47 protein-coding genes (1 of these 47 running past the window's edge) are annotated in these 57,671 nt (G+C 75.1%); 28 read left to right on the top strand and 19 right to left on the bottom strand.

Annotation, left to right across the window (positions count from 1 at the left end; translation table 11 throughout):
• Positions 1-206, top strand: partial view of an ethanolamine permease gene (gene eat / locus BUE43_RS31415; protein WP_073489986.1) — the final stretch only. 1,243 nt of this gene lie to the left of the window's left edge; only the last 206 of its 1,449 coding nucleotides appear in the window; its start codon lies off the left edge, out of view; the stop codon is at positions 204-206.
• A gap of 85 nt (positions 207-291) precedes the next feature.
• On the opposite strand, the gene BUE43_RS34515 is transcribed toward eat, so the two are convergent.
• The 7 genes from BUE43_RS34515 to BUE43_RS31380 form a co-directional block, all read right to left on the bottom strand.
• On the bottom strand, positions 292-459 hold the full coding sequence (locus BUE43_RS34515; protein WP_159447824.1) for a hypothetical protein: 168 nt from the start codon (positions 457-459) through the stop codon (positions 292-294).
• Positions 460-625: 166 nt separating this feature from the next.
• The gene (locus tag BUE43_RS31410) at positions 626-1,567 is read right to left on the bottom strand and encodes a hydroxymethylglutaryl-CoA lyase (RefSeq protein ID WP_073489999.1); all 942 of its coding nucleotides are present in this window, start codon (positions 1,565-1,567) and stop codon (positions 626-628) included.
• Between the two features lie 129 nt (positions 1,568-1,696).
• A complete protein-coding gene (locus BUE43_RS31405) occupies positions 1,697-2,368 on the bottom strand; it encodes a TetR/AcrR family transcriptional regulator (RefSeq protein WP_073489985.1) in 672 nt (223 codons plus the stop codon).
• Positions 2,369-2,410: 42 nt separating this feature from the next.
• The gene (locus BUE43_RS33915) at positions 2,411-2,803 is read right to left on the bottom strand and encodes a hypothetical protein (protein ID WP_143174515.1); all 393 of its coding nucleotides are present in this window, start codon (positions 2,801-2,803) and stop codon (positions 2,411-2,413) included.
• Between the two features lie 308 nt (positions 2,804-3,111).
• A complete protein-coding gene (locus tag BUE43_RS31390; RefSeq protein ID WP_073489982.1) occupies positions 3,112-4,752 on the bottom strand; it encodes a PfaD family polyunsaturated fatty acid/polyketide biosynthesis protein in 1,641 nt (546 codons plus the stop codon).
• Positions 4,749-5,009, bottom strand: coding sequence for a hypothetical protein (locus BUE43_RS31385; RefSeq protein WP_073489981.1), 261 nt, complete (start codon positions 5,007-5,009; stop codon positions 4,749-4,751). Before BUE43_RS31385 ends, BUE43_RS31390 begins: the two co-directional genes overlap by 4 nt.
• Before the next feature lie 70 nt (positions 5,010-5,079).
• Positions 5,080-11,724, bottom strand: coding sequence for a type I polyketide synthase (locus tag BUE43_RS31380; protein ID WP_083960358.1), 6,645 nt, complete (start codon positions 11,722-11,724; stop codon positions 5,080-5,082).
• Positions 11,725-12,568: 844 nt separating this feature from the next.
• On the opposite strand from BUE43_RS31380, the gene BUE43_RS31375 reads away from it, so the two are divergent.
• The 3 genes from BUE43_RS31375 to BUE43_RS31365 all read left to right on the top strand — a co-directional run bounded on the left by BUE43_RS31375 (position 12,569) and on the right by BUE43_RS31365 (position 16,705).
• The gene (locus BUE43_RS31375; protein ID WP_073489979.1) at positions 12,569-15,073 is read left to right on the top strand and encodes a DEAD/DEAH box helicase; all 2,505 of its coding nucleotides are present in this window, start codon (positions 12,569-12,571) and stop codon (positions 15,071-15,073) included.
• Between the two features lie 173 nt (positions 15,074-15,246).
• Positions 15,247-15,813 carry a hemerythrin domain-containing protein gene (locus BUE43_RS31370; RefSeq protein WP_073489978.1) on the top strand — a complete coding sequence of 189 codons (567 nt, stop codon included), beginning with the start codon at positions 15,247-15,249 and terminating at the stop codon, positions 15,811-15,813.
• Between the two features lie 331 nt (positions 15,814-16,144).
• Complete coding sequence (locus BUE43_RS31365; RefSeq protein WP_073489977.1) at positions 16,145-16,705, top strand: hypothetical protein; 561 nt, start codon at positions 16,145-16,147, stop codon at positions 16,703-16,705.
• 121 nt (positions 16,706-16,826) lie between these two features.
• On the opposite strand, the gene BUE43_RS31360 is transcribed toward BUE43_RS31365, so the two are convergent.
• A complete protein-coding gene (locus tag BUE43_RS31360) occupies positions 16,827-18,485 on the bottom strand; it encodes an AMP-binding protein (RefSeq protein WP_073489976.1) in 1,659 nt (552 codons plus the stop codon).
• A gap of 595 nt (positions 18,486-19,080) precedes the next feature.
• Here BUE43_RS31360 and hemH point away from each other — a divergent pair.
• The 12 genes from hemH to BUE43_RS31300 all read left to right on the top strand — a co-directional run bounded on the left by hemH (position 19,081) and on the right by BUE43_RS31300 (position 32,337).
• Positions 19,081-20,208, top strand: coding sequence for a ferrochelatase (gene hemH, locus BUE43_RS31355; RefSeq protein ID WP_073489975.1), 1,128 nt, complete (start codon positions 19,081-19,083; stop codon positions 20,206-20,208).
• The gene (gene hemG / locus BUE43_RS31350; RefSeq protein WP_083960357.1) at positions 20,205-21,626 is read left to right on the top strand and encodes a protoporphyrinogen oxidase; all 1,422 of its coding nucleotides are present in this window, start codon (positions 20,205-20,207) and stop codon (positions 21,624-21,626) included. The genes hemH and hemG overlap by 4 nt, the downstream gene beginning before the upstream one ends.
• 42 nt (positions 21,627-21,668) lie before the next feature.
• Positions 21,669-22,961, top strand: a complete 1,293-nt coding sequence (locus BUE43_RS31345) for an IS701 family transposase (RefSeq protein WP_083960356.1) — start codon at positions 21,669-21,671, stop codon at positions 22,959-22,961.
• A gap of 16 nt (positions 22,962-22,977) precedes the next feature.
• Positions 22,978-23,496: a hypothetical protein gene (locus tag BUE43_RS31340; protein WP_073489972.1), complete on the top strand. Its 519-nt coding sequence runs from the start codon at positions 22,978-22,980 to the stop codon at positions 23,494-23,496.
• Positions 23,497-23,843: 347 nt separating this feature from the next.
• Positions 23,844-25,115, top strand: coding sequence for a glutamyl-tRNA reductase (hemA, locus tag BUE43_RS31335; protein WP_073489971.1), 1,272 nt, complete (start codon positions 23,844-23,846; stop codon positions 25,113-25,115).
• A gap of 53 nt (positions 25,116-25,168) precedes the next feature.
• Positions 25,169-26,170 (top strand): hydroxymethylbilane synthase, encoded by a 1,002-nt coding sequence (hemC, locus tag BUE43_RS31330; RefSeq protein ID WP_073489998.1) that lies wholly within the window; start codon positions 25,169-25,171, stop codon positions 26,168-26,170.
• On the top strand, positions 26,167-27,186 hold the full coding sequence (gene hemB, locus BUE43_RS31325; protein WP_200797738.1) for a porphobilinogen synthase: 1,020 nt from the start codon (positions 26,167-26,169) through the stop codon (positions 27,184-27,186). The genes hemC and hemB overlap by 4 nt, the downstream gene beginning before the upstream one ends.
• On the top strand, positions 27,183-28,280 hold the full coding sequence (hemE, locus tag BUE43_RS31320; protein WP_073489970.1) for a uroporphyrinogen decarboxylase: 1,098 nt from the start codon (positions 27,183-27,185) through the stop codon (positions 28,278-28,280). The genes hemB and hemE overlap by 4 nt, the downstream gene beginning before the upstream one ends.
• Entirely contained in the window at positions 28,277-29,290 is a 1,014-nt protein-coding gene (gene hemF / locus BUE43_RS31315; RefSeq protein ID WP_073489969.1) for an oxygen-dependent coproporphyrinogen oxidase, read from the top strand. The genes hemE and hemF overlap by 4 nt, the downstream gene beginning before the upstream one ends.
• 121 nt (positions 29,291-29,411) lie before the next feature.
• Positions 29,412-30,611 carry an MFS transporter gene (locus BUE43_RS31310; RefSeq protein ID WP_073489968.1) on the top strand — a complete coding sequence of 400 codons (1,200 nt, stop codon included), beginning with the start codon at positions 29,412-29,414 and terminating at the stop codon, positions 30,609-30,611.
• Positions 30,604-31,452 carry an NmrA family NAD(P)-binding protein gene (locus tag BUE43_RS31305; protein WP_073489967.1) on the top strand — a complete coding sequence of 283 codons (849 nt, stop codon included), beginning with the start codon at positions 30,604-30,606 and terminating at the stop codon, positions 31,450-31,452. Before BUE43_RS31310 ends, BUE43_RS31305 begins: the two co-directional genes overlap by 8 nt.
• A 318-nt stretch (positions 31,453-31,770) precedes the next feature.
• Positions 31,771-32,337: a hypothetical protein gene (locus BUE43_RS31300; protein WP_143174514.1), complete on the top strand. Its 567-nt coding sequence runs from the start codon at positions 31,771-31,773 to the stop codon at positions 32,335-32,337.
• An 87-nt stretch (positions 32,338-32,424) separates the two neighbouring features.
• On the opposite strand, the gene BUE43_RS31295 is transcribed toward BUE43_RS31300, so the two are convergent.
• Positions 32,425-33,381: a heme o synthase gene (locus tag BUE43_RS31295; RefSeq protein WP_083960364.1), complete on the bottom strand. Its 957-nt coding sequence runs from the start codon at positions 33,379-33,381 to the stop codon at positions 32,425-32,427.
• Positions 33,382-33,532: 151 nt separating this feature from the next.
• On the opposite strand from BUE43_RS31295, the gene BUE43_RS31290 reads away from it, so the two are divergent.
• The 3 genes from BUE43_RS31290 (at position 33,533) to BUE43_RS31280 (ending at position 36,952) form a co-directional block, all read left to right on the top strand.
• Entirely contained in the window at positions 33,533-33,913 is a 381-nt protein-coding gene (locus tag BUE43_RS31290) for a BlaI/MecI/CopY family transcriptional regulator (RefSeq protein WP_073489965.1), read from the top strand.
• On the top strand, positions 33,910-34,818 hold the full coding sequence (locus BUE43_RS31285; protein ID WP_073489964.1) for a M56 family metallopeptidase: 909 nt from the start codon (positions 33,910-33,912) through the stop codon (positions 34,816-34,818). The genes BUE43_RS31290 and BUE43_RS31285 overlap by 4 nt, the downstream gene beginning before the upstream one ends.
• 904 nt (positions 34,819-35,722) lie before the next feature.
• Positions 35,723-36,952, top strand: coding sequence for a carboxylate-amine ligase (locus tag BUE43_RS31280; RefSeq protein WP_083960354.1), 1,230 nt, complete (start codon positions 35,723-35,725; stop codon positions 36,950-36,952).
• A gap of 53 nt (positions 36,953-37,005) precedes the next feature.
• Here the strand turns inward: BUE43_RS31280 and BUE43_RS34510 are convergent, their stop codons facing one another.
• The 3 genes from BUE43_RS34510 to BUE43_RS31265 form a co-directional block, all read right to left on the bottom strand.
• Positions 37,006-37,452, bottom strand: coding sequence for an Imm1 family immunity protein (locus BUE43_RS34510; RefSeq protein WP_073489963.1), 447 nt, complete (start codon positions 37,450-37,452; stop codon positions 37,006-37,008).
• Positions 37,449-38,180, bottom strand: coding sequence for a DddA-like double-stranded DNA deaminase toxin (locus tag BUE43_RS31270; RefSeq protein WP_159447823.1), 732 nt, complete (start codon positions 38,178-38,180; stop codon positions 37,449-37,451). Before BUE43_RS31270 ends, BUE43_RS34510 begins: the two co-directional genes overlap by 4 nt.
• Before the next feature lie 498 nt (positions 38,181-38,678).
• Positions 38,679-40,916 carry a phospholipase A2 gene (locus tag BUE43_RS31265; protein WP_083960352.1) on the bottom strand — a complete coding sequence of 746 codons (2,238 nt, stop codon included), beginning with the start codon at positions 40,914-40,916 and terminating at the stop codon, positions 38,679-38,681.
• 203 nt (positions 40,917-41,119) lie between these two features.
• On the opposite strand from BUE43_RS31265, the gene BUE43_RS33910 reads away from it, so the two are divergent.
• The 3 genes from BUE43_RS33910 (at position 41,120) to BUE43_RS31250 (ending at position 42,974) form a co-directional block, all read left to right on the top strand.
• Positions 41,120-41,557, top strand: a complete 438-nt coding sequence (locus BUE43_RS33910; protein WP_073489961.1) for a hypothetical protein — start codon at positions 41,120-41,122, stop codon at positions 41,555-41,557.
• Between the two features lie 390 nt (positions 41,558-41,947).
• Entirely contained in the window at positions 41,948-42,643 is a 696-nt protein-coding gene (locus BUE43_RS31255) for a sigma 54 modulation/S30EA ribosomal C-terminal domain-containing protein (RefSeq protein ID WP_200797736.1), read from the top strand.
• Positions 42,644-42,704: 61 nt separating this feature from the next.
• Positions 42,705-42,974 (top strand): DUF1876 domain-containing protein, encoded by a 270-nt coding sequence (locus BUE43_RS31250; protein ID WP_073489959.1) that lies wholly within the window; start codon positions 42,705-42,707, stop codon positions 42,972-42,974.
• 42 nt (positions 42,975-43,016) lie between these two features.
• On the opposite strand, the gene BUE43_RS31245 is transcribed toward BUE43_RS31250, so the two are convergent.
• Both BUE43_RS31245 and BUE43_RS31240 read right to left on the bottom strand, forming a co-directional pair.
• Positions 43,017-44,153 (bottom strand): NAD(P)/FAD-dependent oxidoreductase, encoded by a 1,137-nt coding sequence (locus BUE43_RS31245; protein ID WP_073489958.1) that lies wholly within the window; start codon positions 44,151-44,153, stop codon positions 43,017-43,019.
• A gap of 413 nt (positions 44,154-44,566) precedes the next feature.
• Positions 44,567-44,770: a cold-shock protein gene (locus BUE43_RS31240; protein ID WP_073489957.1), complete on the bottom strand. Its 204-nt coding sequence runs from the start codon at positions 44,768-44,770 to the stop codon at positions 44,567-44,569.
• A 231-nt stretch (positions 44,771-45,001) separates the two neighbouring features.
• Here BUE43_RS31240 and BUE43_RS31235 point away from each other — a divergent pair, with 231 nt between their 5' ends.
• Positions 45,002-46,426, top strand: a complete 1,425-nt coding sequence (locus BUE43_RS31235; protein ID WP_073489956.1) for an amidase — start codon at positions 45,002-45,004, stop codon at positions 46,424-46,426.
• Positions 46,427-46,504: 78 nt separating this feature from the next.
• Here the strand turns inward: BUE43_RS31235 and BUE43_RS31230 are convergent, their stop codons facing one another.
• The 5 genes from BUE43_RS31230 to BUE43_RS31210 form a co-directional block, all read right to left on the bottom strand.
• Positions 46,505-47,674: a hypothetical protein gene (locus BUE43_RS31230; RefSeq protein WP_143174512.1), complete on the bottom strand. Its 1,170-nt coding sequence runs from the start codon at positions 47,672-47,674 to the stop codon at positions 46,505-46,507.
• A 397-nt stretch (positions 47,675-48,071) separates the two neighbouring features.
• On the bottom strand, positions 48,072-48,257 hold the full coding sequence (locus tag BUE43_RS31225) for a hypothetical protein (protein WP_073489954.1): 186 nt from the start codon (positions 48,255-48,257) through the stop codon (positions 48,072-48,074).
• Positions 48,258-48,264: 7 nt separating this feature from the next.
• Positions 48,265-49,569 (bottom strand): SPFH domain-containing protein, encoded by a 1,305-nt coding sequence (locus tag BUE43_RS31220; protein ID WP_073489953.1) that lies wholly within the window; start codon positions 49,567-49,569, stop codon positions 48,265-48,267.
• 11 nt (positions 49,570-49,580) lie between these two features.
• Complete coding sequence (locus BUE43_RS31215; protein ID WP_073489952.1) at positions 49,581-50,009, bottom strand: NfeD family protein; 429 nt, start codon at positions 50,007-50,009, stop codon at positions 49,581-49,583.
• Between the two features lie 266 nt (positions 50,010-50,275).
• On the bottom strand, positions 50,276-51,091 hold the full coding sequence (locus BUE43_RS31210; RefSeq protein ID WP_200797740.1) for a DUF3097 domain-containing protein: 816 nt from the start codon (positions 51,089-51,091) through the stop codon (positions 50,276-50,278).
• Positions 51,092-51,225: 134 nt separating this feature from the next.
• On the opposite strand from BUE43_RS31210, the gene BUE43_RS31205 reads away from it, so the two are divergent.
• The 5 genes from BUE43_RS31205 to BUE43_RS31185 all read left to right on the top strand — a co-directional run bounded on the left by BUE43_RS31205 (position 51,226) and on the right by BUE43_RS31185 (position 56,842).
• The gene (locus tag BUE43_RS31205) at positions 51,226-52,338 is read left to right on the top strand and encodes a phosphatase PAP2 family protein (protein WP_073489951.1); all 1,113 of its coding nucleotides are present in this window, start codon (positions 51,226-51,228) and stop codon (positions 52,336-52,338) included.
• A gap of 97 nt (positions 52,339-52,435) precedes the next feature.
• Positions 52,436-53,686 (top strand): aminotransferase class I/II-fold pyridoxal phosphate-dependent enzyme, encoded by a 1,251-nt coding sequence (locus BUE43_RS31200; RefSeq protein ID WP_073489950.1) that lies wholly within the window; start codon positions 52,436-52,438, stop codon positions 53,684-53,686.
• Positions 53,687-53,770: 84 nt separating this feature from the next.
• On the top strand, positions 53,771-54,952 hold the full coding sequence (locus BUE43_RS31195; RefSeq protein ID WP_073489949.1) for a GNAT family N-acetyltransferase: 1,182 nt from the start codon (positions 53,771-53,773) through the stop codon (positions 54,950-54,952).
• A complete protein-coding gene (locus BUE43_RS31190) occupies positions 54,949-55,992 on the top strand; it encodes an NAD-dependent epimerase/dehydratase family protein (RefSeq protein ID WP_073489948.1) in 1,044 nt (347 codons plus the stop codon). The genes BUE43_RS31195 and BUE43_RS31190 overlap by 4 nt, the downstream gene beginning before the upstream one ends.
• A 55-nt stretch (positions 55,993-56,047) precedes the next feature.
• Positions 56,048-56,842, top strand: coding sequence for a hypothetical protein (locus BUE43_RS31185; RefSeq protein WP_073489947.1), 795 nt, complete (start codon positions 56,048-56,050; stop codon positions 56,840-56,842).
• Positions 56,843-57,671: the final 829 nt, after the last annotated feature.

Below are 57,671 nucleotides of genomic sequence, written 5' to 3'. Positions count from 1 at the left end.
TCGTCACCACGGGCGTGGCCCTGGTCCTGGCGGTGGCCGCCGTGATCGCCACGTTCCTGGTGGATCCGACCGCGGCGCTGGTCACCGCGGGGATCGTCGTGGTCGCGCTGGCGTACTTCTGGTTCCACAGCCGGCACCGCCTGGTGGCCGACGCGCCCGAGGAGGAGTTCGCGGCCGTGGCGCGCGCCGAGCGCGACCTCGCCTGAGATCCCGCCCGGGGACGGCCGGGTCGGCGGGGGAAGGCTGGGACGGCGCCGCGCGGCGCGAACGGGGTGAACAGGGCGGGTCGGGTCAGTTCGGGCCGTCCCAACTGTCGATCATGGCCGCGAGCACCCGGTCGGTCAGCCCCTGCGGCACACCGTCGGCCCGGTCGAGGACGTCGTCCAGGCGCAGCACCAGTTCGACGCGTGACTTGGCGCGGTCCCACTCGGGCCGCGGTGGGGGGACTTCGGACAGCACGCTGTTCTCCTCCGAGGGTGGGAATGCGATCTCCACCATCCAGACGCGCCAAGCCCCCCGCCATGACGCGTGAGAACGATCCCATGTTTCCCCGGTGGACCCAAGTCACGAGTGCCGCTCGGCCAGCGCCGACAGCACCGGCCGGCGAGCCGGCGAGCCGACCCGGTCAGTCGGCGCTGTCGGCGTTGGCCAACGCCCGCACGACGCGGGACGGGCTCGGCCGGCCGAGCCGCTCGGCCATCCACACGCTGGTCGCCACCAGCGCCGCCAGGTCCACCCCGTGCTCGACGCCCAGCCCGTCGAGCATCCACACGAGGTCCTCGGTGGCGAGGTTCCCGGTGGCCGAGCGGGCGTAGGGGCAGCCGCCCAGGCCGCCCGCCGACGCGTCGACCGTCGTCACCCCGGACTCCAGCGCGGCGAGGGTGTTGGCCAGGGCCTGGCCGTAGGTGTCGTGGAAGTGCACCGCCAGGTCGGCGAGGTCCACCCCGGCGGCGCGGAACGCCGCGATCAGCGCCTGGACGTGCCCCGGGGTGCCGACGCCGATGGTGTCGCCCAGGGACAGCTGCTCGCAGCCCATGTCCACCAGCCGGCGGCCGACGGCGACCACCTGGTCCACGGCCACCTCGCCCTCCCACGGGTCGCCGAAGCACATGGACACGTAGCCGCGCACGGTCAGCCCCTCGGCCCGCGCCCGGCCGACCACGGGCTCGAACATGGCGAACTGCTCGTCGAGGGAGCGGTTGAGGTTGCGCCGCGCGAAGGTCTCGGTCGCGGATGCGAAGATCGCGATGTGCCGCACCCCCGCGGCCAGTGCCCGGTCCAGGCCGCGCTCGTTGGGCACCAGCACCGGGTACCGCACGCCCGGTCGCGGGGTCATGGCGGCCAGCAGCTCGTCGGCGTCGGCGAGCTGCGGCACCCACTTCGGGTGCACGAAGCTGGTCGCCTCCACCACGCCCAGGCCCGCCGCGGCGAGCCGGTCCAGGAACTCCAGCTTCACCGCCAGCGGAACCACGGTCCCCTCGTTCTGCAGCCCGTCGCGCGCGCCGACCTCCCAGATGGTCACCCGCTCCGGCAGCCCCGCGCGTCCGACCCGCTGTGGTGCCCGCATCCGCCCGACCTCCTCGTCCCCGGCCCGCTCCGCGAAGTTAACGTCCACTAACCAGTGTCGTCCAGAGCGGACCGACCCGGCCCCCGGGTTGACCTCCGTCACACCGCGACGGTCACGGGGACGGCGCGATCACGGGGACGACGCGGGCGCGGAGCCGTCGTGGTCCCGGGTCGCGGCCACGGCGGGGCCCGCGAGGAGGCTGACCTGCCGCGCGGCCCACTCCCTGCTCGGCCCGCCGTGCTCCAGCCACCAGTCCCCCGCCGCCAGCACCAGGCCGGCCACCGCGTGGCTCCACAGGTCGAGCGGACCGCCACCGCCACCGTCGCCGTCCCCGGCCATGCGCCGCCGCACCAGCTCGCGGACGACCTCGATGACCGTCGTCCGCCGGGACCCGACCGCCGGCGGCGCGCCACCCGCCTCGACGTGGACCAGGCACCGGTAGAGCTGGGTGTGCTCCTCCACCACGGCCAGGTAGGCGTGCGCGAGCTGGAACAGCCACTCCGGCGCGGGCGCGTCGGCCAACTCGTCCGGGGAGGGCAGCCGCCGGCGCAACAGGTCCATTCCCCGCTCGCACACGGCGTCGTCGAGCTCGGTCTTGTCGCGGAAGTACCGGTACAGCACGGGTTTGCTGACGCCGGCCGCACGCGCCATGTCGCCCATGCCCCAGTCGGGCCCGAGCCGCCGGATCACCCCGAGGGCCGTGTCGACCAGCGCCTCCCGCCGCGCGCGGCGGTGTTCCGACCACCGGTCGCGGCGGCCGTCGGGCCCGGAGGCCGGGGACGGGTCATCCACGCCGCGCATGTCGCGTGTCCCCCGTCTCACCGCTCGGGTCCGACCCCGGTGTCAGGTGGCCGACATCGTCAGTCCGGGCAGGCTCGCGACCGGCGCCACCCCGACCGGGTCGTCCACTTCGGACGGAGTGCGGACGGGGTGGGGCAGCAGCGGGACAGGCGGGAGCTCCGGGGTGAGGGCCACCGGTGCCAGGCCGAGGACCCGGCCGGTCACGCGCGTCGTCCGCACGGTGACTGGCCCGGCCAACGCGACCCCGAGCACCTGCGACCCGGCCCTGGGCAGGACGCGCGGAACCTGGTCGGCAGCGCAGGGTCCGGCAACCTGACGCGGGGGCGTCGGTCGGGACGGCGCGCCGGGGCCGGGTGGTTCCCGACGCCCGCCCAGCAGGAGGGACGTCGACGCCGCGACGGCCACCGCGAGGCAACACCGGCGCCTCCACGTCATGCCCGTTCGCCGGCGGTCGGCGGGTGGGCGGACCGCCACGCCCCCGCACCGCTCACCAGGGCCAACGCCATGCCCAACGGGAACCCGTTGCGGTCCTGGAGCAGCGACCGCCGCCGGAACCGGGCCCGGCGGGACGGCCCCCGACCGGAACCCGGACCACGTCCGTCCACTGTGGACGTTCTGGCGAACGGCGAGATCAGGAACACGCGTGCCGCCCGCGATCCAGCGCCAACCGCATCCTGGGCAGCCGCTCCGCCACCGGCCCCGCGCTCCGGTCGGCGGCGGCGCACCCGCGGGACGCCCCGGGATCAGCCATAGGTCCGGCCGTTGCGCGCGGCCGTCGCCGGTCGGTCCTGCGGCCGCGCCGGCGGGCTGAGGCGGTAGGTCGCGCAGACCTCGGGCAGGCGCAGGCCGGCCAACCGGAGCTGGGCCACCCGCGCGTGGAAGGCCGCCCCGCGCATGACGTGCCGCGCCACCTCGGCGACCCGCCGGTTCGGCAGGGGTTCGAGCACGGTGCCCCGCACCCAGTCGTTGAACGCGCCCATCGCCGCGCCGCAGCGGATCTGGTAGTCCTGCTCGTGCGTCGGGTCGCCGTCGACCGCCCAGCCGGCCGTCCTGGCCAGGTGCCAGCGGAAGAGCAGGGCCATGGTCTGCTTCGGGTCGCGCTCCGCGCGGTCCAGCGCGGCCGGGTCCTGCTGGCCGAGCTGGTCGCGGACCCGACGCCACGCCTGGTCCAGGCCGCACCCGAAGACCTGCGCCTCCAGCCAGCGGCGCTCCGTCGGCGCGATCTCGTGGATGGCCTCGTGGGCCAGGAACACCTGCCGCAGCCGACGCGCCCGCGCCGAGTACCGCGTCCCGTCCCGCAGCACCGGGACCACCGCGCCGTCCTCGAAACCCGTCGCGCAGGGCGCCAGCTCGCAGCTACCGACGCCCGCCCTGGCGAGCAGCCGCTTGACCGCGTCGGAGGTGGCCGCCTCCACACAGGACTGGTTCACCGAGCCGGTCACCACGTAGTCGACGCCGAGGTGGAACGCGGCCGCCGCCGCGACCGGGGTGCCGATGCCCCCCGCCACGCCGACCCCGACCGGCTCCGGGTACCCGTACCGGGCCTGGGCGCGGTCGCGCGCGGCCAGGACCGTCGGCAGCGCCACCGCCCACGGGCAGGCGTCGCCGGCCCCGTCGACCTCGACCGTGACGTCGTCGGCCATCGGCACCCTGGCGGCCAGCTCGGCCTGCTCCGGCGTGAGCTGCCCCCGCGCCACCAACGCCCCGAGCAGCGGCCCCGGCGCGGGGGCCAGGAACCGCTCGGCCGCCTCGACCCCGACGACCTTGGCCACCACCCGGTGCTCGGCCAGCACCCGCCCCTGCGGGTCCCGGCGCAGACCGGCCGCCCGGTACCGCACCAGCGCCGGGGCGAGCTGGGCGAACGCCGACGCCTCCACGCACCGCACCCCGCGCCGCAGGAACAGCTCGACCAGCGTCTCGACCTGGTCCGGCCGCCGGGCGTCGTCGTGCAGGTTCACCGCGAACGACCCGCCGGGCAGCTCGCGGCGCAGGCGGCCCACCGCCTCGTCCACCCGCGCCGGGTCGACGCCGGCGGCGCCGTAGGAGGCGAGGAACCCGGCCCTGGCCAGCGCGACGACCAGCGGCACGGAGGCGACGCCGCCGCCCATCGCGCCGGCCATGTAGGGCTGGCGCACCCCGTGCCGGCGCGGGAACTCCGCCGAGCCCAGCCGCTCCGGCGGTGTCGGCGGGCAGTAGGCGAGGACGTCCACCGGGCTCTCGGACGGCAACGCGGCGCACGCGCCGAGCCCGCGGGGGGTGCGGACGACGAAGCACGGCGCGTCCGTCGCGGCGATGATCTGCCGGATGTTCTCGATGTCGTGGTGCACGCCGCGTTGCGGCGGCACGGCGCCCGGGGTGAGCGCCGGCGGGGACGAGCTCGTCACCGGCGCTCCTCGGGCCGCCCCCACGGGCGCTGGTCGCCGCCGGCGCCGAGGCCGGCGATCAGGCGCTCCTGGATGGCCTGGTGCGCGTCGAGGGTGGCGGCGTGCGCGCGCAGCACCTGGTGGTGCAGCACCTGGATCTGGTGTGACATCGCCAGGAGGTCGTCGTGTCCCCTCGGCTCCCCACCCCCCTGGGCACGCGGGTCGTCGCCGGCGACGGCGAGCGCGTTCGTCGGGATCCCGGATTCGGGAACGGCCATCCTCAAGCACCTCACGCGACAGGAAGGATCACATCGGTCGGGACGGGCGCCGGCCGGCGCCCGTCAGAACTCAGCCGGCGGCCTCGGTCAGGGCCGGCGCCGGCGAGGGCTCGCCACTGGCCGGCCCCGCCATCGACACCCCCGTGTACCGCTGGTAGACCCGCCCGTCGGGCGCGCACGCCACGACAGTGCAGGACAGGCCGGCCGCGCCCCGGCGCACCGCGTCGACCTCCAGCACGAACGGCTGGTCGTCGGGCAGCCGGTCGAACATCTCGACGCGCTCGATCGCCACCGGCAGGCTGGACACCCCGTGGCAGCGGGCGGCCCCCAGCATCGCCGCCTGCAGGACCTGGTCGGCCAGCACCGGGCTGTGCAGCCGCCCGGCGAAGGCGCCGTGCGCCAGCGGCACGTCGCGCATCCGGCACTCCACGACCAGGCGAGTCCCGTCCTGCTCCAGCAGCCGGCCCAGACCGCGCAGGCTCGGCCCGGTCGACAGGACGTCCTCGTACCAGGCCGGCGCGCGCTCGCCGCCGAGCTCGGCCAGCCGCCGGGCCCAGGACCGCCGGACCGGGGGCGCGCTCAGCGGCCGGTCGGCCAGCCGGAACGTGCCGGCGTAGCGCGGCCAGGACCGGGCGGGCGCGTCCTCGCTGACGATCGTCACCTGGAAGGCGTTCTCCCTGGCGGGCACGGCCTCCAGCACGAACCGCGACCACTCGCCGCCGTCGCACACCACGCCCTTGTGCAGCCGGACGTCCCGGCACTCCACGACCTGCCACCCCGGGTGCGCCCGCTCCAGCACGTTGACGCACCAGCCGACGGCGGCGGCCAGCGGCAGCACCGGGCTGCCGCCGATCCCGTGGTCCTGGACGACCGGGTCGCACGCGAGCCGCTCCAGCCGGCGCTCCACCTTGATCCCGGCGAACGGCGCCGGGGCGCGCGGCGGCAGGGCGCGGGCGGCCGGGGCGACCAGCACCACCGGGCTCTCCTCGGCGTCGAACTCGGCGAGGAACCGCTCGACCCCGGCCTCCCTCGGCAGCAGCGGGACACCCCGCAGCGCGAAGCCGGCGCGGGCCCACGGCTCGACCATGCCGCCGTCCCACGGGCCCCAGTTGACGGCGGTGACCCGGCAGCCGGGGCGCCGCGCGCGCCAGGCGCAGGCCAGCCGGTTGAGCGCGGCGTTGGCCGCCGCGTAGTCGGCCTGCCCGGGGTTGCCGAACCAGCCGGCCGCCGAGCCGAACAGGACCAGGTGCCGCAGGCGCTCCTGGTCCAGCGCGGACAGGACGTTGCGCAGGCCGGTCAGCTTCACGCCCAGCACCCGCTCCACGTCGGTGGCGTTCTTGCGCGGCAGACCGGCGTCGGCCAGCACGCCGGCGCCGTGGACGACCGCGGTGACCCGGTGGGCGTGCGGCCGCAGGGCGGCCTGGACCGCGGCGGCGTCGGTGACGTCCACGACGAGGTACTCGGCGCGGGCCCCGGCCGCGGTCAGCGCGGCCAACGTGCCCCGGATCTCCCTGCGGGCGCGGACGTCCCGCACCGCCTGCGCGAACCGGGCGGGGCCGAGCACCGTGCCCCTGGCCCTGAGGTGGGCCGTCAGCGCGTCGGGCAGCTCGCCGGCCGCCCGGTTGACCGCCCACTCGGGCTCCTCGGTCAGCTCGGTGCGCCCGAGCACCAGCACCGAGCAGGGCTGCCGGCGCATCAGCTCGGTGACGCACCACGCGGTCACCCCGCGGCCGCCGCCGGTCACGACGAGGACGTCGTCGGCGCCCAGCGCCGGCGGGGCGGGCTCGCGCGCCGGCAGCGGGCTGGGCACGGCGGTGACGGTGCGCCGGCGCGCCCCGTCCAGCGCCACCTCGACCACGTCCCGCGCGACGTCGTCGAGCTCGGCGACCACCAGTCGCGCGGCCTCGTCGGCGGGCAGTGTCGGGGCGAGGTCCAGCGCCCGGCAGAACAGCGCCGGCGCCTCCAGGGCCAGCGTCCGCACCAGCCCGGACACCCCGCCGACCAGCGAGGAGTTGGCGGCCGAGCCGGTGTAGCCGAGCGCCCCGTCCAGCCGGGTCACGGTCACGAACGCGGCGCGGCGGCCGGCGCCGGCGGTCGCGGTCAACGCCCGCAGCACGTGCTTGGCGGTCAGCACCGCGTGCGTGAGCCGGGGCACCGCGTGCTCGTCGTCGGCGACGATCGGCAGCACGCACAGGTCGACGCCCTGCCCGGGCAGGACTCCGGCCAGCGTCGCGGTGAGCGAGTCCTCGCTCCAGTCCCCGAGCCGCACCGCCTCCGGGTCCTCGACCGGGACGCCGGGCAGGGCGAGGACGCGCACCCGCCACCCCCGCTCCCGCAGCGCCCTGGCCAGCGCCGGCGGCAGGTCGGAGCCGTCGGCGACCACCATGGCGATCCGCTCGGTCCGGAACGCGCCGGCCAGCGCGTCGATCTCGGGCAGCTCGACGAGCCCGACGCGGGACCGGAGGATCTCCTGCGGCTTCGCGGTGGGCGACGCGGTGCTCTGGAGCAGCAGGCGCGGCAGCCGCAGCGCGTCCCCGACCGTGCGGAACGCGGTGAGGTGGGCCGTGGGCGTGGCGCTCTGGTCGAGCCGGACCGGGAGGCGTCGCCAGACCTCGCCGAGGACGCGCACCCGGTCGAGCGAGTCGAGCCCCAGGTCGGCCTCCAGGTCCAGGTGCGGTTCGAGCGTCCGCGGGTCGCGGCCGGCGCGCTCGGCGATCAGTTGCCGCAGCCGGGCGACGAGGTCCTGCTCGTCCGGGCCGGTTCCGCCGGCCTCCCGGCGCTGCCGGGGCCCGGTCGCGGGCGGGCGGGCCGCCGGTGGCGCGGCGGGTGGGGGCCCGGCGGGTGGGGTCTGGGACGACGTCGGCGGCGGCGTCTGAGGCGGGGCCTGCGGTGGGGTCGCGGGTGCGGCGCCCGCGGGGAGGGCCGCCGGTCGGACCGGCCGGTTCGGTGGCGGCACGGCGTGCCGCGGGGTGGCGGCGACGCCGGCCGCGTTGGCCGCGTTGGCAACGTTGTTCTCGGCAGGGGCGGGGACGCCGGGGTCCTGCCGGGCCTCGTCGGCCCCGGGCCTGGGCGCGGCGGGAGCCGGGCCGGTCGGGACGCCGGGGTCGGCGACGCGAGCGGCGGGGGCGGCGGCAGCGCCCGGCGCTCCGGTGGCGCCGCTGGTGCCGGTGGCCTCGGCGTTCAGCCGGAGCAGCGCCGCCAACGCCTCGTTCGCCCTGATGTGGGCCTCGCCCAACGCCAGGCTGTGGTCGCGCAGGGCGGTGACGCCCTCGGCGAGCCCCGCGGTGTCGAGCGAGCGGGTGAGCAGCGACCCGAGCCGTTCGGCCACCCGGAGCTGACCGTCCAGGTAACGCCGGTGCAGCGCCAGGTGGTCGGCGGCGATCCGGGCGAGGTCCGGGGTGGGGTCGGCCGGCTGGCCGGCCGCCGCCGCTGGCTCCGGCTCGGGAGGCGCGACCGCGTCGCTCTCGCTCGTGGTGCGCCACGTGGCCACCGGCTCCGCCGGCCGCGCGGCCCCGACGACCCGCTGGACCGGGGCCGGGGCGCGGTCCGCGACCGACGTGGTGGCGGCGGCGTCCGGCGGGACCGTCCACTGGGGCAGCCCGGCCGCCCGCTCCACGGCGGTCCCGGTGGCGGCCCCGGTCGCGGTGCCGTCAGCGCCCGCCCCGGGTTCCCGCCCGGCCTCGGCGCGCCGCCGGAGCACGACGGCCGACGGCGACGGCGTGCGGCGCTCCGGCGCGGGGGCCAGGTAGCGGTTGAGGTCGGCCAACGGCTGCCCGAGCAGGGCGAGCTGGAGGCCGGCGCGCTTGAGCTGGACGTCGGAGTCCTGGTCGGGGCCGCCGTCGGTGGCGACCGCGACGACGCCCCGGTCGCCCAGCGTGCGCTCCACCAGCCGGGTGAGCGCCTGGCCCGGGCCGAACTCGACGAAGACCCGGAAGCCGTCCCGGTGCATCTCCTCCAGCCGGCCGGCGAAGTCCACCGGGTGCCGAAGCTGCTCGACGAGCACCCGCCGGGTCGCCTCGACGTCCTCGCCGTAGCGGGCGCCGCGCGTGTTGGCGTACACCGGGACGCGGGGCGGGCGGAACGCGGCGGCGGCCACCGCCGCGGCGAACTCGTCGACGGCGTGCTGGACGTGGGCGGTGTGGAACGCGGCGGCCGCCGGCAGCACCCTGGCGAAGATCCGCTGGTCGGCGCAGGAGGTGACGAAGGCGTCGACGGCCAGCGTGGGGCCGCCGACCACGAGCTGGTCGGGGGCGTCGTAGTGGCACACCACCAGGTCCGGGTGCGCGGCGAGCAGGGTGTCGACGGCGGCGGCGGGGGCGCGCACCATCGCCATCGCGCCGGGGTCGCGGCCGTTGTCGACCTGCGGCGCCATCGCCCGGCCCCTGGCCACGGCGAGCTGGAAGAACGTCTCGTCGTCGAGGCAGCCGGCCGCCCACAACGCGGTCAGCTCGCCGAAGCTGTGGCCCAGCAGGCCCTGCGGCCGGAAGCCACACACCGTGAGGAACCGGTACTGGCCCAGTGCCACCGCGCCGATCGCCGGCTGCGCGTACTCGGGCCGCCGCAACAGCTCCTCGGCCCGCGCCCTGGCCTCCTCGCCGGCGGCGCCGACGACCCCCGCCACCGGCGGCGGGAACACGACGCCGGCCAGGGTCGGCCCGGTCGTGAACCGCTGGTTGACCGCGTCGAACGCGGCGCGCGCCGGCGGGACCGCGAGCACCGCGGTCCGGGCCATGCCGACGTACTGGCTGCCCTGGTCGGCGAACAACGCCGCCACCCGCGCCGACTCGGGCAGACCCGACGGGCGCAGGTGCACCCCGCGCCGGTGCTGCCACGGGGTGCCGCCGTCCCACTCCCGGAGCCGGTCGAGCAGCAGGGCGCGCAGTTCGGCGAACTCGGCGGGGTCCCGGGAGACGAACCCGGCCCGGAGGCGGTCCTCGGGCACCGGGGTGGTCGTGCTCAGCCCCGGGCCCTCGGCCACCGCCGCGCGCAGCGACGCCACGTCCGGCGCGTGCCAGAGGTGGACGCGGGCGCAGGCGTGGGAGACCTGGAGCAGGCCGGCCGACGGCTCGTGCTCGTCGAGCACGACGTGGAAGGAGGCGCCCCCCGCGCCGAAGGCGGACACGGCGGCCCGGCGCACCGGTCGGCGCGGGTCGCCGATCCACGGCCGGGTCTCGGTGTTGACGTAGAGCGGGGACTCCTGGCCCAGCGCCGCCTCGGCGGGCCGGTCGACGTTGACGGTGGGCGGCAGGACCCGGTGGTGTAGCGCCAGGGCCAGCTTGACCAGCCCGGCCGCGCCGGCGGCAGCGCCGGTGTGCCCGATCTGCGACTTGACGCTGCCCACGGCGAACAACGCCGCCGGCGCCGGCGGAGCGGAGGACCCCGGCGGCGCGGGCGGGTCGGTCCGGTCGGTCCGATCGGTCCCCGAGGTCAGCGCGTGCAACGCGCGCAGCTCGATCTCGTCCTCGCCCGGCGTCCCGGTCCCGTGCGCCTCGAACAGCGCCACCGACCGGGGCGGGCAGTCCGCGTCCTCGTAGGCGCGGCGCAGGGTGACGAGCTGGCCCTCCAGGCTGGGCGCGTGGACGGTGGCCCCCCGCGCGTCGCTGCCGTGGCCCATGCCGCGGATCACCGCGTAGACCCGGTCGCCGTCCCGCTCGGCGTCGGCGAGGCGTTTGAGCGCCACCATGCCAACGCCCTCGCCGAGCAGCGTGCCGTCGGCGTTGGCGTCGAACGGGCGGACGACCTGGGTGGCCGACAGGGTGGGGGCGGCGCCCGGTCCGGCCGGCGCCGCCGGCTCCTCGGCGACGTCGCAGCCGCCGGCGATCATCAGGTCGGCCCGGCGCTCGACCAGTTCGCCGACGGCCACCCGCACCGCCGCGAGGGAGCTGGCCCCGGCCGCGTCCACGGCGCAGGCCAGGCCGCCGAGGTCGAACCGGCTGGCGATCCAGCTCGCGAGGGCGGTGTCCAGCGCGGCGTCCGTGTCCAGCGCGGTGTCGGGCGGGCGCTCCCCGGTCCGCCGGCCGTGGGTCGCCTCCGAGAAGTTCGCGGTGTCCCCGCTGTCCGGGGTGTCGGCCGTGGTCCGGGCGTCCCGCGCGGCCCGGCCGGCGGACCCGTGGCCGACCCGGTTCGCGATCTCGTCGATCCGCCGCTCGTCGAAGCCGGCCTCACGCAGGATGCCGCGCAGCACGGGGACCCTCGCCCACGCCGAGATCGCCGAGCTCACCGAGAGCTCTCCCCCGGCCCCGCCGCCCGAGCAGCCGAGGACGACGCCGGTCCGCGCCGGGTCGTACCACGGGGCCACGTCGCAGCCCGCGTCGCGCAGCGCGTCCCTGGCCACCACCAGGCTAAGCAACCGGGCGACCCCGGCCGAGGCCGCCACGTCGGCGGGCATGCCGAACTCCAGCGGGTCGAAGGTGACCTCGGGCAGGACGCCGGCGCGGCGGCGGCCGTCGGCGCCAGGTCCGCCGGGTCCGACAGCGCCGACAGCTCCGCTCTCGGCGCCGGGTTCGGGGTCCGCCGGGTTCCCCGTGTCGCCCAGGTCGCCGGGCACCCGCCACCGGGCGCCCGGCACCGCGCTCGTGCAGTCCGCGCCGGCCACGACGTTGGTCCAGAACTCGCGGACGTCCCGTGCCCCCGGGAAGACGCCCGCCACGCCGACGACGGCGACGGGGTCGCGCGCCAACCGGCGGTCAACGTGAGCCGACTCCGCTGCAGACATGGATTCCCCCGCGGTGATCAGAAGTGGCGATCAGAACACGGAACCCCGGGCGACACCGAACGGCGTCGCCATAGCATGTGCCGTTGCCTCACCGAGCTGATCGTCATCGAAGCACGCGCGACGGAAGGGGGACAACTCGGGTCGCGACGACCACCCGAAGCGGTGGCCACCCCATTCGGGACCGCCGCCGGAACCGTCGGCCGGGAATTCTCCTCCCGTTTCCGACGCCGAGGCGACCGACCCCGTTCGGTGACCGTTCGCTGATCATTGTCGAATTCGGGTGTTCCCCGTTCCCGTGACCAGGAGCGGCGGTGGACGCGGGGCGTCAGCGCCGCCGGCGAACCCCCGCCGGCCACTCGACCGAACCGTGTGACCTCGCCGAACCCTGATCGGTGGTCGGTCGCGCCGCCCACCGCCGGCCCGGCCGGCCACACTCGGCCGGGCCGTCGGGGAGACCGTCCCCGCCGCCGGGGGCGGAACGGCGCGCCGACCGCACCGGGAATGCCCGATCCCCACCACCCGACACCCCCTGATCGGGGCGGACACGGCGATTTCACCCGAAAGATCGTCGTTTTCCCGGGCCGCCGGGCGCACCGACCCCGCATTTCCGTACTCCCCTTCCCACCCGCTCGCCCGGAAAACCGCACGACGGCGCCGAACCCCGGAAACAACCCGACGAAGAACGACATCGAGTGTCACTCGCCTGAGGGGAAATGCGCGTGCGGGACGCGGGCGGCACGCGCGCCCGCCCGGCGCTCCCCGTCCCCCACGGTCGCCGTCCCCGCTCGCCCGTCAACCCCCGGGGTGAAGTGGACGAACCTGGTCGGGCACCATCGGTGACGCTATGACGCTCACCGACCAGCTCCCCGCCGCCCCCGACCCCGACGCCCTCTTCGACGCCTTCTCGGCATGGGCGGAGGGCAGGGGCCTCTCGCTCTACCCCGCGCAGCAGGAGGCGCTGATCGAGATCGTCTCGGGGTCCAACGTCATCCTGAGCACGCCGACCGGGTCCGGGAAGAGCATGGTCGCCATCGGCGCGCACTTCACGGCGCTGGCGGACGGGCGCCGCAGCTTCTACACCGCTCCGATCAAGGCCCTCGTGTCGGAGAAGTTCTTCGCGCTGTGCGAGGTCTTCGGCGCGGCCAACGTCGGCATGATGACCGGCGACTCCAGCGTCAACGCCTCGGCGCCGATCATCTGCTGCACGGCCGAGGTGCTGGCCAACATCGCCCTGCGGGACGGGGCGGACGCCGACGTCGGCCAGGTCGTGATGGACGAGTTCCACTTCTACTCCGAGCCCGACCGGGGCTGGGCGTGGCAGGTGCCGCTGCTGGAGCTGCCGAAGGCGCAGTTCCTGCTGATGTCGGCGACGCTCGGTGACACCGCCTTCTTCGAGAAGGACCTGACCCGCCGCACCGGCCGGCCCACCACGCTGGTCAGCTCGGCCGAGCGGCCGGTGCCGCTGTTCTTCTCCTACGTCACCACGCCGATCCACGAGACGCTGGAGGAGCTGCTCGGCACGCACCAGGCCCCGGTCTACGTCGTGCACTTCACGCAGGCGGCGGCGGTGGAGCGGGCGCAGTCGCTGATGAGCATCAACGTGTGCACCCGGGCCGAGAAGGACCGGATCGCCGAGATGATCGGCGGGTTCCGGTTCTCCGCCGGGTTCGGGAAGACGTTGTCGCGGCTCGTCCGGCACGGCATCGGGGTGCACCACGCGGGGATGCTGCCCAAGTACCGCCGACTCGTGGAGCGGCTGGCGCAGGCGGGGCTGCTGAAGATCGTGTGCGGCACCGACACGCTGGGCGTGGGCATCAACGTGCCGATCCGCACCGTGCTGTTCACCGCGCTGAGCAAGTTCGACGGGGTGCGGACGCGGCACCTCAAGGCGCGGGAGTTCCACCAGATCGCCGGGCGGGCGGGCCGGGCCGGCCACGACACGGTGGGCACCGTCGTCGTCCAGGCCCCCGAGCACGTGGTGGAGAACGAGCGGGCGCTGGCCAAGGCCGGCGACGACCCGAAGAAGCGCAGGAAGGTGGTGCGCAAGAAGCCGCCGGAGGGGTTCGTCACCTGGGGGGAGCCCACCTTCGACCGGCTGGTCGCCGCCGAGCCGGAGCCGCTGACGTCCAGCTTCGCGGTCAGCCACCCGATGCTGCTCAACGTCATCAACCGGCCCGGCGACGCGTTCGCGGCGATGCGCCACCTGCTGACCGACAACCACGAGGAGCGGCCCGCCCAGCGGCGGCACATCCGCCGGGCGATCGCGATCTACCGCGCGCTGCTGGCCGCCGGGGTCGTGGAGCGGCTGGAGACCCCGGACGAGCACGGCCGGCGGGTGCGGGTCACCGTGGACCTGCAGTTCGACTTCGCGCTCAACCAGCCGCTGTCGCCGTTCGCGCTGGCCGCGATCGAGCTGCTCGACCCGGCGTCGCCGAGCTACGTGCTCGACGTGGTGTCGGTGATCGAGGCCACGCTGGAGGACCCCCGGCCGGTGCTGTCGGCGCAGCAGTTCAAGGCGCGCGGCGAGGCCGTGGCGCAGATGAAGGCCGACGGCGTCGACTACGACGAGCGCATGGAGCTGCTGGAGTCGGTGACGCACCCCCGGCCGCTGGCCGAGCTGCTGGACGCCGCGTTCGAGACCTACCGGCGGGGCCACCCGTGGGTCGCCGACCACCGGCTCGCGCCCAAGTCGGTCGTCCGCGACATGTACGAGCGGGCGATGACCTTCACCGAGTTCGTCTCCTTCTACGGGCTGGCGCGCTCGGAGGGCCTGGTGCTGCGGTACCTGGCCGACGCCTACAAGGCGCTGCGGCAGACGGTGCCGGACGAGGCCAAGACCGAGGGGCTCAGCGACCTGACCGAGTGGCTGGGCGAGCTGGTCCGGCAGGTCGACTCCAGCCTGCTCGACGAGTGGGAGGCGCTGGTCAACCCGGGCGAGGCCGGCCCGTCGGGCCAGGTCGAGGAGCGCGCGCCGGCCGCCGTGACCGCGAACGCGCGGGCCTTCCGGGTCCTGGTCCGCAACGCGCTGTTCCAGCGGGTCCAGCTCGCGGCGCGGCGGGACCACGCGGCGCTGGGCGAGCTGGACGGCGGGTCCGGCTGGACCGCCGAGCGCTGGGCGCAGGCGCTGGACGACTACTTCGACGAGCACGACGAGATCGGCACCGGGCCGGACGCCAGGGGGCCGGCGCTGCTGGTGATCGAGCAGGAGCCGGACCGGTGGCGGGTCCGGCAGATCTTCGCCGACCCGGCTGGCGACCACGACTGGGGGATCAGCGCCGAGATCGACCTGGCCGCCTCGGACGAGGCCGGCACGGCCGTGGTCGTGGTCACCGGGGTGGACCGGTTCTGAGCGCGGGGTGGCCGGGCCCGCCCCGGCCACCCCGGACTCCCGCGCCCGGCCCGGTCGGTCATGAAGTGACCTCGGTTGGGGTACTCGCCCTGGGGCGGCACCGCCGGGACCGGCGAGGTGCCGGCGCGCCGCGAGGCGTGTGGCGAGGCCGCCCCCGACGCCGAGGAGGAACCGTGACCCAATCCGCGCAGGAAGACCTGTTCTCCGTGCTCATCACCGACCACCGCGAGGTCGAGCGGGCGTTCCGGGACCTGGAGTCCGGCGCGATGAGCGACCCGCAACAGCGGCGGGACATGGCCGACCACGTGATCGCCGAGCTGGTGCGGCACTCGGTGGCCGAGGAGATGTACCTCTACCCGACGGCGCGGAAGAAGCTGCCGGACGGCGACCAGGTCGCGGACCAGGAGATCGCCGAGCACGCCGAGGCCGAGCGGGTCATGAAGGAGCTGGACGGGCTGGAGGCGACCGACCCCCGGTTCGACGAGCTGCTCCGCACGCTGATGCGGGAGATCCGCGACCACATCCGGGGCGAGGAGAACGACCTGTTCCCGCGGCTCCAGGCCGCCTGCACGCAGGACGAGCTGCTCGAACTGGGCCGCAAGGTGACCAGGGCCAAGCAGACGGCGCCCACCCGGCCGCACCCGTCGGCGCCGCACAAGCCGCCGGCCAACAAGCTGCTCGCGCCGGGCGCGGGTCTGGTCGACCGGCTGCGCGACGCGCTCAGCGGCCGCCACACCTGAGGGATCGCGAGCACGGGAGGCCGTGCCGTCGGGACGACGGCGCTCGACGCCGGGGTGACGACAGTCGTCACCCCGGCGTCGTCGTCTGCTCCGCCGGGCGCCCGAGACATCCCAACACGCAGCGTGGCGGATCAGCCACCCGTTCGGGGACCCTACCGACCACGCCGGACACGCGCAGGGAGCCTGCTCACACGTCTTCCCAGGACAACGGGGGGCAGGTACCGTGACACGAGCCGTCGCACCTCCCCGACCGGGTGGCGACGAGTGACTGTCCGTAGTACGTACCCCGCATCGCACCCCGAGTGCCCCGACCGTGGAGTGAGGTTGCCGCATGTCCGACGACCTCTCGCCCGTTGTCGCGGCCGCGGCGCAGTGGCTGGCCCGCGCCTACCCCGCCGTCGGCGGCGTCTTCGCCGCGACCCTGAGCGAGGTGCAGGCCCGGCAGGCCGCCACCGTCGCCGCGTGGTTGCGCTACCCCACCTCGACGGACGCGGCGTTGCTCGACCTGCTCGGCCCTGGCGGCTCCGACCGGCTCGACGGACTGGGCGGCGCGGACCCCGCGGAGCGGCCGCACGAGGACCACGGGTGGCGCACCTGGGTGGACGAGGTCGTCGTGAGCTGGGCCGCCTGCCTGCTCAGCGACCCCGACCTGGCGGCGGCGGCGGTGGCCGCGCTCGCCCATTCCGCGCACGCCCGCGGCTACGAGGGCGGTTTCGCCCGGCTCACCCGGCCGTCGGAGCGGGACGTGGCGGCCGCCGCGCTGCTGCGGCACCCCGACCTGCTCGCCCCGGTCGCCGACCTCCACCGCGCGGAGCTGGTGGCCCTGCTGGAGGCCGGCCCGGACGTGCGCGACGCCCCGGAGCCCGACGCCGACTCCGCCGACGCGGCCTGAGCCCCACCCGCCCCTCCGCGCGCGGCGGCACACGGCGCACGTCTGTCCTCAACGGAGAGCATGTCTGTCCTCTATGGACGTCCACTGAGGACAGACGTCGGGAGGGTTCACGGGTCCCGGGTCACGACGACGCGGTGTCCCCGGCGGTTCCCGCGTCCAGCCCCAGGATCTCGACCGCCCGCTCCCGCATCTCGACCTTGCGGATCTTGCCGGTGACGGTCATCGGGAACTCGTCCACCACGTGGACGTACCGGGGCACCTTGTAGTGCGCCAGCCGCCCCCGGCAGAACTCCCGCAGCCGCTCGGCGGTGAGCGGCTCCGCGCCCGGCCGCAGCCGCACCCAGGCCATCAGCTCCTCGCCGTACCGCGCGTCCGGCACCCCGACCACCTGCGCGTCCAGCACGTCCGGGTGGGTGTACAGGAACTCCTCGATCTCCCGGGGGTAGATGTTCTCCCCGCCCCGGATCACCATGTCCTTGATCCGGCCGGTGATCGTGACGTAGCCGTCCTCGTCCATCACCGCGAGGTCGCCGGTGTGCATCCACCGCGCCGCGTCGATCGCCTCGGCCGTGCGCTCGGGCTCCTCCCAGTAGCCGAGCATCACCGAGTAGCCCCGCGTGCACAGTTCGCCGGGGGTCCCCCTGGGCACGGTCAGACCGGACTCCGGGTCGACGACCTTGACCTCGACGTGCGGGTGCACGCGGCCCACGGTGGCGACCCGCCGGTGCAGCGAGTCGTCGACCCGGGTCTGGGTGGACACCGGCGAGGTCTCGGTCATGCCGTAGCAGATGGTCACCTCGCGCATGCCCATGCGGTCGATGACCTGCTTCATGACCTCCTGCGGGCAGGGCGAGCCCGCCATGACGCCGGTGCGCAGCGAGGACAGGTCGTAGCGGTCGAAGTCGGGGTCGTTGAGCTCGGCGATGAACATCGTCGGCACGCCGTAGAGCACGGTGCACCGCTCGTCGTGGACGGCCCGCAGGGTCGCGGCCGCCTCGAACGCCGGGGCGGGGATCACCACGCACGCGCCGTGCGAGGTGGCGCCGAGGTTGCCCATGACCATGCCGAAGCAGTGGTAGAAGGGCACCGGGAGGCAGACGCGGTCCTCGTGGGTCCACCGCTGGAGCTCGGCGACGAAGAAGCCGTTGTTCAGGATGTTGTGGTGCGACAGCGTGGCGCCCTTGGGGAAGCCGGTGGTGCCCGAGGTGTACTGGATGTTGATCGGGTCGTCCGGGGAGAGCTGGGCCAGCCGCTGGCGCACCGCGTCGGCCGGCACCTCGGCCCCGCCCGCCACCAGCTCGTCCCACGAGGCGTCGCCGACGTACACGACGCGGTCCAGCGCGGGGCAGTCCGGCCGGACCTGGTCGATCATCGCCCGGTAGTCGGAGGTCTTGAAGCTGGTGGCCGACACCAGCAGCCGCACGCCGGACTGGTTGAGGACGTAGGCCAGCTCGTGCGCGCGGTAGGCGGGGTTGACGTTCACCAGGATCGCGCCGACCTTGGCCGTCGCGTACTGGAGCAGCAGCCACTCCGCGCAGTTGGGCGACCAGATACCCACCCGGTCGCCCTTGGCGACGCCGGCGGCGAGCAGGCCGGCCGCCACCGCGTCGACGTCCCGGTTCAGCTCCGCGTAGGTCCAGCGGCGTCCGGTGGCGCGCTCCACGAGGGCCGGTCGGTCGGCGTGCGTCGCGACCGTGCGCTCCAGGTTCCCGCCGACGGTCTCCCCGAGCAGCGGGGTCGTGGCGGTTCCCGAAGCGTAGGACGGCGCGCTCGCGGCCATCGTGCCTCCTGCGGTTGTTGACCGATCACCGGACGGTGGGGATGGACCGTATGGCGCAGTGTGACCCGCGTCAACACCTCGCCGGTCGCGGGTGATCCGCGGCCGGCGCGAGCCCGGCCGCGGTCGGCCACGGCCCGCGCGAACGGCGGCGACGACGATGTCCTGTCCACTCTAGACGGTGCGGGCCCCCGATAAACGATCACGCGTCGTCTCGCGCCCCGCTGCGCTTTTCGTCCGGCACGCGGACGTCGTAGGGAAAACCGCCATTCGGTTTTCCGCGCCGCGTTCCGGACACAGGGCAGGCGACGCTCGGCATTCTCCGGCGAAACCGCCGTCGGCGACGGAATCGGACGTCACCGGGTGCGCACCGACCAGGCGAGGACCGGCGGCGGGCGGCCGATTCCGGGGTTCGGCGACCAGACAACCGCAGTTAGCGGATGACACTCGTGTGAGGGCCCGCTTATCGTCCGACCGGAGCCTGATCATCAACGCAATGCGATACGACGATCAGTGCCCTTGGTCGACTGGGGAGTTCGACGACGAGCCGCCGCCGGCGCCGCCGACGTCGCGTGCCCGCCGTCGGGAGGGGACCGGTATGAGCGCATCACGTCCGACCGGCGTCGTCCTGCTCAACATGGGTGGCCCCGAGGAACTCGACGAGGTCGGGCCGTTCCTGGAACGGGTGCTCGGCGACCCGGAACTGGTGCGGCTGCCGTTCCAGCGCCACACCGCGCGGCTGTTCGCGCGACTGCGGGCGAAGTCGGCGCGCCGGCGCTACGCGGCCATCGGCGGGGGCTCGCCGATGCGCCGGTGGACCGAGGCCCAGGCCGAGGCGCTGGCCCGCCGGCTGGACGAGGTCTCGCCGGCCACGGCCCCGCACCGCTGCTACCCGTGCTTCCGCTACAGCGCGCCGACGAGCACGGAGGTGCTGCGCGCGATGCGGGACGACGGCGTGCGTCGGGCGGTGGCCTTCAGCCAGTACCCGCAGTACTCCTGCACTTCCACCGGGTCGAGCCTGCACGACCTGTGGCGCGCCGCGCGCGAGCTGGGGCTGGCCGAGGAGTTCGACTGGACGGTGATCGACCGCTTCCCCACGCACGGCGGCTACGTCCGGGCGTTGGCCGGCAAGATCGCCGAGGGGCTGGCCGAGTACCCGGCCGACCGGCGGGACGACGTGGTGCTCCTGTTCAGCGCGCACTCGTTGCCGCGCAAGGTGATCGACAACGGCGACCCCTACCTGCAGGAGGTCACCGCCACCGTCCGGGAGACCCTGCGGGAGCTGGACGTGCCCAACCGGCACGTCCTGGCGTTCCAGGACGCCTCGGCCGCGTGGCAGGGGCCGGACGCGGCGACCGTGCTCCGGGCGCTGGCCGCACAGGGGCACCGGGACGTGCTCGTGGTGGGGGTCGCGTTCACCAGCGACCACCTCGACACGTTGTGGGAGCTGGACATCGAGCTCGCCGAGGCGGCGCGCGCCGCCGGCGTGACCGGGTTCCGCAGGGCGCCCGCCCTCAACGACGACCCGGCCTTCGTGGCCGCGCTCGCCGACATCGTGGTGGCGCACCTGGAGTCCGGCGAGCGGTGTTCGCGGCAGTTCGCGCTGCGCTGCGTCGCCTGCGTCGATCCGGACTGCCGCACGGTTCCCGGGGCGGGAGCGCCGTCGACCGCGCCGGTGCCGTCGCCGGCGCCGGTCACCCGGACCGAGCCGGAGCGAGTCCAATGAGGACAGAGGTGTCGTCGCCGCTGCCCCAGCGGGTCGAGACGGTCGTGGTCGGTGGCGGGATCTCCGGGCTGACGGTCGCGCACGAGCTGGTGCGGCGCGACCCCACCCGCTCCGTGCTGGTGCTGGAGAAGGAACCGCGGATCGGGGGGATCGTCGGCAGCCGCGACGTGTCCGGCTACCGCGTCGACACCGGGCCGCACGGCTTCGTCCACGGCGAGACCGGGGTGCGCACCCTGGTCGACCACCTCGGGTTGGGCGAGGAGCTGTTGCCGGCGACCGAGGAGGCCGAGGAGATCCTCGTCCTGCGCGAGGGTCGGCTCGCGCCGGTTCCCACGACGGTGCGCGGGTTCCTCACCAATCCCCTGTTGTCGCCGATGGCCAAGCTCCGCGTGCTCGGCGACCTCGTCGTGCCGCCCCGGTCGACCGAGGAGACGGTGTTCGACTTCTGCGTCCGCCGGTTCGGGGTGTCGGTGGCGCGCGCGTTCGCGGTGCCGGCGGTGCGGGGCGTCACGGGCGGCGACGCGCGGTCCCTGAGCATCGACGCGAAGTTCCCCTCCGTGCGGGCGTTGGAGAAGCGGTACCGCAGTGTGCTGGTCGGCGCGACGTGGGAGTACTGGAAGTACCGGCGGGCCGCGCTGCGGCGCGGGGGGAATCTCCCCAGCGTGCGCGAGTTCGGCATGCGGCTGCACACCTTCCGCGGCCACGGGATGCAACGGATCATCGACGCGCTGGGCGCCGACCTGGGCGAGCGCGTCCGACTCGGCCGGACCGCGGAGCGGCTGGACCGGGTGGACGGGCGGACCTGGCGGATCGCCCTCGCCGACGGGCAGGCGGTCGACGCCCGCCAGGTCGTCCTGGCGTTGCCCACCGCGGCCACGGCGGACCTGATCGAGCCGCACCTGCCGGAGGCGGCGACCACGCTGGCCGGAGTGCACCACCCCGACGTTCGGGTGATCGCGCTCGGCTACCGCCGCCGCGACCTGCCGGCCGACCCGCGCGGCATCGGTTTCCTCGCCTCGCCGGGCGACGGCGCCAGCATCCTCGGCACCATCCACACCTCGACCATCTTCCCCGAGCAGGCGCCGGCGGACCGGGTGCTGATCCGCACGCTGGCCGGCGGCAGCTCGTCGCCCGGCTTCGCGGCGCTGTCCACGGCGGAGGCCGCCGCCGTGATCCACCGCGAGCTGGCCCGGGTGTTCCGGATCGGCGGCGAGCCGGTCTTCACCTTCGACCACGTCTGGCGGCGCGCGATCCCCGAGTACCACGTCGGCTACCGGGAGCAGGCCGACCGGGTGCTCGCCGACGTGGCGGCGACGCCGGGGCTGCACGTCGCCGGCAACGCCTACCGCGGGGTGGGGGTCAACGACTGCGTCCGCCTGGCGTTGGCGGTGGCGGGCTCCGCGCTGGCCGAGCCCTGACCCGCGCACGAGATCAGCATCGAACATGGGGGGTTGTTGCTGATGACCGGTGGGGACCTGAGATCCCTTCTGTCCACAGTGGAGGCGGCGCACGCGCGCATCGCGCCGCGGTTCCTGCGGGCCGAGCCCCGGCGCCGCGCGTTGCGGTACCTGTGCGGGCTGGCCCTGTCGAACGGGCCGAGGGGCGGCCGTCGGCTGGTGATGCGGGGCGGGGAGGAGCAGCCCGACGGCATGCAGCGGCTGCTCACCTCGGCGCAGTGGGACTCCGAGGTCGTCCGGGACGACCTGCAGGACATGGTGGCCGAGCACCTCGGCGACCCGGGCGGGGTGCTGGTCGTTGGCGAGCGCCACTTCCGCAAGAACGGGGTCCGGTCGGCTGGCGTGCACGAGCGGTACGACCGGCTGACCGGCCGCGTGACGAACGGCCAGCTCGGGGTGTTCCTGCTCTACGTCTCCCCCCGGGGGAGCGCGATCGTGGACCGCGAGCTGTACCTGCCGCCGGTGTGGCTGGCCGACCCGAGGCGACGGCGGGACGCCGGGCTCGGCGACGAGGTGCGGTTCCGCGAGGTCGGTGAGCTGGCGGCGTTGATGGCCGCCCGGACCAGGGTGCCGGCGGCCTGGCTGGTGGCGGGCCGGCCCTACGGCGCGAGCGGGTCGCTGCACACCGCCTTGCAGCGCAGGGGAATCCCGCACGTGCTGGAGGTGGACCCGGCGGAGGTCCTGCCGTTCCTGGTGGACAACCGGGTCGTCGCGCAGTCCGTCGACGCGGTGCTCGGGCGGTCGGGGCACGCCGGGCACGGCCCGCGCGGAGCGGACGAGCCGGCCCGGCCCCGGCGGTGGAACACCGTGCGGTGGGCTCGGTTCCCGTTGGCACCAGCGGCACACCACGGCTTCTGCCGGTGGCTGGTGGTGGCGGAGCCGATGTCGCCGGGGCTGGTCCGACGCTGCCACGTGGCATGCGGCCCCACCGGAACCCCGCTCAACGAGCTGGCGCGGGCCGTCGAGACCGCCGAGCGGGCGCCGGACTGCCTCGCGGCGGCGTGTGTCCACGCCGGACTGGACAACTACGAGGCGCGGCAACGCACGGCGTGGTACCGACACGTGACGTTGTCCGCGATCGCGCACTCCTGCCTGGAAATCGCACGAGCCGACGCTGACCCCGCCCGCGCGGAGTCGAGCCCTGGCCGGACGGCAGCAGTCGTCATGGGCGCTGTGGGAGCCATCCCGCGCGGAGCCGGCCACCGAACGCGAACGGCACGCGGGACCAGCTTCCCGCGGCGGTGGGAGCCGGCCGACTGGATGAGCGCGCGACCGGTGGGAGGACGCGTTGGCTGAGGACACCCCGGATCCCGTGCCGACGGCCATCCGGCACGCGACCGAACGGTTGAGGCGGTACCACCGACTCCGGGCACTGCACGGCGCGAGCCACGCCCGCGAGCTGATGGTGCGGGAGGAGACGGCCAACCAGGCGGCCACCCTCGGGCCACTGCTCGGCGCGGACACGTTGGCCACGGGGTTCGCCCGCGCCGTGCCGATCCTGGCCTCCCTCGGGCTGGTCGTCGACTTCGTCGACGTCTCGACCGGCGACGAAGACGCCGCGCTGGAGCTGATGATCACCTGCACCTGCCTGCGCGCCGCCGAGGAACTCGGCGCGGCGGAACGCGAACCGGTGTTGTGCGACGTCGAGCTGGCCGCCGCGTGCCGGGCACTGCCCGTGCTCTCAGCACAGGTTCTGGCGCGCCAGACCGACGGGCGGCCATGTTGCGTCTTCCGCTACGCACGCCGGCGCGACGCCAATCCCGGTGTAGCGAGTGATCCCGCCGTCGACGGCACCCACAGCGATCAGGGGCGGGGCGACCATGACGAATGACGTGTCACCTCTGGTGCGGAGCGTCGAGCTCACCACGATCACGGCGATCCACGGCGCGGGAGATCGCCGCAGTGGTCGGCGAGCCATGACTGTCCGATGTGGACGTTCGGGGCGACTGGCCGGCCGGGCACGGCTGGCGGGTCCGCCCGGCCGGTCCACGTGCGATCGCCCTGTCCTGGGGCCGGCGCCGACCGTTCGCGGCCGGCGCGGACGGGTCTCTCCGCACCTTGCTCACGCGCGGTGCGCGGGCGGCGGAGGGCTCGGGGGAGCGCTGACCGCCGCCCGACCGAGGTCGGTGGCGGCCGCTCGTCGGCACGCGGTGTCACACGAAGGACGTTGATCTCCTCATGTCGATCGTCGAGATTGGACTGAGCCACCGTCGCTGCGACGGGGCCCTCCTCGGCGGGGCGGCGGTGGCCGCCGACGACCTCGCCGAGGTCCTGCGGCGCCTGCGGGGGCACCCCGCCGTCCTGGAGGCGCTGGTGCTGTCCACCTGCAACCGGGTGGAGGTCTACCTGGTGGCCGACGACGTCGTCGCGGCCACCCGGCACGCCACCGACCTGTTCGCCCTGCGGACCGGCGGGGCGCGCGAACTCGCCGAAGCGCTGGACGTCCGCGACGAGGCCGGGGCCACGCGGCACCTGTTCGCGGTGGCCTGCGGCCTGGACTCGGTCGCCGTGGGCGAGGACCAGATCGTGGCCCAGATCCGGACCGCGCTGCGCGCCGCGCGCGAGGCCGGCGCGCTCGGCCCCACACTGGGCGCGCTCGTGGACGCGGCCCTACGGACCAGCCGGCGCGCCAGAACCCGGACCGGGGTCGGCGCGGCCGGCCGCACCATCGTCCACATGGGACTCGACGCGGCGCGCGCCGAGCTCGGCGGGCTCGCCGGGCGGACGGCGGTGCTGCTGGGCGCCGGCGCCACCGCCACGCTCGCGGCCCGGCTGCTGCGCGCCGACGGCGCCGGCGACCTGTGGATCGCCAACCGGACCGAGGAGGCCGCCCGGCGGCTCGCCGCCCAGGTGCGCGGCCGGCCGGTGCCCGCCGGCGAGCTCGTGCCCGCGCTGGCCCGCGCCGACCTGGTGGTCGCGGCGACCGGCGCGCCGCACGCGGTGGTGGGCCGGCGGGAGCTGGCGCGGGCCAGGGAGTTGGCCGGCCCGCGCCCGGTCGTGGTGCTCGACCTGGCCGTGCCGCACGACGTGGCTCCCGAGTGCCGGGAGCTGCCGGGGGTGACCCTGCTCGACATCGCCGCCCTGGCCAGGACCGCGACCGGCGCCGAGTGCGCCACCGAGGTGGACCGGGCGTGGGCCGTCGTCGTGGCGGGGGCCGAGGAGTTCCTCGCCCGGCGCGGCGCGGCGGCGGCGACCCCGGTGATCGTGGCCCTGCGGTCGCTGGCCCAGGGCGTCGTCGACGACGAGCTGCGCCGCCTGCGGGCCCGGCTGCCCCACCTCGACGACCGCGAGCGCACCGAGACCGCGACCGCCGTGCGGCGGGTCGTGGGGAAGCTGCTGCACAAACCCATGACGCGGGCGAAAGAGCTGTCGACGTCCCCGCACGGGCACGTCTACGTCGAGGCGCTGTCCCGCCTGTTCGACCTCAACACCGAGGAGATGATCGCGTGACCGGCGACGTCGGGTCCCTGCCGACCGGAACACCGGAACTGTCCACAGTGGACATCGCAGGCGGTCGGACCGCCGGCGGGACGAGCCGGCGCGTGTTGCGGCTGGGCACCAGGGAAAGCGCCCTGGCCGTGGCGCAGTCCCGGTGGGTGGCGCGCCGGCTCGCCGCCCTGGGCCAGCCGGTGGAGTTGGTCCTCAGCACCACTCCCGGCGACCTGTCGACCCTGCCCGTCGACCAGCTCGGCGGCACCGGCGTGTTCGTCTCGGCGCTGCGGGAACGCCTGCTCGCCGGCGAGGTGGACCTCGTCGTCCACTCGTGCAAGGACCTGCCGACCGCCCCCGCGCCCGGCCTGCTGCTGGCCGCGGTCCCCGAGCGCGAGGACCCCAGGGACGTCCTGGTGCGCCGGGCCGACGGCCCGCCGGACACGTGGCCGCCGGCCGGGGCCCGCGTGGGCACCGGCTCGCCCCGACGCGGCGCGCAGCTCCTCGCACACGACCCCCGGCTGCGGATCGTGCCCCTGCGCGGCAACGTCGACACGCGGCTGCGCAGGCTCGTCGCCGGCGAGCTGGACGCCGTGGTGCTGGCCAGGGCGGGGCTGGCGCGCCTGGGCCGGCTCGCCGAACCCGGCCTGGCCGCCTCGCCCCTGCCGCCGTCGGTGGTGCTGCCGGCCGCCGCGCAGGGCGCGCTGGCCGTCGAGTGCCGGGCCGACGACCACTCCCTGGCCGCCGTGCTCGGCCGGCTCGACCACCCGGCCAGCCGGGCCGCGGTCGAGGCCGAGCGGAGCCTGCTGGCCGCGCTCGACGCCGGTTGCACCGCCCCGGTCGCCGCGCACGCCGAGGTCGACGGCGACGCGCTGCGCCTGACCGGGCTGGTGGCGGCCGGGGACGGCGGGCTGGTGCTGCGCGACACCGAGACCGGACCCGCCGTCGAGGCGGAGGCCATCGGCCGGCGACTGGCCCGCGCGCTGCTCGCCGCCGGAGCGCGGCCCCTGATCACCGAGACCCGGGCGGCCGTCGACCCGTCGGCCGCCCCCACCGGAAAGGCGGGACTGGCATGACGACACGCACGACACGGGAAACTCCGCTCACCGCCGGCCTCGTGCCCTGGCCGGTGGCCCGACCCCGCCGCCTGCGCACGACACCGGCCCTGCGCCGCCTGGTCGCCGAGACCCGGCTTTCGCCGGCCGATCTCGTCCTTCCCCTGTTCGTCAAGGAGAACGCGACCGCGCCCACGCCCATCACGTCGATGCCGGGCGTGGTGCAGCACACCCGCGACTCGGTGCGGAAGGCGGCCCGCGAGGCCGCCGAGGCCGGAGTCGGCGGCGTCATGCTGTTCGCGGTGCCGGAACACCGCGACGCCACGGGAAGTCAGGGAGTCGCGCCCGACGGCGTGCTGAACCGGGCGATCCGGGACGTCGTCAGCGAGGTCGGCGACGAGCTGGTGGTGATGGCGGACCTGTGCCTGGACGAGTTCACCGACCACGGGCACTGCGGGGTGCTGCGCGCCGACGGCGCGGTCGACAACGACGCCACGCTCGACCACTACGCGCGGATGGCCGTGGTCCAGGCCGAGGCCGGTGTCCACGTCGTCGGTCCGAGCGGGATGATGGACGGCCAGGTGGCCGCGATCCGCGCCGCCCTCGACGCCGCAGGGCACACCGACGTCGCGATCCTCGCCTACGCCGCGAAGTACGCCTCCAGCTTCTACGGCCCCTTCCGCGACGCGGTCGAGTCCGCGCTGCGGGGCGACCGCAGGACCTACCAGATGGACCCGGCCAACGCGGTGGAGGCCGACCGGGAGATCCGGCTGGACCTGGCCGAGGGCGCCGACGTCGTCATGGTGAAACCCGCACTGTCCTCTTTGGACATCGTGGCGCGGGCCGCGGCCGTCGCCGACGTGCCGGTGGCGGCCTACCAGGTCTCGGGCGAGTACGCCATGATCACCGCCGCGGCGGCGGCCGGCTGGTTGGACCTGGACCAGGCCGTGGTGGAGACGCTGACCGCCATCCGGCGGGCCGGCGCCACGGTCATCCTCACCTACTGGGCCGCGTCAGCCGCCAGGAGGTTGCGATGACCGCGGAGAAGACCGCCACCTCCCCGGACACCAGCGCCCCGGACAGCAGCGCCCCGGCGGTCGCCACCCCGGCCAGCGGCGCCTTCCTGGACGCCGTGCGCGGCCGGGCCACCGACCACGTGCCGGTCTGGCTCATGCGGCAGGCCGGCCGGTACCTGCCCGAGTACCGGAACCTCAAGGAGCGGCACGGGTTCTGGGAGATGTGCCGCACTCCCGAGCTGGCCGCCGAGATCACCCTCCAGCCCCTGCGCCGGTTCCCGCTGGACGCCGCGATCATCTTCAACGACATCGTCACCCCGCTGCCGGCGATGGGCATGGAGGTCGAGTTCGCCCCCGAACCCGTCCTCGCCCGACCGCTGCGGACCAGGGCGGCCATCGAGGCGCTCCGCCGGCCCGACGCCGAGGAGATCGCCCCGTTCGTGGCCGCCGCGATCCGCCAGGTCCGGTCCGCCGTCTCCGTCCCGGTGATCGGGTTCGCCGGCGCTCCGCTGACGATCGCGATGTACGCGGTGCAGGGGCGGGGTTCCAAGGACTACGCGGAGTTCCGGGGACTGCTCCGGCAGGACCCGGACGCGGCGCGCGCGCTGCTGGGCCGCATCGCCGACGTCACGGCCGACTACCTCAGGCAGCAGGTCGCCGCCGGGGTCTCCGCGGTGCAGTTGTTCGACAGCTGGGCGGGAATGCTCAGCCCCGACGACTACCGGGAGTTCGGCCTGCCGTTCGCGCGCCGGGTGCTCGCCGCGGTGGCCGACGTGCCCCGGATCTACCTCGCCGTGGGGGCCAGCCACCTGTACCCGCTGATCGCCACCCTGCCGACCGAGGTGGTCAGCGTGGACTGGCGGCTGCCGCTGTCCCGGTGCCGGCCCCTGCTGCCCGGAAAGGTGTTGCAGGGCAACCTCGATCCCGCTTCGTTGCTGGCCGACCGCGCCGTCGTGCGCGCCCACGCCCACGAGGTGCTCCGCCAGGCCGGCGGCCGGCCCCACGTGTTCAACCTCGGCCACGGCGTCCTGCCGTCGACCCCGCCGGACAACGTCGCGTGCCTCGTCGACGAGGTACGCGCCTACCGGCCCGAGCAGCCACCGGAGGAGCCGTGACGAGCCACGCGGCCGAGATCGCCGACCACCTGCGGTCCGAACAGGACCGCCTGGTCGACGCGTTCGAGCGCTACGACGGCGAACGGCGGTTCCGGCGACGGGAGTGGCGGCGGGACGGGCTGGGCGGCGGACGCGCCTGCGTCCTGGAGGGCGGCGCCGTGTTCGAGCGCGCCGGTGTCAACGTCTCGCTCGTCCACGGCGCACGGGTCCCCCCGGCGCTGGAGGCGCCCGAGCTGGTCGGAAAACCGTTCCGGGCCACCGGGATCTCCTTGGTGCTGCACCCCCGCAACCCCTACGCGCCGTCGTTCCACGCCAACTTCCGCTACTTCGAGGTCGCCGACCGCACCTGGTGGTTCGGGGGCGGGCTCGACCTGACCCCGAGCTACGGGTTCGACGTCGACGCCGTCCACTTCCACCGCACCCTTCGGGAGTGGTGCGACCGGCACGACCCGAGCCTCTATCCACAGTGGAAGGACGAGTGCGACCGGTACTTCTTCCTGCGGCACCGCCGGGAGATGCGGGGCGTCGGCGGGGTCTTCTTCCACCGGCTGCGCGACGACCGACCCGGCGGGCACGAGCGGTGCCGCGCGGTGGTCGTCGACGGGCTGGCGACGATCCTGCCGGCCTACCTGCCGATCCTCGACCGTCGCGTCCCCATGCCCTACGGGGAACGGGAACGCGCGTGGCAGCTCACCCGACGCGGCCGGTACGTCGAGTTCAACCTGGTCTACGACAAGGGAACCCTGTTCGGCCTCCAGACCGACGGCAACACCGAGGCCATCCTCATCTCGATGCCCCCGGTGGTCCGCTGGGGTTTCGACGTCCGACCCGAGCCGGGCAGCCCGGAGGCCGACACCGCCCGCTTCCTCCAGCCCCGCGACTGGGCCGCGACCGAGCCGGGCCCGGTCAGGACGGGCGGTGTCGGGCCAGATGGCGAGAGGGGCACAGCCGCCGGCCGGTCGGCCGAGACCGGTCGCCCGTCCGCCCTGGGCCACCCGGTCGCCGGTTGACGCGGCCCGACCGCCGCGCGGCATCCGACGGGTACCGTCCCCGCCCACACGAGCGGACGCCGCCGGGACCGCGGGCGGTTTCCCTTGTCGGCACGGAAAACCACGGCACGGAGGCAGCGGAGTGAAACGTTCGGCCCAGGTGGTCGTCACCGGCACCGTCTTCGTCGACCTGTTGGGCTTCGGCATCATCCTGCCGCAGCTCCCCTACTACGCCGAGCGGCTCGGCGCCTCCGGCACCTGGGTCGGACTGCTGCTGACCGCCTACTCGGCCGCCCAGCTGGTGAGCACACCGGTGCTCGGCGCGTTGTCCGACCGGTACGGGCGTCGGCCGCTGCTGCTGCTGAGCCTGTTCGGCTCCACCGTCTCCCTGGCCCTGGCCGGACTGGCCGACACGCTGCCGCTGCTGTTGCTGACGCGGCTGTTGGCCGGGCTGTTCGGCGGCAGCATCTCGGTGGCGCAGGCCTACGTGGCCGACGTCGTGCCCGAGGAGGGGCGGACCAGAGCGCTGGGCCTGCTCGGCGCGGCCATCGGCATGGGGTTCGTCCTCGGCCCCGCGCTGGGCGCAGCGCTCGCGCCGTTCGGGTTCGCCACGGCGACGTTCGCCGCGGCCGCGCTGGCCGCCGCGAACCTCGTGCTGGCCTGGTTCCGGCTCGTCGAGCCCGCCAGGACCGAGGAGCGGCGGCCCGAACGGCGGCCGGGCGTGCTGGCCGGCCTCCGCGCCGCGCTCGGCGTCACCGGTGCGTCCCCAGTGATGGCGGCGATGTTCCTGTCCATGTTCGCCTTCGCCAGCATGGAGGCCGTCTTCGCGTTGCTCGGCGAGCGGCGCTTCGGGCTCGGCGGCTCCGGGCTCGGCCTGGTCTTCGCCGCCGTCGGCGTGGTGACGGCCGTCGTCCAGGGCGGTCTCGTCGGCCGGCTCGCCCGGCGCTGGGGCGACCGGTCGGTCGCGGTCGCCGGCGCCCTGCTCATGGCGGGATCGCTGGCCGCCCTCCCCTGGGCGCCCGCGCCGGCGGCCTACGTCGCGCTCGGTCTGCTCGCCGCCGGCCAGGGCCTGATCACGCCGACGCTGACCAGCGTCCTGTCCGGCCTGACCGCGCAGCGCGGCCGGGGCAGCCTGCTCGGCATCGGCCAGTCCGTCTCCGCCGCCGCCCGCGGCGTCGGCCCGCTGTGCGCCGGCGTCCTGTTCGACGTCGGGGCGGGCACGCCGTTCTACCTCGCCGCGGTGCTCGCGGCGGTGGCGGCGGTGACCCTGCTGGCCTTCGCCGGCGGACAGGACGACCATAACCGTCCACAGTGGACAGAGGAGACACGGCGCCATGGGTGAACACGTTCTCGTCACCGGAGCCTCCGGCCGCAACGGCGCGGCCGCCTGCGCGCGCCTGGTCGCCCTCGGCCTCCCGGTGCGCGCCGCCTGCCGACACCCGGAGCGCGTTCCGGTCAGCGAGGTGGAGCACACCCGACTGGACTGGGACGACCCCGAGACCCACGAGCCGGCGTTGCGCGGGGTGGACCGCCTCTACCTCATCGTCCACGAGCGGTTGCGCAACGGCCCCGAGATCGCGCGCGCCTTCGTCGAGCGCGCGCTCCGGAACGGGGTGCGCCGGTTCGTCGTGCTCTCCGCGCTCGGCGTCGAGACGGCCGTCGGCACTCCCCTGCACGGCGTCGAGCAGGCCGTCCGGGAGCTCGTGCCCGACGCGGCCTTCCTGCGTCCCAACTGGTTCATGGACAACTTCACCGGCGGCCGCTACCACCGCACGATCACGGAAGAGGGCGTCATCCGCGTGCCGGCCGGCGACGCGGAGGTCAGCTTCGTCGCGGTCGACGACATCGCCGCCTGCGCGGCGGCCCTGCTCGCCGCCGACACCGAGCTGCCCGGCGGCCACCTGGTCACCGGGCCGGGCGCACTCGGCTTCGCCGACGTGGCGGCGGAGATCAGCGCCGCGAGCGGCCGACCCGTCCGGTACCAGCCGCTCGACCTCGACGACCCCGACCTCATGGCCGAACTCGGCGTCCCCGGCGCCGACCCGCGCATGGCGCGAACCCTGTTCTCCCGCGTGCTCTCCGGCGGGGAGGCGGTCGTCACCGACACGGTGCGCGCCCTGACGAACCGGCCCGCGACGTCGTTCCCGACCTTCGCCCGCCAGCACGCCGCCGCCTGGTCCTGACCGGACCGGACCGCGCCGGCGGCGGACGACGGCGCGGTTCCACCGGGCCCCCGGATTCGAACAGTCAATCACCCCTGACATTCCCGTTCACGTCAACCAACATCCGTCCCGGGCACCGAACCACGACTAATGCCCGGTCGTCGGGAACAGATTTCGGAACAATGTGCCCGGAATCACACGCCACCGGATGGAATATTTTGCCGAGCGGGCCCGACCGGCGGTCGCCGCATCACCCGGTCGGTGGTTGTTCCAGCAAAGAGGCCCTGGTTAACGTCCTGGTCGCCGATGACGAGACAACCGGAACCGGGGGAATCACGAATGGCGAGAAAGCGTGTGATCGCGGGAGCGCTGGGACTTCTGCTCTCGGCCGCGGTGACGGCCGGAGCGCCCGCCGCCGTCGCGGACACCACGGACGGGCCGGCGTCGTCGCGGGAGACGTCCGCCGCACCCGCGTCGGCGGGGGCGGTCCCCGGCGCGCCGACGCTGGAGCTGAACGAGGCCGCCGGCGGGCACCAGGTCGCCGAGGGCGCCCCGGAGGTCCTGCCGTTCGACTTCTCCTTCAGCGTCTCCACCCACCTCAACTCGCGGCGCTTCTACCCGTCCCCGCTGGGCCGGGCGTGCGTGAACCTGAGCGCGACCTCGAACGTCTCGACACTGCGGTCCATCAAGGTGGAGATGTGGGACGCCGAGAGCGGCGGGCACCTGGGCACGCGGATCGGCGAGCCGATCGACTTCCGGGTGGACAAACAGACCCACGGCTACTGCTGGACCGCGCTCTACTCCAACCACGAGCACTTCTTCCGACTCGTCAAGGACGACGGCGACCCCCACGTGTGGGCTTACGGCAAGGGCAAAGTCACCGCCAACGCGGAACACCGCCGGTGAAACCGGCGGAAAACTGAACAAAAGCGACGTGGTGAGTGAGCGCGCGTGCTCACTCACCACGTCGCGGTCGGCCCCGCCCGGCGACCGTCAGAACGGCCAGCCGATCGGCGGCAAACCCACCAGCACGTCGACCGCGATTCCGGCGAAAACGGCGGCCAGGTAGCCGATGGAGGCGTGGAACACCGGCATCGGCTCCCCCGCCTCACCGCGACGGACCTGCGACTGGAGCCGGTGCGCCCGGCTCAGGAACCAGCCGCCCAGCACGCCGGCGACGGCCACGTACACCCAACTGGTCACGGGGAACAACAGCAACGAGATCCCGACGGTCAGCCACGCGTACGCCACGGTGCGCCGAGCCACGACCTCCGGCGGCGCGACCACCGGCAGCATGGGCACGCGTGCCGCCGCGTAGTCCTCCCGGTACCGCATCGCCAACGTCCAGAAGTGGGCCGGCGTCCAGACGAAGATCACCGCGAACATCACCCACGCCGGCCAGTCGACCGTCCCGGTCACCGCGGCCCAGCCGATCACCACCGGCATGCACCCGGCCGCGCCGCCCCACACGATGTTCTGCGACGTCCGGCGCTTGAGCACCAACGTGTACACCAGGACGTAGAACAGGATCGCCGCCACCGCGAGCGAGGCCGCCAACAGGTTCGACGTCGCCCACAGCACCGCGAACGCGAGAACCCCCAGCCCCAGCCCGAAGAACAGCCCCTGGCGCACGGACAGCGCGCCGGTGGCCAGCGGCCGCTCCCTCGTCCGGTTCATCACCTTGTCGATGTCGGCGTCGATCACGCAGTTCAGCGCGTTCGCACTGCCCGCGGCCGCCGCGCCGCCGACCAAGGTCCACAGCACCAGCCACAGCGACGGCACCCCGCGCGCGGCGAGGAGCATCGCGGGCACGGTGGTGACCAACAGCAGTCGGATGATGCGGGGCTTGGTCAACGCGAGGTAGGCCCGCACCTTCTCCCCGCCACGGGCCGGAACCCCGGTGGGCGCCGACGGCGCGACCACCACCTCCCGAAGGTCGCCGATCGTCATCGCCATCCCCTCTCGTCGCGCAACCCGCCCGCTCCGCTCCGCGCTACTACGCGCCGTAGTATGACAACCCGTAGTAGGGAGCCGGCGACCCGGGTCCCACCCGTCGCCCACCCGCCGGGACAATCACGGGCGAGGATCGTCAGGAGGCCACGTGCGCAACCTCGGTGCGCTGGAACGCGCGGTGATGGACGTGCTGTGGGCCCGCGCCACACCCGCCACCGTGCGCGAGGTCGTCACCGACCTCGCCGACCGCAACCCGGCCTACACCACGGTCATGACGGTCCTGGACCGCTTGGCCCGCAAGGACTTCGTGCGGCGCGAGCGCGGCGAGGACGGCCGCACCTGGCGCTACGTCGCCGCCGCCAGCAGGGAGACCTTCGTCGCCGAGCTGATGCTGCAGGTCCTCGACCTCGCCGGCGACCGGGACGCCGCCCTGGTCCACTTCGCCCGGTCCGTGGCCGGCACCGAGGCCGACGTGCTGCGGGACGCGCTGACCGACGACCCCGACCGAGAGCCGCCCGACCGACGATGACCCACGCCCTGCACCACGTGGTGATGCTGGCCGTCTGCGCGGCCAGCGTGGGGCCGCTGGCCCGCAGCCGGTGGCCGTGGCACAGCCCCCGGGTCGCCCTGCTGCTGTGGCAGGCGCTCGGGCTCGCGGCCGGGCTGTCCGCGGTGAGCTTCCTGCTCGCGGTCGGCCTCTCCCCCTACGGCCGGGGCGTCGTGCCCGCCTGCGCGGCACTCGTGGCCGACGTCGTCGCCGGCCAGGTGTTCACCGCGCTGAGCCTGGCCCACCTCGTCGCGGTCGTCGTCGGCCTCGCGCTCGCCGCGCGGCTGCTGGTCGGCGCGGTCGCCAGCGTCTCCGGCACCCTGCGGGCGCGCCGCCGGCACCGGTCCCTGCTCACCCTGCTGGGCCGCGACACCCCGGACGGCGACGACGTGCTCCTGGTCGACCTGCCCACGGCGGCGGCCTACTGCGTGCCCGGCCGCCACCCCCGCGTCGTGATCAGCACCGCCACCCGGCGCCTCCTGGACGACAACCAGCTCCGCGCGGTGCTCGCGCACGAACGCGCGCACGCCCACGAGCGGCACGACCTGATCCTGTTGCCCTTCACGCTGCTGCGCCGCGCGCTGCCGAACAGCCGCCTGCTCGCGGAGGCGGCGCGGGCCGTGGCGATGCTCGTCGAGATGCGCGCCGACGACCGCGCGTTGGCCCGGCACCGGCCCGAGACGTTGGCCGGCGCGCTGCTGTGCTTCCACCCCGGCGGCCCCACCGCGCCGGGCGGAGCCGCGCCGGCGAGCCACGAGATCCAGGCGAGGGTCCGACGGCTGCTCACCCCGCGCCGCCCGCTGTCGGCCGGCGTGCGCGCGCTCCTGGTCGTCACCGCCGCGCTGCTCGCCCTCACCCCGGCGAGCCTGCTGGTCCTGCCGGGCTGAGCGCCCGCCTCGCGCCCGCGGGCCCGAGGGGCCCTCGCCGAGGGCGCGGGCCCCGTCCGGCACGAACCCCGTGCGGCCGGACAGGGCCCCGCCCCGGCGGCGGCCCGGGCAGGGCTTCCGGAACCGCCGTCCCCCTGTCGCGATTTCGCCCTGCGACAGCTCGTTCCCGGCGGCGGTCAGAAATTCCCCGGCACCGCGCCCGCAACGTGATCGGGAAACACATCGAGGTCGTTGCCGCGTTTCACCCACGGGACGTCGCGCCGCCGGACCACAGTGACCGGGCGACCGACCGCGAAATGCCGTCGCCCCACCCCAACATCAGCGTGACCAGGGACTACAGACCAGCCAACCAGCCACGAGATCCCGCGTGGAACCACGCATCGCACGATCAACGACAAACGAACATGAACTGCGAACAAACATTTGACCGCCGTCGGGAAACCCTCGTCGAACGCTCCACCCACTCGCCGACCAGGCTTCCCGACACACCGATTGACGAAACCCTAACGGGCATCCGCGAAGAATGTCCAGACGCCTGGCCCCGACCCGTTGCTCGACGCAGCCGACGAGGCCAACCCTCCGCCACCCCTGACTCAGCGTGACTGTTTTCACTACTCACTGAAGCCCTCGGTTCCACTGTGGCCGCACTTCCTGCCGCCACCCCGTTCCCTTCTCCCCGCCCGCTGGCGGACCATAGGGTTCTCCTGAACAGGGGAAGCTGGAATACACCGATCGGATCAGTGGCGGGAACGGGGCGTCGCCGCTCCCCCGAGAAGTGGCTTTCCTGTTTCCTCCCAATGCACCATGCGACGGCCGCGTGACTACCGATAGTTTCCACCCCACCACCGCGCGCACTGGCCGTTCCGCTCCCCCGGACCGGACTGCTGTCAGGGAGGCGCTCGCGATGAACCAACCCGACCACGGCGGCACCGGCGAGCAGCGACCCGCTGCCCCGTACCACCCGTCGCCGCCCCCGGTCGACCAGCTCGTCACCGACCCCGGCGAGCTGGCCGAACGGCTGACCGTCGGCGTCGAGGAGGAGTTCCTCCTCGTGGACGCCGACACACGACGGGTCGCGCCGGCCGCCACCGCGGTCCTCGCGGCCGGCGCGGACATCTCACCGGTGCTCCAGAAGGAGATCACCCTCTACCAGGTGGAGACGACCAGCCCGGTGTGCCTGAGCGCCGTCGAGCTGCGGGACCACCTCCAGCGCCTCCGGGTCAGCCTGGCCAGGACCGCGGAGGAGCAGGGCCTGCGACTGGTCGCCACCGGCACCGCCGTGCTCGGCGAGGCCGTCCCCCCACCGCTCACCGCCGTCGAGCGCTACCAGCGCATGGCCACCGAGTTCGGCGGGCTCATCGACACCCACAGCATCTGCGGCTGCCACGTGCACGTGGGCATGCCCGACGCCGAGACCGCCGTGCAGGTCAGCAACCACCTGCGACCGTGGCTGCCGCTCCTGCTCGCGCTGAGCGCCAACTCACCGTTCTGGCACGAACGCGACACCCGGCACGCCAGTTGGCGGTCGATGATCTGGGCGCGCTGGCCGTCGGCCGGCCCGCCACCCCACTTCGCCTCCACGGCCGAGTACGAGTCGGCCGTGCGGGCGCTGCTGGAGACCGGGGCCGCCATGGACCGGGGCATGATCTACTGGGACATCCGGCTCTCCGACCACCAGCCGACGATCGAGATCCGGGTCTGCGACGTCTCCCCCACCGCCGACGAGGCCGCCCTGCTCGCCGCGTTGGTCCGCGGGCTGGTGGCGACGGCGGTCGTCGACATCCGCGCCGGGCGGCCGGCGCCCGCGCCCCGGGCCTCCGACCTGCGCGCGGCCCTGTGGCGCGCCGCGCACGACGGCCTGGAGGGGTCCTGCCTCGACCCGACGACCGGTCACGTCGTTCCGGTGGAGGAACTCACCACCCGCCTGCTGGACCGCCTCCGGCCCGCGCTGCTGGCCGGCGGCGACCTCACGTTCGCCACCGAGGTCCTCCGGTCGCTGCACGCGACCGGCTCCGGCGCGCAACGCCAACGCCGGGCCCTCGCCCGCCGCGGCCGCCTCACCGACGTCGTCGACCTGCTCGCGGCGCAGACCTCCGGCAGCCTCCTCATCCCCGCCCAACCCCGCCCCGCCTGACCACCCACCAGGCTCACCCCAGAGCCGGCAGGCCCTTCACCCCAGTGCTCTGATCACCACCCGTCGGCCGACTGCCACCCCACACACGTGGGGCGCCGGCCGCCAGTCTGGTGAAACTCGTGCACAGCAGCCCGAAGCAAAGCGAGGGTGATGGCAGCGTCGGCAGGGAAGGGGGTCTCGGAAGCGATGTCCCGCTGCAGAATCGCCTCGCTCCGTGACTGGTCGGACTTCGTCACCCAGGAACCGTCGAAGTCCGGGCCGACATAGGCGATCGCGGCGACACCGCAGGTGGGATCGATGTCGATTTTGATCCCGTGGTCGGGAAGCTGAAGGGGACCGAACAGCGGGCGCTCGACCACGATCGCCGAGGGGTTGTGGTTGAACGCCGGTGCGACGGCGATGATCCGGTCCAGCGCGGCGTCGATCTCCTCCCTGGTGCGAGCGATGATGGGGCCTCGATCGGCCTTGGCCTGAAGACCGAACCTCACCGTGTAGGTCACCTCTGTCGCCCACCCTTTCCTCTGTAGACATGAGTTCCGAGGTCGTCGTGAACGACAAGCACCTGCCCCGGCGCGAGCACGCGTGGCAACAGCCGATGACAGCCGTAGAGCTCCTTGTCGATCTCGTTGTTGATCGCCAGCTCGGCGTGCGGAGTGTTGCTGACACGCATGCGGTAGGCGACCTTCAGTTCCACATGGCGTGATCCGTCTGGTCTGGTCATGTCGGGGCGTACCAGTCCCTCGCTCCACATGAAGTACGCCAACTCCTGGTCCAGCCCATCCTCCTCCGCGCCGGAGCGAACGCTGTGCTCGATGCCGTCCTGGTCGACGTAGGTTCCCAGGGTTGGGCCTCGGCCGTTCGGTCGGACAGGTAATCGCGCACGGGCTCGTTGGCCCCATTGTCGGTCGACCGGCGAACGTGTCTGCCTGGTTGGCGGGACCGGTGTTGAGGTGCGGGCCGGGGGCGACGGGTTCGCCAGGTGATCCGCGAAGCGGTGGAGCCTCGTGCGGAGTTCCGCGACGAGCTGGGCGACCTCCGTCAGCCGTTCCGCCGCCGACGCGAGCCAGGCGGCGGCCTGCGCGGGCTCCTCGGCCCCACTTCCCTCCGTGGCGGTCACAACCGCCTCATGGCAGTCCCGCAAGGCATCCGACGCGACGGTGATCTCCTGGGCGGGCAGCCGCTCGGCGGCGGCCCTCACCCCTGCGGCGGCCTCTTCGACAGCGGACACGGGGCCGAGCGTCACGACCGGGCTGTCCGGAAGCGGGCGGTTCAGCTCAGGATCACTCGGGTGGCCGCGGGGAGGTCACCTCTTCGGGTCGTCACCCCGTCGGTGGCTGGTCGGGAAGCGCGAACACGGCGCCCGACGCGGAGAACCCACGAGAGCCCGGGAGAACACGGAGGCACCGGCCGACGCCACCCCCGTCGCGTCGACCGGTGCCTCACTCCCCCGGGGCGATGCCCGACCCCTCCCTCGTGGACGTGGTCCGTCGTTGCCCCCGGACGGCCCCGTCCCGGTCGGGGAGGTGAGCCCGCAACCCGCTGGCACACGCGACCCCCTGCTCTCGTGGCCGGCGATCGTGGCGGGGCGGCTCCGCCGCCGAGCCCACCTCCCTCGTGCACCCCCCTGGTGGACGGGGCGACCCCGTCCACGACCAGAAGAGCGGGGCGCCGGGCGCCAGATACCGGACAGAGGTGGTTTTCCGGGAGCCGGCCGACTCTCACCCGATCAGGGCAAGCTCGGGGCGACCCGCCGGCGCGGCGCGAGGAGCATGACCAGCGCGACGCCCAGCGTCGTGCCGTGCAGCACCAGTCCGGCGGTGCTCACTCCGGGCAGCAGCATCGGCGGCACGCTGGCCACGGCGGCCAGCAGCCACGGCAGCCACCGGCCGCTCAGCCCGGCCCGCGTGGTCCGCACCAGGTAGACGCCCAGCAGCAGGTGCAGCAGGTTCTGCATGGAGTCGACCTGGAGGAACAGCACCGTCCGCCCGGCGGGGCCGGCGGCGAAGCCGGTCGCGACGAACCCGACGATGCCCAGCGCGGCGAAGCCGAGCCCGAGCAGGGCGGCGACCCGGTCGTGCGGGGACTCGATGCGGCGCGCGGTCGGCGTGGGCATGGTGTCGCGCTCCAGCCGGCGGAGCACCACCACGAGCACGGCCAGCAGGCCGAGCAGCACACCCATCCACCCCGACCCCGACCACGGGACCTGCAGGCCGAGCATCCCCAGCGATTCCACGCCGACCAGCACCACCGCCAGGTGCCAGAGGTACAGGCTGACCGGGGTGGTGCCGAGCCGGGCGACCACGCGCAGCCAGCGCCGGCGGGACAGCCACCGCGCGGCCGGCCCGCGCAGCAGGAGCACGAACGGGAGCTGCCACGCGGCCAGCGCCACCGCGCTGACCGCCCACGGGTTCAGGCCGGAGACGGTCGTGCCCGGCACCCCGCCCAGGTCACGGGGGTAGGCCCCGGTGAGCGCGAGCCCGACCAGGGCCGCCACCCCGCCGAGGGCGGCCGCGGCCAGCGCCGGCCGGGGCAGCCGGGACAGCGCGCCGTCGGCCTGGAGGAACCCGAGCTGGTGCACGAGCAGCCCGACGACCACGACGTTCGGGTAGCCCAGCAGCGCCTCGTCGGTGCCGGCGCGGACGAGGTCCACCAGCAGCGTCACGCCGAGCAGCGCGACGGGCACGGCCCAGCCGAACCGGCGGTGGGCCATGGCCATCACCGGCGTGGCGGCGGTGACGACCAGGTACACGCCGAGGTACCAGAGCGGCCGGGCCACCATCCACCCGAGCGCGTCCAGGTGCGCGTCCTCCCCGCCGAGCAGGCCCAGGACGACCGGCAGCAGCAGCCAGGCCAGCACGAAGCCGACCACCGGCCGCAGCATGCCGGCGAGCCGGTCGGCGAGGAACTCCACCGGGCCGCCGCCGGCCCGCTGGACGTCGCGCCAGGCGGCGAGGTGGGACCGGCCGCCGGCGAAGAAGAAGATCGGCAGCACCTGGAGCACCCAGGCGGCCAGCCACAGCCCGGGTTGGCGGGCGACCCCGCTGTCCCACCAGCCCACGACCGCCACCAGCGGCAGGCCGAGCAGGGCGAGCAGGATGCCGGCCACCGGGAGCCCGTCCACGGCGCGCACGGCGGTCCCGGCGCGCGCGGCGGCCCCGGCCCGCGCGGCGGCCCCGGGCGTCCGGACGCGGGCGGGAACGCGGACCGCCGGGCGTCGGCGGTCGCGCCACCAGTGGGAGATCCGGCCGGGGCGCCGGGCGAACAGCAGGCAGGCGATGACCGCGAACCCCACGCTCCACGCGCCCATCGGCTCGAAGCTGGGCGGGCCGTAGCGCTGCCGCCAGGAGTTGAAGCCGACCCCGGCGGAGTAGACCTCGGCGAGCGCGTGGCAGAGCGGAACCTCCACGCCGCGCTGCGTGGAGCACCGCGCGTGCATGTCCGCGCCGAGTTGGCCGTCCACGCGGCGGCGGGCGTCCGGGCCGAGCGGGTGGCCCTTCTTCTCCGCGTACCGGAGCACGTCGTAGCCGAGGTCGTGCGCCTTGCAGCCGGCGTCGAAGTCGAAGCGCGTGGCGCCGCCGGGCGACGAGCAGTCCCCGCGCGGGTGGATCGCGCGCAGGTTGCCGTCCGGGAAGCGGACCGTGACGGGCCGGTACCCCAGGTGCTGGGCGAAGTCGGCCGGCAGGTCCGCGAGCGGGTCGTGGTCGGGCGAGGGGTTGGTCATCGCCGCGACCACCCGCGCGGCGCCCTCGACCGCCGGGGCCGGCGGCCCCTCGGCGGGGCCGGACGGGCGGAAGAGCATCAGCCCGCCGGCGAAGACGGCCAGCACCAGGGCCAGCGCCCGCACCGGCAGCGGGAGCCGGGACAGGCGCCATGGGGCGCGGAGGCCCGGGAACGCGCGGGGCGGACCGGCGGCGGGGGCGCGCGCCGCGACGCGCGCCGGAGGGGCGTGGTCCTCGGAACTCACCGCGTGGGTCCCCTTCCGGCTTGGTCACGATTCGGCCACGAAGCCAGCAGGCTAGGGGACGCCCGCAGGGGCCCGCCTCCCGACCCCGGCACACCGTCGTCGGCGCAGGTCAGCCCGGCCGGATCGGGGTCGTCGGCGGGTGGGCCGCCGCGATGCGCACTACCGTCAACGGCACAGGGGGGCGCGTGCGAGGAGGAACCGTCGTGGGTGGCGTGATCATCTACGAGCCGGAGCCCGGCTCCCCACTCCAGGACCTGCCCTGGATCGTCACGTTCCGCTCCTGGGACGACAGCTGGGACCCGTTCGTCTGCGGCCCGTACGAGCGGGCGCACGCGATCGGGTTGGCCGAGGCGGTCGCGGTGGACTCGGAGGACGTGCTCGCCGACGTGGAGCCGCTGCTGCCGGCGATGACCCCCGAGGACGTGCTGGCCGACATCGCCGAGCTGCGGGCGGCCGCCGACGCGGAGACCGTCAGCCCGAACGGCGAGAGCGACGAGGAGCCCGAGGACCTGGTTCCCGCCGAGACGCCGCTGCCCGCCCCGGAGGAGGTGCGGGCCGGGATGGGGCGGGTGCTGCGGCGGCTGCTCACCGAGGGCGAGGAGCCGGAAGGCGGGACGGCGGGCGACGACGCGGGGCGCTGACCCCTCGCCCGTCGCACGACCCGCGCCACGACGCGAACGGTTCGGCGCGGAAGAACCCCCGGGCGGGCGCCGGCCGATGACGTCGGGGTCGCCCACCTCCGCCGCTGTTCCCCGCACCGGCGACAACACGGGCCACCAAACCGGGCGTCGGCTCTGGCATACCCACCCCGAACAGCGCAAACTGGGCAGTGCGGCGTGCGACCGCGCGGACGGGCGGGGCCGGTTCGGCCCGACGTCGGCCGTCTCCACCTGATGCCTCCGCCCGCCACCAGCGGCAGTTCCCGCGCTCCGCCGGCCCCGGACGCCGGCGGGCGCCGACCGCGGGAGGTCGCGATGAGAGGCTCGCCCACATCGGTGATGCCCAACGTTCGGGTGCAGGCGGGGGGTGGGGTGTCGGCCAGAGCGCAGGACTACGCCAGGGACAAGGTGCTCGCCCTGTCCCGCTGCTGTCCCGGTCCGGTGCCCTTCGCGCGGGTCAGGCTGACGAGGTCCCACGACCCCTCGGTGCCGACCCCCGCGCTGGTGCAGGTGAACCTGGAGGTGACCGGGACCGAGGTGCGCGCCCAGGCGGCGGCCCCCACCTTCACCGAGGCCGTCGACCTGGTGCAGGACCGGCTCCGGGAGCGCCTGCGCCGGTTGGCCAGGACCAGCCGCAACCGGCACGGCGCCGAGCCGCGCGGGGTGCCGACGCCCAGGGGTGCCCTCCCCGCCGAGGAGCCCCGGGTCGTGCGGCACAAGACGTACGCGCCGGAGCGGGTGACACCGGAGGAGGCCGCGTTCGACATGGAGCTCATGGACTACGACTTCTTCCTCTTCCGCGACGCCACCACCGACCAGGACAGCGTGGTGTTCCGCGACGCCACCGGCCAGCCCCGCCTGGTGCGGATGCGGCCGGCCGGGGTGAGCCCGACGCCGTTCCCGCTGGCCGGCGCGGCCGCGCCGCGCCTGACGGTCGGCGAGGCGGTGCGGCGGCTGGAGACGACCGGCGACCGGTTCGTGTTCTTCGCCGACACCCGGACCGGGCGGGGGCACGTGGTCTACCGCCGCTACGACGGGCGCTACGGGCTCATCAGCCCGGTTCGCTGACCCGGCGCGGGGAACCCCGGTGGACGCGGGCACCGACGGTGGGCGAACGAGGAGGCCGATCATGGCGAACAAGATGTGGAACGTCCAGATCACCATCAGCGAGGTCGACCGGATGACCAGGGCCGAGGCCCGGCTGAGCGGGAAGGACTCCGAGGAGCTGGTCGGTCAGGGCACGGCCCGGTGCAACCCGGCCGACGAGAACGTCCCGAGCATCGGCGACGAGCTGGCCGTGGCCAGGGCGTGCTCCGACCTCGCGCACCAGCTCCTGCACGCGGCGGCGAAGGACATCGAGTCGCACACCCACGAGCGGGTGCAGCGGTTGCGGACCTGACCCGTCGCCGGCGGCGTCGTTCCGGCCCGCGCGGTGCCGCTGTCACCGCGCGGGCCCGGACGGGGCCGCGGCCCGGTCCGGTCGGAAGTCCGCCAGGTCCGGCGACGGGCGGCGGTCCAGCGCGAGCTCCGCGGCGACCGCGCCGACGAACGGGCCGAGGGTCAGGCCGTTCGCCCCGAGACCGGTGGCGACGACCAGCCCGGGGTGCGCGGGCACGGTCCCCAGCACCGGCCGGTCGTCCCGGCTCGCCGGTCGGAAGCCCACCCGCAGTTCGCCGACGGTCGCCTCGGCCAGCGCCGGGGCCACCGCCAGCGCGCCGTCGAGCACGTGCCGCAAGCCACCGGCGGTCATCCGGTGGTCGAAGCCCGCGTTCGGCTCCCTCGTCGCGCCGACGACGATCCGGGAACCGGGGAAGCCCACCAGGCAGTGGTCGCCGAAGGTCATCGTCACGGGCACCTGGTCGGTGACCGCGCCCGGCAGGTGGAGGTGCGCGAGCTGACCCCGCATGGGGTACACCGGCAGGTCCACCCCCAGCGGTCGGCACAGCTCCGCCGACCACGCGCCGGCCGCCACGACGACGGCGTGCGCGCCGAGCACCTGCCCGGCGATCTCCACCCCGGTGACCCGCCCGCCGGCCGTCGTCAGCCGCGCCGAGCCGCTCCGCCGACGCGCGCCGTGCCGCTCGGCGGCCGACAGCAACGCGTCGCGCAGGATGCGGCCGTCCACCCGTCCCGCCGCCGACACGCGCACCCCGGCGAGCTCCGAACTCAGGCCGGGGAACACGCGCGCCGGCTCGCCGGGTTCGAGCAGGTCGACCTCGCCCAGCGCCCACCGCTCCCGGTCGCGCAGGCGCGTCAGCTCGTCCCGAGCCCGGCGCAGCGCGCCCACGTCCTCGCTGATCCGCAGCCCGCCGACCTGGGCGTACCCGGTCTCGGCGACGCCGCCGACCTCGCCCAGCGCGGCGAGCAGCAACGGGTAGTGCTCGGCGGCCGCGAGCCACAGCGCCCTGGTCGCCGCGTGCGGCTCCCCGACCGGCCAGGGGAAGACCACCCCGGCGCCGACGGCGCTGGCCTGCCCGGCGTCGGCGCGGTCCACGACCAGCACGTCCGCGCCCTCGATCGCCAGGTGGTAGGCCGCGCTGGCGCCGACGACCCCGGCGCCCACCACGATCACGCGCATGCCCCCACCCTGCCCCGTCCGCCCAGCAGGGGGAACCCACGTCACCCGACACGCCGAGGGGACGGGTCACCGCCGCGCGGTGGTGCCGGGGCAGGACGGCCCGGGCGGAAGCCAGGCCATCCGGAAGCCCCCGCGCCTGGCCGTCCCGACACGCGCCGGGACGCCGGTCGCTCGGAGACCTGGGAATGACGGACAGGGGTTCAGCGTGGTGGGGACTCGACCGCGGGCCGACGCGCAATCCCTGTCAACTGATCGTCGGGCCGGCCGGACCACGCTCCGCGGCGGTGGCGGCCACGCCGTGTCCGGTGGACTCGGCACACGCCACGCCCCGACACCGCGTCGGCTCCGGAACCAGGCGCGCCGTCCGGCGCTGTCCGGAAGCGGTGGTGGTCCGGCCGCCCGACCCCGACGCGCTAGATCGGCCTGACCTTCTCCGCCTGCGGCCCCTTCGGGCCCTGCGTGACCTCGTACTCGACCCGGGCTCCCTCGTCGAGGGACTTGTACCCGGTGCCTTCGATGGCCGAGAAGTGCACGAACACGTCCGGGCCCTGGTCGTCCTGGGAAATGAAGCCGAAACCCTTGTCGGGGTTGAACCACTTCACGGTGCCGGTTGCCATCTTCCACGTTCCTTCGCCCAGCCTGGCGGACCGGCTCGGCCGGCCCGTCGCCCCGGCTGTCGCCCGGGTGTCTCATCGTCCCTCGCGACGGCGACCGGCCGCAGGTGTGACCGCCAGGATCACCTGTTCGAGACCGGCGCCGCGACCCGCTCGACGGGGCGGGCGCGCGCGGCCGAGGAACCCGGACGATCACCCTGGCCGGGTCGCCCTACCGGTCAGTACTGTCCGCGCATGGACCGCACCGACCTCTGCTTCGCCGGTCCCACCCGGCAACTGGAGCTCATGCGCGCCGGGGAGCTCACCGCCACCGAGCTGGTCCGGGCCTACCTGGAGCGGATCGAGCGCTTCGACCGCGAGCTGAACGCCTACCGCGTCGTGCTGGCGGACTCGGCGTTGGCGGCCGCCGCCGAGGCCGACCGGCTCCGGGCGCGGGGCGCGGACGCCCCGCTGCTCGGCGTGCCCCTCGCGGTGAAGGACGACGTCGACCTGGCCGGCGAGGTGACCGCGTTCGGCACGCAGGCGGTGACCACCCCGCGCCGGCACGACGCCGAGCTGGCCCGCCGGCTGCGCGCGGCCGGCGCGGTGGTCCTGGGCAGGACCCGCATGCCCGAGCTGGGCATGTGGCCGGTGACCCAGAGCGCCTTCGCCGGCGCGACCCGCAACCCGTGGTCGCTGGAGCACAGCGCCGGCGGCTCCAGCGGCGGTTCGGCCGCCGCGGTGGCCGCCGGGCTGGCGAGCGCGGCCATCGGCTCCGACGGCGCGGGCTCGATCCGCATCCCGTCCGCCGCGACCGGGGTGTTCGGCCTGAAACCGCACAACGGCCGCATTCCCCTGCACCCGCACGGCGGCCACTGGACCGGGCTGACCGCGGCCGGCCCGATCACCCGGCGCGTCCTGGACTGGGCGCTGCTGGCCGACCAGCTGCACGGCCCGCTGGCGGCGGAGCCGGACACCGCCCTGCCGGCGCCGCCGACCTCGTTCGTCCGGGCCGCCGCCCAGCCGCCCGGCCGGTTGCGGATCGCCGTCTCCACCCGGGGCATGGCCGCCGCGACCCGGGTGCACCCGGAGGTGCGCTCCGCCCTGGCCGACACCGCGCGACTGCTCCGCGAGCTGGGCCACGAGGTGGTCCGACTCGACCCCGACCTGCTCGACCCGACCGGCATGGCGGTGTTCGCCCCGCGCTACCTCCGCGCGGTGGCCGAGAGCGCGGCCGACGTGGAGCACCCGGGCCGGTTGGAGCGCCGCACGAGGATCGCCAGCGCGCTGGGGCGCGCGCTCGGCCCCGCCCACCGTCGGCTGCTGGCGCTGGGCGCCCGCGCCGCCGAGCGCGCCAACCGCGTGTTCGACCGGGCCGACGTGCTGCTCACGCCGACGCTGCCCCGCCCGGCGATGCCGGTCGGGGAGCTGGAACGGCACGCCACGGTCCCGGCGCTGGTCAAGGCGAGCCGCTACGTGGCCTTCCTGCCGCTGTGGAACATCGCCGGCAATCCCGCCGCCTCAGTCCCGGCCGGCTTCACCCGGTCGGGGTTGCCGCTGGCGGTGCAGTGCGTGGGCCGACCGCACGACGAGTGCACGCTGCTGTCGCTGGCCGCGCAGATCGAGGCCGCGCGCCCCTGGGCCGACCGCCGGCCCCCGCGCTACGCCGCCAACGGATGACCGTCACCGCGACGCGCGGCCGGACGCCTCCCCGGACGGGGCACGGCCCCGCGCCGTCCCCGTCTCCGGGAGAGCCGGTCAGAACCCGCGCTGGGTGAGCGCGTCGAGCAGCTCCCGGTCGGCGACGTGCCGCGTCTTGACCTCGTCGAGGTAGTGCGTGAAGTCGTCGGGCCGGCCGCTGCGGTCGGCCACCACGCGGAGCTGGTCGAGCAGCTCGGGCACCTGCGCGGTGGCGGCGCAGGGCTGGGCGAGCTGGCGTTCCACGAGCCGCCGGTAGACGGTCAGCGCCTGCTCGGGATGGGTGTCGGCGCGGCCGTGCGCCAACGCCGACCAGGTGTCCTCGTCGCAACCGCGGTCCTGGGCCACGCGCCACGCCGCCTCGTGGTCGCCCTCCCACAGCAGGATGCGCACCAGCGTCGAGCTGCGGTCGAGGTCCTCGCGGGTGGGCTGGGCCGGGGCGTCGTCGGGGGCGAGGACGGCCCCGAGCGCCGCGCGCTCCGCCGGCCACCGGCCCAACGGCTCGGCCACGGCGCGCAACCGCAGGTAGGTGTCCAGTCCGGGGCGCTGGCGGAACGCCGAGCGCAGCAGGCCGACCGCCCGCTCCGCCCAGCCCTGCCGCAGGCACTCGTCGACGGCGAGGTCCACCAACCGGGCGGCCGCGCCGCGGCCCCTGGTCGCGGCCAGGCCCCGCTCGACCCAGCGCAGCACCTCCTCGGACCGGCCGGCCTCCTGGAGCACGGTGGCGATCCGCAGGTACTGCCACCCCGTCGACAGGTCCTTGGCGAGCACGGCCACCTGGAGGTCGACGTCGCCGGTGTGCTCGGCCAGCTCCTCCATCACCCGCAGCACCGCCCACCGCCGGCGGTCCAGCCGGGGCGGCTGGCCGAACGGCACGGTCGGGAGCTGGGCGCACAGCCGCTCGGCCCGGCGGCGGTACGCCGCCAGCCCCTCGGCCCCGAGCGCGCCGGCGTACTCGGCCAGGGTGACCTCCGGCCCCTCGGGGTGCTCGACTTGGAGGGCGAGCAGCCACTCCGCGAGCCGCACCGGGTCGGCGCCGCCGGCGCCCGCCGCCGCCGCGTGCACGGCCAGCGCCTCCTCGGCGAGCTCGCCGACCCCCGAGTCGGGGTGCCGGTCGGCGACCGCCGCGAGGGCCGTCACGAGCCGCTGCGCGAGGGGCAGCACCTCGTCGGCGCGGCCGTCATCGACGCACCGCCACAGCGAGCCGACCGCCGTTCTCAGCCGCGCCACCCGTGCGGCGTCCACGTTCCCGCCCGCGATCGCAAGCTCCCGAGCCAGCGTTCCGCGGACCAGCGCAACATCCTCGGTGCCACTGCCCACGCCGCCACCCACGAGGGGCATCAAACCGCACGACGACCCCGTTTCGTCAGGGTGGCGGGCAAGCTCGGAACGATCGGACCAACCCGCTGCGCCAACCGTGTTCCCCGCCGTCGCGGTCGGTGAGCGCCGACGCGGGCGAACGCCGGACGCGGCTGGGACGTCCGGGGCCGCAGGCCGGCCGACTCCGCCGCGGCGCTGGCCGGGAACGGCGGTTCCCCGCGCCGGGCGATAAGCCGGAAGCGCCCCGCCCGGGCACCCGCGCGGCGGGCGTGCGGGCACCCCGGCGGTGACGCCGTCGCGACGCGGCTCAGACGATCCAGTCGTGCGTCAGCCAGGTCCCGGTCAGCGGGACCAGCCAGAGCAACGTCAGGATCACCGCGCCGCACAGCAACGCGATGGCGATGGCGGCGACGAAGCCGCTGATCACGCAGCCCAACAGGCTGCTGCGCCCGCCGTCGGCGGGCCCGGGGTCCGTGGTGTCGTCCCCGATCACCGTGGCCTCACTGCTGTGGTGGCTGGTCGGACAGTTCGGTGTAGGACGCCGGCGGAACGGGCTGGCCCTGGGGCGGAACGGGCTGACCCTGGCCGATGCCCTTCGGCGCGTCCGGCGCCTCGACGGCGGCCGGCTGGGCCGGCTGAGCCGGTGCGGCCGGCGGGATCGACGGGCGGGGCAGGGACGAGCCGGACGAGCCCAGCGGGGTGAGCGGGCCGGGGACCTCCTGGCGGGCGACCGCCTCGGCCTCCTGCACCGCCCTGGCCACGCTCGGGTCCGCCGAGGTGTCGAACCAGTCGGCGATGTCCTCGTCGTCCTGCTCCGGCCGCGACGCCGGCGGCTCCTCCTTCGGCGGCTCGTAGCGGAAGACGCCGTCGGCGCCCTTGCTGCCGAGCATGGAGGCGAAGCCCTCCAACGCCTTGTTGAAGTCGCTGGGGATCACCCACACCTTGTTCGCGTCGCCCTGCGCCATCTGCGGCAGGGTCTGCAGGTAGGTGTAGGCGAGCAGCTCCGGGGTCGGCTTGCCGGCCTTGACCGCGGCGAACACCTTCTCGATCGCCTTGGCCTGGCCCTGCGCCTGCAGGTACCGGGCGGCGCGCTCGCCCTGGGCGCGCAGGATGCGGGACTGCCGCTCGCCCTCGGCGGCCAGGATCGCCGCCTGCTTGGCGCCCTCGGCGGACAGGATCTGCGCCTGCTTCTGCCCCTCGGCGCTCTTGATCGCCGACTCGCGCTGGCCCTCGGCGGTGAGGATCATCGCGCGCTTCTCCCGGTCGGCCCGCATCTGCTTCTCCATCGAGTCCTGGATGGAGGGCGGTGGGTCGATCGCCTTCAGCTCCACCCTGGCGACCCGGATGCCCCAGCGCCCGGTCGCCTCGTCCAGGACTCCCCTGAGCTGGTTGTTGATCTGGTCTCTGGAGGTCAGCGTGTCCTCCAGGCTCATCCCGCCGACCAGGTTGCGCAGGGTCGTGGTGGTCAGCTGCTCGACGCCGACGATGTAGTTGGAGATCTCGTAGACCGCCGAGCGCGGGTCGGTGACCTGGAAGTACACGACGGTGTCGATGGACACCGTCAGGTTGTCCTGGGTGATCACCGGCTGCGGCGGGAAGGAGACGACCTGCTCCCGCAGGTCGATCCGGGCGCGCACCCGGTCGAGGAACGGGACCAGGACGTTGAGCCCCGGCGGCGCGACCGTGCGGAACCGGCCGAGCCGCTCCACCACGGCCGCCTGCGCCTGGGGGATCACCAGCACCGACTTGACCACGATGGTGAGGATCAGCAGCACCAGGACTGCGACGACGACGAGCGTGACCACACCAGCCTCCTTCAGGGTCCACCCCAGACCACTGCGGTGGCCCCGGAGATCTCCATGACGGTGACCGCCCGTCCCGGCTCCAGCACCTCGGTGGGGTCGTAGGCACGAGCCGACCAGACGTCTCCGCCGATCTTCACGCGACCGCCCTGGGTGTCCACTGTAGACACCACGGTGGCGGTACCGCCGACCAACGCCTCCACGTTGGTCCTCGTCAGCTCCGGCGGCTGCAGTCGCCGCCGCAACGCCGGTCGGGCCACGGTGACCAGGCCCAGCGAGGCCACCGCGAAGACCGCCACGTCGACCAGCAGCGGCGCGCCCAGCGCCGAGGAGCCGGCGGCCGCCAGCGAACCGACGCCGAGCATCAGCAGCACGAGGTCCCCGGACAGGACCTCCACCGCGACCAGCAGCACCCCGGCGATCAGCCACAGCAGAGCGGCCATGGGGCCATCGTGGCAGAAGCGCGCGGCCGGCCGGGCGCTCCCACCCCGGTCGATCACGTCCGTGACCGACGCGTGATCTCCCGGGCCGAGCGGCGGCCATGCGGCCCAACCTGCGCCGCGAGGGCGTCGCCGGCCGGTCGGAGCACCCGCGGCCCCGGTCGGCAACCCCACCCGATGTGACGACCCGGTGTGCCGACGGAGGTCGCGGGTCGGCGTCCGGAACGGCGGGGCAGCGGCGTCTGTGGCGCCTGTGGGGTCGGCGGGGATCAGCCGGGCTCGGTCACGAAGTCGATGAGCCGCTCGACCGCGCCCACCAGAGGGGTCTCCAGGTCGCGGAAGCTCGACACCGCCGCCGAGACGCGCCGCCAGCCCTCGGCCGGGTCCCCCCAGCCCAGCGCCGCGCACACCCCCTCCTTCCACGGCACGCCCCTGGGCACCTCGGGCCAGGCGGCAACGCGCACCGCGGCCGGCTTCACCGCCTGCCAGACGTCGACGTAGGGGTGGCCGGTGACCAGCACGTGCGGGTGGTCGATCCGGTCGACGAGCCGGGACTCCTTGCTGCCGGGCACGAGGTGGTCGACGAGCACGCCGAGCCGCCGGCCGGGGCCGGGCGCGAACTCGGCGATCCGCGCGGCCAGCGCGTCGACGCCGTCCAGCGGCTCGACCACGACGCCCTCCACGCGCAGGTCGTGGCCCCACACCCGCTCGACGAGCGCGGCGTCGTGCACGCCCTCCACCCAGATGCGGCTCGCCCTGGCGGTGCGGGCGCGCAGGCCGTCGACCCGGACCGAGCCGGACGCCGAGCGCGCCGCGGGCGCGGGCGCGGGCGGGGCGGCCGGCGCGGGCCGCACCAGGGTCGCGGGCTTCCCGTCGAGCAGGAACGCCGCGGGCCGCATCGGGAACGTCCGCCGCCGGCCGTGCCGGTCCTCCAGCACCACGCCCTCCCGGTCGACCCGCAGCACGGCGCCGCAGAACCCACTGGCCGGGTCCTCCACCACCAGGCCCGGCTCGGCCGGCACCTCGGGGACGCGGGCGCGCCGGGTCCCGGCGAGCACATCACGGCCGTAGTTCACCGATCGCATGCCCATGCCCGCACCCTAACCGTTGATCCACGCGGGAGATCGCTACGCGACGTCCGCCTGCCCCCCGGCACGGCATGACCGGACGGGCGGTAGAAGGCACGAACGGGGGATGCACGTCACCCGGCCCAGGGCCGATGGAAGGACCAGTCGACCGCGCCGCGACCGAAGGTGGGCCCCCGATCACCGGAACAACCCTGAGCACGCGCCCCGTCGGTCCCGTCGACCTCCTCACGCTGACCTACCTCGCGGTGGTCGCCGGCGTGGCGGTCCTGTTCCGCGACCGGGTCGACGGCTGGCTCCCGCTCCTGGTCGGGCTCACCGGCTACGCCGCAGTGCTCGTCGGGCTGGCCGCGCTCGCGCGCCGCCGGCCGCACGACCGCCGACTCGCCTCCCTGCGGCTGGTCTGCCCGCTGCTGGCGCTGCCGTTCCTGTACGGGGCGGTCGAGCGGTACGTCCTGGTCCTGCACGGCGAGTTCCTGGACGCCAGGGTCAACGCCTGGGAACGCGCGCTGCTCGGTTTCCAGCCCAACCTCGTGCTCGACCAACTCGCGTCGCCACCGCTGACCGAGTTGCTGATGGCCTGCTACTTCTCCTATTACGCGTGTTTCCTGGTACCCCCGCTCGTGTTCCTGCTCAGGGGTCGGCCGGACCACCTCGAACGCTATGTCTTCGGTCTGCTGCTCGCCCTGTACGTGTGTTATCTCGGCTTTCTCGTCGTCCCGGTCCTCGGTCCGGCCCACGCGCTCAGGGGCGAGTTCACGACGCCGCACCTGGCCGGCCACTTCTTCGTCCCCGTGCAGGACTTCCTGATGGCCCACGGCGACCCGGTGGGGGCGTGCTTCCCGTCCTCCCACGTCGCCGGCGCCTGGACCGCGGTGCTCCTGCTCAGGAGGTGGGTGCCCCGGGCGGCGTTCCGGTGGTTGGCCGGCATCGCCGTCGGGCTGACCGTCGCCGTGGTGCACAGCCGCTACCACTACCTCAGCGACGCGGTCGCCGGCCTGCTCGTGGCGGCCGCCTGCCACCGGGTCGCGACCCGAATCCGTTTCCGAAACCCGTTCGCACCCCAGTCCCCGGAGGATTCCAGGAAAAACGATTTCGCCCCATCGGGCGAAACGGAGCCACTGGTTTGCGTGGTGGCGGGGGCGTCCGCAGAATCGGACCCCCCGAACGGCGCCGACCCGGCTCCGCGCACCCGCGCCGCACGGGCCTGCGCGCGTTCGGACCCGCGCCACCGGCGTGGACGCTGACCACCAGAAGCGACCGCCGACCACCGACCGAGGACCGCCGGGCGCCGCCGTTCCCGCGGCCCCGGCCCCCCATCCCGACAATGGACGAAAGCACCACATGAAAGACGTCTTCGACAAGTGCCGCTCGTGGGACAGGGACCGCCCGCTGAAGGAGGCGGGCATCTACCCCTTCAACCATCCGATCACCGAGGTGGGCGAGGGCACCGAGGTGGTGGTCGAGGGACGCCGCGTGATCATGGCGGGGTCCAACGACTACCTGGGACTGTCCACCGACCCGAGGGTCAAGGCGGGCGCCATCCGGGCCGTGGAGCGGTTCGGCGCCACCTGCTCCGGCTCCCGACTGCTCAACGGAACCCGCTCGCTGCACGAGGAGCTGGAGCACCGGCTCGCCGTCTTCCTCCGGCGGGAGGCGGCCCTCGTGGTCTCCACGGGCTTCCAGACGAACCTCGCGCTGGCCGCGTTGCTCGGGCCGCACGACGTGGTGTTCGCCGACCGGCACAACCACGCCTCGCTGGTGGACGCGGTCCTGCTCGGCAGCGCCGCCCACCGCCGGTACCGGCACGGCGACATGGCCCACCTGGAGCGCCTGCTCACGGCCGCCGACCCGGCGGCAGGCAAGCTGATCATCACCGACAGCGTGTTCTCGGTCGAGGGCGACCTGTGCGACCTGCCCGGCGTCGCCAAGCTCGCCGCCGAGCACGGCGCGCGGGTGGTCCTCGACTGCGCCCACGACCTCGGGCTGCTGGGCGCGCACGGCAGGGGCGCCCCGGAGCACTACGGGCTGGAGGCCGAGGTCGACCTGGTCACCGGCACGTTCTCCAAGTCCTTCGCGTCGCTGGGCGGGCTGCTGGCCGGCCCAGCGGACATCATCAACTACCTGCGGCACGTGGGCCGGTCGGTGCTCTTCTCCGCGGCGATGACCCCGGCCGCGGTCGGCGCCGCGCTGGCCGCGCTGGACGTGGTCGAGCGGGAGCCCGAGCGCCGCTGGCGGGTGCTCGACCTGGCCGAGGAGGCGCACAACGGGCTGCGCGCCCTCGGCTTCGACACCGGCCGCTCGGCCACCCCGGTCGTGCCGGTGCGCGTGGGCGACGAGACGTTGTGCTTCCGGTTCTGGGCGGAGCTGCTGGCCGCGGGGGTGTTCACGAACGCGTTCACCGCGCCGGCGGCCCCGGGCGGCGCGGCCCTGATCCGCGCCAGCTTCACCGCCACCCACACCGACGCCCAGCTCGACCGCGTGCTGGACGCCTTCGCCACGGTCGGCCGTCGGCTCGGGATCATCCCGCCGGCCCCGCCGACGGGCTACGACCCGGTGCGGATCGCGCGTCCCGCGCTCCCCGTTCCGGCGTGACCGCCCGCGCCGGTGGTCGCCATCGTGCCCAGGCACCCCTTCTGACCAGGACCGCTTCCCTGACGAGGACTGTCGGAGCAGAGCATGCGTGTTGACTCGAAACGCGCCCCCGCGATCAGGGGGCAGGACGGGGACGTGGTCGTCGAGCCGGTGCGCGACCGGCGCGACCGCGCCGCGTTCCTCCGGTTCCCGTACGCGCTCCACCGGCACGACGTCCACTGGGTCCCCCCGTGGACGCGGGAGCGCAGGGAGTTCCTGGACCGCCGCCGGAACCCCTTCTTCGAGCACGGCGACGTCGAGCTGTACCTCGCGCGGCGGGGCGGGCGGGTGGTCGGCCGGATCGCGGCGGTGCACAACCCCCGGCACAACGAGTTCCACCGCGCCAGGGACGGGTTCTTCGGCCTGTTCGACTGCGTCGACGACGTCGACGTGGCCGGGCGGCTGTTCGACGCCGCCGCCGACTGGTTGCGGGGGCACGGCCTGGCGACGGTCCTCGGGCCCACGGACTTCAGCACCAACCGGGAGTGCGGCCTCCTGGTCGAGGGCTTCGACTCACCGCCCGCGATCCTCATGCCGCACCACCCGCCGCACTACCGGGACCTGTTGACCGCCAACGGCTTCACCAAGGCCAAGGACCTGTGGGCGTGGGAGCTGGACGTGGCGGGGGGCCTGCCGGCGCGCACGGAGCGGGTCGCGGACGCGGTCCTGCGCCGGGCGGGCGTCCGCGTCCGGCCGGTGGACCTCGGCGACTTCGCCGCCGAGGTGGCGCTGATCCGGGAGCTGTACAACACGACGTGGGCCGGGAACTGGGGCTTCGTCCCCATGACCGATCGGGAGTTCCGGCGGCTGTCGGCCGAGTTGCGCCGCGTCCTGCGGCCGGAGCTGGCGCTCGTCGCGGAGGTGGCCGGGGTGCCGGTCGGGTTCGGGCTCAGCCTGCCCGACGTCAACCAGGCGTTGCTCGCGACCGGGGACCGGCACGGGCGGTACGGGTCGCCCACGCGGTGGCCCCGGCTGTGGCGCGCCACCCGGCGCATCACCCGCATGCGCGTCCTGGCGCTCGGGGTGAGGGAGGAGTACCGGGGGCGCGGGGTGGACGTGGCGCTCACGGTCGGCATGGTGCGGGGCGCCCAGCGGCTGGGCTACACCGACGCCGAGGTCTCCTGGACGTTGGAGGACAACCGGGCCGCGAACCGGGTGGCGGAGTACCTGGGCTCGACGCGGTCCAAGACCTACCGGATCTACCGGCGCCCGCTGGAGGAGCCGTGACCCGGTTCCTCGTCACCGGCGCGACCGGGTTCGTCGGCCGGCGGCTCGTCCGACACCTGGTCGGCCGGGGGCACGACGTGACGGCGCTGGTCCGGCCCACCTCGCGACGGGACGACCTCGCCGAGCTCACCGAGCTCACCGACCACAGCGCCCCCGGGCACCCCGGCGGGCGGGGCGTGCGCCTGGTCGAGGGCGACCTGGTCACCGGCGCCGGGCTCGCGGAGGCCACGCGGGGCGCGGAGTGCGTGGTCCACCTCGCCGGCGTGACCAGATCGGTGGACGCGGTCGGGTTCTTCCGGGGCAACGGGACCGCGACGCGGCGACTGGCCGCCGCGCTCGCCGAGCTGCCCGCTCCGCCCCGGCTCGTGCACTGCTCGTCGTTGGCGGCCGCCGGGCCGTCGACGCCGGGACGGCCCCGGGACGAGTCGCGACCGCCGGAGCCGGTGTCGGCCTACGGTCGGAGCAAGCTGGCTGGCGAGCAGGCGGTGCGCTCGGTGGCCGACCGGGTGTGGGCCAGCATCGTCCGTCCGCCGATCGTGTACGGGCCGGGGGACCGGCAGTTCCTGCCCACGCTGGCCGCGTTCGTGCGGCGGGGGCTGCTGCCCAGGGTCGGCCCGCGCGGCCCGCGCCTGCACTCGTTGATCCACGTCGACGACCTGTGCGTGGCGCTGCTGGCGGCGGCCGAACGCGGCGCGCGGCTGCGCGGGGACGACCGCGCCGAGGGGGTGTACTTCGTCTCCGACGGGGTGGAGCACCGGTTGGCCGACGTCGGCGCCGCGGTGGGGCGGGCGCTGGGCCTCGCCGCTCCGCGGGTCGTCCCGGTGCCCGGTCCCGTCGCCCGCGCCGCGGCCCTCGGCGCGGAGTGGGTCCAGCGGGCCCGGGGCCGTCCCGCGGTGATCACGGTGGACACGGCGCGGGAGGCAGCGTGCCCCGCGTGGACGTGCTCGCCGGCCCGCGCGCGGTGTGAGCTTGGTTTCACCGCCGCCGTCGATCTGGCCTCCGGCCTGGCTGACGCGCTGGGCGGCGACGGTGTCCGGTAATTGGGGACAGCGGCCCGGCGGACATCGTCGGCGGTTCCCCGTAACCTCGGTCGACGTGCCCTGTCCCAGTGCGACCCTGGTGGTGTGGACGTCGGCGTGGCTGCACGGAGCCGCGGCGTCCGACGACGTACTCGACGCCCTGCTGACCTGGGCCGAGGCCCACGAGGTGGTGGCGGCCGACGACGCCACGGCGCTGCGGCTGGACCTGCCGGTCGCCGGGGACCGGCCCGCCGCGCCCGCGCTGCTGCTCGCCGCCCTCCGCCGGGTGGGCGCCGCCACCGGCCGCCTGGTGCTGCCGGTGCCGGGCGACGTGCGCGGCCTGGGCGGCGACGGCGCGCTCGGCACGGCCGCGCTGCGCGCGGGCGAGGCCGTGGTGCTGCCCGGCGCGGGCCTGGGCGTCGTGCCGGAGACGGTCGCGGAGAGCGTCCTGCGGTGGACCGTGCACCCGCTGCCGCCGTTGGCCCCGGCGCCGGAGTTCCTGTCCATCGGGGAGGCCGAGCACGGGATGACCGACGCCGTGCGCGCGGCCACGGCCACCCTGGTCTCGCTGGACGTGGCGCGGCACCGGCCGAACGTGCGGGCCGAGATCGAGGCCGCGTTGCGGGCCCGGCCGAGGGTGGCGTGGCCGAAGGGCACGCCGGGTCGGGCGATCCGGGTGTTGGAGCGGGCCGCGGAGGTCGAGGCGATCCTGACCGCGGCCCGGGCCGGCGACGGCTCCGCGGTGTCGGCCTCGGCCATGCGGGGCCGGACCGACGCGTTGCGCCCGCTGTCGGACGCGGTGCGTCGCGCGCGCTGCGCCGCGATCGACGAGGCGGTCCGGGTGCTGGCCGACTCCGCTGGCCGGCACTGAGCGAACACGTACCCCGGCCGCGCGCCGGTGCTGGGCCAGCACGCGTGACCGACCTCCCACAGGACGCCGAGGACGTCGCGGACTTGGACGTGCTGACGACTGAATGTCCAGGTCACCGGTTTTCGGCGGCGCTCGCGATCGCACCCCCCGGCTGCCCGTTGACGTGACGCGCGGGGCTCAGCGAGGTCGGCCCGGTCCTGGTGGCGTGGACGCACCAGGACTCGCCGCACCCGCCCCCGATCTGAGGCCGGTACCGCGTTGACCAGTGCGCTGTAGCCGCTCGACACCGACGGCCAGCACACCGGGCAGTGGGACACCAGTCCGCGTCGACGCGGCACGCGCGGCGCTCACCGGGCCGATGCCCGAGGTCGAGCTGAGCGCGACGGTACGGCGGCAGGTTCCCGACCCCCGCTCGCGCGGTGGCGCCGGCCGCTCGCGGAGCGCGGCACTGTGGAAGAGGGCCTGCCCCGGTTCGTCGCTCTGCCGGCCGGCGCGCGGCTCGCGCTCGGCCGGCTCATCGCTGGTCTTCGCTCCCGCCGAGGACTGGCCCGGTCGCCCGGAGCGGGCGGCGTGAGCCGACGCCCTGTTGAGCGAGAGGTCGAGGGGGAGGCGGCGCGGAGCACCGAACTCCGGCAAGTGTCCACAGTGGACACTCGTCGGGTGGAGCATTCCCGAGGTTCGGCCCGGCGGGCGCGCGCCCGCCGGGCCGTCACTCGTGCGGACCAGCCGGACCAGTCAGGCGAACTGGCCGACGACGTAGCTCCCGGCGGGCTGCTGGATCGCGACGTTGACCCGGTTGAACGTGTTGATCAGAGCGATGAGCGACACC

Origin of the sequence: Streptoalloteichus hindustanus, from assembly GCF_900129375.1 — a bacterium.
Taxonomy (GTDB): domain Bacteria; phylum Actinomycetota; class Actinomycetes; order Mycobacteriales; family Pseudonocardiaceae; genus Streptoalloteichus; species Streptoalloteichus hindustanus.
Note: the sequence above shows the minus strand (reverse complement) of the source record. Positions and strands in the feature narration are given on the sequence as shown.

Bases quoted from the DNA above. Each gene is read 5' to 3' on its own strand.
- hemB (WP_200797738.1), top strand. From the start codon at position 26,167: ATGACGACACGCACGACACGGGAAACTCCGCTCACCGCCGGCCTCGTG.
- BUE43_RS31235 (WP_073489956.1), top strand. From the start codon at position 45,002: ATGGACCGCACCGACCTCTGCTTCGCCGGTCCCACCCGGCAACTGGAG.
- BUE43_RS31380 (WP_083960358.1), bottom strand. From the start codon at position 11,724: ATGTCTGCAGCGGAGTCGGCTCACGTTGACCGCCGGTTGGCGCGCGAC.
- hemH (WP_073489975.1), top strand. From the start codon at position 19,081: ATGAGCGCATCACGTCCGACCGGCGTCGTCCTGCTCAACATGGGTGGC.
- BUE43_RS31300 (WP_143174514.1), top strand. From the start codon at position 31,771: ATGGCGAGAAAGCGTGTGATCGCGGGAGCGCTGGGACTTCTGCTCTCG.
- BUE43_RS31240 (WP_073489957.1), bottom strand. From the start codon at position 44,770: ATGGCAACCGGCACCGTGAAGTGGTTCAACCCCGACAAGGGTTTCGGC.
- BUE43_RS31210 (WP_200797740.1), bottom strand. From the start codon at position 51,091: ATGCGATCGGTGAACTACGGCCGTGATGTGCTCGCCGGGACCCGGCGC.
- BUE43_RS31205 (WP_073489951.1), top strand. From the start codon at position 51,226: ATGGAAGGACCAGTCGACCGCGCCGCGACCGAAGGTGGGCCCCCGATC.
- BUE43_RS31360 (WP_073489976.1), bottom strand. From the start codon at position 18,485: ATGGCCGCGAGCGCGCCGTCCTACGCTTCGGGAACCGCCACGACCCCG.
- BUE43_RS31285 (WP_073489964.1), top strand. From the start codon at position 33,910: ATGACCCACGCCCTGCACCACGTGGTGATGCTGGCCGTCTGCGCGGCC.
- BUE43_RS31410 (WP_073489999.1), bottom strand. From the start codon at position 1,567: ATGCGGGCACCACAGCGGGTCGGACGCGCGGGGCTGCCGGAGCGGGTG.
- BUE43_RS33915 (WP_143174515.1), bottom strand. From the start codon at position 2,803: ATGACGTGGAGGCGCCGGTGTTGCCTCGCGGTGGCCGTCGCGGCGTCG.
- BUE43_RS31200 (WP_073489950.1), top strand. From the start codon at position 52,436: ATGAAAGACGTCTTCGACAAGTGCCGCTCGTGGGACAGGGACCGCCCG.
- BUE43_RS31250 (WP_073489959.1), top strand. From the start codon at position 42,705: ATGGCGAACAAGATGTGGAACGTCCAGATCACCATCAGCGAGGTCGAC.
- BUE43_RS31405 (WP_073489985.1), bottom strand. From the start codon at position 2,368: ATGCGCGGCGTGGATGACCCGTCCCCGGCCTCCGGGCCCGACGGCCGC.
- BUE43_RS31345 (WP_083960356.1), top strand. From the start codon at position 21,669: ATGACCGGTGGGGACCTGAGATCCCTTCTGTCCACAGTGGAGGCGGCG.
- hemG (WP_083960357.1), top strand. From the start codon at position 20,205: ATGAGGACAGAGGTGTCGTCGCCGCTGCCCCAGCGGGTCGAGACGGTC.
- hemA (WP_073489971.1), top strand. From the start codon at position 23,844: ATGTCGATCGTCGAGATTGGACTGAGCCACCGTCGCTGCGACGGGGCC.
- BUE43_RS31305 (WP_073489967.1), top strand. From the start codon at position 30,604: ATGGGTGAACACGTTCTCGTCACCGGAGCCTCCGGCCGCAACGGCGCG.
- BUE43_RS31245 (WP_073489958.1), bottom strand. From the start codon at position 44,153: ATGCGCGTGATCGTGGTGGGCGCCGGGGTCGTCGGCGCCAGCGCGGCC.
- BUE43_RS31280 (WP_083960354.1), top strand. From the start codon at position 35,723: ATGAACCAACCCGACCACGGCGGCACCGGCGAGCAGCGACCCGCTGCC.
- BUE43_RS31295 (WP_083960364.1), bottom strand. From the start codon at position 33,381: ATGACGATCGGCGACCTTCGGGAGGTGGTGGTCGCGCCGTCGGCGCCC.
- BUE43_RS31375 (WP_073489979.1), top strand. From the start codon at position 12,569: ATGACGCTCACCGACCAGCTCCCCGCCGCCCCCGACCCCGACGCCCTC.
- BUE43_RS31365 (WP_073489977.1), top strand. From the start codon at position 16,145: ATGTCCGACGACCTCTCGCCCGTTGTCGCGGCCGCGGCGCAGTGGCTG.
- BUE43_RS31215 (WP_073489952.1), bottom strand. From the start codon at position 50,009: ATGGCCGCTCTGCTGTGGCTGATCGCCGGGGTGCTGCTGGTCGCGGTG.
- hemE (WP_073489970.1), top strand. From the start codon at position 27,183: ATGACCGCGGAGAAGACCGCCACCTCCCCGGACACCAGCGCCCCGGAC.
- BUE43_RS31385 (WP_073489981.1), bottom strand. From the start codon at position 5,009: ATGGCCGTTCCCGAATCCGGGATCCCGACGAACGCGCTCGCCGTCGCC.
- BUE43_RS31195 (WP_073489949.1), top strand. From the start codon at position 53,771: ATGCGTGTTGACTCGAAACGCGCCCCCGCGATCAGGGGGCAGGACGGG.